Origin of the sequence: Rhodococcus sp. BE178 (assembly GCF_050433545.1) — a bacterium.
In the GTDB taxonomy this organism is placed as follows: Bacteria; Actinomycetota; Actinomycetes; order Mycobacteriales; family Mycobacteriaceae; genus Prescottella.
Genome location: NZ_JBNPXA010000024.1, coordinates 1 through 43,252, shown reverse-complemented (window position 1 = coordinate 43,252; position 43,252 = coordinate 1). Strand labels below are relative to the sequence as shown.

The following is a 43,252-nucleotide window of genomic DNA, read 5'->3' as shown; positions in this document are numbered from 1 at the left end:
CGACAACCGCTCGAGCACCACCACACCGACACCCTCGGACCAGCCCGTCCCATCAGCACCAGCACCGAACGACTTACACCGACCATCCGGAGCCAGGCCGCCTTGCCTTGCAAACTCCACGAACATGCCCGGAGAGGAAAGAACGGTGCAACCACCGGCGAGCGCCAACGAACACTCACCACTACGCAACGCCTGCACCGCCAAATGAATCGCCACCAACGACGACGAACACGCCGTATCCACCGTCACCGCCGGACCCACCAACCCCAACGAATACGCCACCCGACCCGACACCACACTGGTGAGGGTGCCGGTGATCTGGTACCCCGCCGGGCTGTTGTGCTGATCGCGCGAAACGGGATGCAGTCCCACGCCGTAGTCCTGCGAGCTGATGCCCGCAAAGACACCGGTGCTGCTGCCCTGCAACGACTCCGGATCAATCCCCGCCCGCTCGACCGCCTCCCACGACACCTCCAACATCAACCGCTGCTGCGGATCCATCGCCAACGCCTCACGCGGCCCGATCCCGAAGAAACCCGCATCGAAATCACCGGCTTCGTACAGGAACCCGCCGACCTGGGGATGTGGTTGGCCGTCGTCGTCGCGCTCGCCCCCGTACGGATCGGCGGGCCAGCCGCGGTTCGTGGGGAACGAGCCGAGTACCGTTCCCTCATGCTCCAGCAGATCCCAGAGCTGTTCGGGGTTGTGAATGCCTCCCGGGAACCGGCAGGCCATACCGACGATCGCAATCGGATCATCGCTCGGGCCGCCGTGCGGTTCGTGGTCATCCCACTGCGCGGCCCGCTCGGCTGCAGTCGGATCGCATACGTGGCGGACGAACGCCTCGGGCGTCGGGTAGTCGAAGAGGTCGGTCACTCGAAGATCCAGTCCCGTTGCTGCGCTGAGCCGGACACAGAGCTCCACCGCCATGACGGAGTCGAGCCCGAGCTCCTTGAACGTCTCGGACGTGTCCGTGGCGATGTCGTCGACGGCGAACCCGAGTAGCGCCGCGACCTCACCACGGACACGGTCGAGCAGTTCCCGCTCATCGAGCTTGTTCTGCCGTTCAGCAGCCGGGGGCCGCCGATCGTCTGACGAATGCTCGGAGGGCGCGGTCGTCTCGCCCGGATCGGTCACATTCGCGGGCATAGGGATCGGCTGTCCGCCCCGATCAGCAGCGTAAGCAGCCCACTCGACCGGTACCCCGTTGACATGGGCCTCCGCAGCCGCGATGACAGCTCGATCGAGGCCGCCCTGGTTGCGCCGGAGAGTGCCGAGAAACGGCACGTCGTCGGAGAAGATCTCCCGAACCCAGCCAGCCATCAGTGGATGGGGGCTGATCTCGATCACTGCTTCGTCCCCATAGGACACCACTGCGGCAAGGGCATCGCTCAGACGCATCGGCCGGCGCAACGCCGAGTACCAGTGCTCCGCATCGAGCCCCTCAGTCTCCAACAGGCCGCCGGTGCAACTCGAGTAGTACGGGATATCCGATGTGCGCGTTCGCACTCCCGCAAGCTCCTCGAGAAGTGTTCCGCGCATGGTTTCGATGTGTTCGGTATGTGCGGCCGCGCCGATACCCAGCGTCCTGGCGCGCCCTCCGTCACCGCGGATCGCGTCGACGAAGGCGGTGACCGCATCGGTATCACCCGCCACCGTCGTCGATGTCGGTGAGTTGGTGCCCGCGATCCACACACGGCCTTCCCACTCGCGCAACTTTTCCCGGACCTCGTCAGCGGCGAGGACCACGATCGCCATCTCACCCGATACCGTGAGATCCCGCTGTGCGTGGGCCCATGCCGTCGACATACGAGCCGCATCGTCGAGGGTGAGAGCACCCGACACATGTGCTGCGGCAATCTCGCCCATACTCTGCCCGAGGACCGCGCACGGCTCGACGCCGAACGACCTCCAGACCGCGTCGAGCGCGACGCTCATCGCGAACAAGGTCGGCTGTGCGACCTCCAGCCGTTCCAGCGCTTCCGGACCCGCGGCCCCTTCGACGACGTCGATCAACGACCAGTCGATGAAGGGCCGCAGCGCGTCACTGCAGTCCATGATTCGCTGACGGAACACGGCGGACTGCTGGAACAGGGCCCTGCCCATTCCATGCCACTGACCTCCATGACCTGGGAAGACGAAGATCGGACGACGCTGGATGCGAGATGTCCCGCGAACAACGTTGAACGTAGACCTGTTCCGGAGCAGTGCATCCACACCGGACGAGAAGTCCGCGACGTGTCGACCGACCACCACTGCCCGAGAGCTACCTTCGCCGTGCGCATTCGCCAGGGACAGACTGACATCAGCAGTCTCCAAGTCCGGGTATTCCTTCAGCCACCGCTCGACAGCGATGGCCGAGTAGCGCAATGTCTCCTCGCTGCTACCGGACAGCAGGCACGCGAACGGCTCCTGCTCGTGACCCTGTGCCGGACTATTGGGGAAGGCTTCCGACGAAGGGAGCTCGTTCATTTCGTTCCTCTTTCTCGATCGCTGAAGGGCGAAGGAAGTTGATTCACAGCCGGAGCGCGGGGGCTCGAATGAAGGTGGGAAGGTGTCGGTGTACGACCGGGGTCGTCTCGTACCCGGCTGTTCGATGCGCGTAGCACACAAGGGGACAGCTGCGTGACTGCAGTGGGTGAGAGACCGGTACGGGTCGTCGGCGCCGACGTTCGGAACTCAGGGGTGTATCAACACGTCGGGAGGTTCGATTCCGAATTCCGACAGTCGTTCACAGTATTTTGCGATGTTCGCCAGCTTGATGTCCTCGTACCCCCGGACGACATCAGCGAGGCGTGCAACCCCGACTGCATCGGCGTAGTTCTCGGCGGTGAGTTCGGCAGCCAGTGTCGTCACCAGGTCGGTGTAGTGCGACAGCAGCTTTCGTTCGACCCGGCGGACGCGCGCGTAACCGAACGGATCGAGTCGGGTACCGCGCAGCACACGGCCCTTCGCCAGAACTCGCAACGCCAAGTGGACGCGAGGGGTGAGAGCAATCTTCTTCCCCAAGCCCATGGCCCGGAACACCGGCGGATGCAGCCTGTAGGTGAGCTGCACGGCGCCGGGGAGCTGTGTCTGTACGTCCGCGACGAAGCCGGGATCGGTCAGAAGTCGAGCGACCTCGTACTCGTCCTTGTAGGCCATGAACTTGTACAGCCCACTCGAAACGGCCTCGCTGAAGGCCGTCGCTTCCGTCACCGCCCGTTCGGCATCCCATACCTGCCGCACGATCTCGACGTACCGACGTGCCATTCGTTCACTCTGGTAGGGCACCAGCTCCGATGCACGTATCTCAGTACGGCGCAGTGTTTCCCCGGTCAGAATGGTGTCATCGAACAGATCCTCGACAGCGTCGTTCGATCGTTGCTGGACCTTCGGCATTGCAGCAGCCTCGAACACCTCAGGATTCGCGACGGCCGCGCGTCCCCAACGGAAAGCATCGATGTTCTCTTGCACGGCGACGCCATTGATCGCTATGGCCTCTTCGATAGCGGCCGCAGGCAGCCCCAGGGACCCCGACTGGAACGCCGCACCGACGACGAGGAAGTTCGCGGCCGTCGCATCGCCAAAGATCACGTCAGCCGCAGCCAGCGCGTCCATCGTCGTCAGTGCTGCACTGACTCGGCGCAGCCGGTCCAGCAGATACCATTCTTCCGGATACGCGATGCTCCTGTCGTAGACCATGTCCCCGGTCGGTGTTCGGCTCGTCGAAGCCACGACAACCGTTCGCTCACGGGCCCCGTACTCGAGATTCTTGATGTCCGCTGCCGCGAGTAGGTCGAACGCAAGAATGCAGTCGGCCGACCCTGGCGACAAACGGTTGGCCGGCTCGAGGGCGCCCGCCGAGAACCGCAGGTGGGATACGACCGGACCTGCCTTCTGGCTGAGTCCGATCTGGTCGAGCCCCGCCACCTCGAATCCCGCACGCAAGGCGGCGGTTGCCAGTACCTGGTTCACCGTCACGATGCCCGTACCACCGATACCTGCCAGGAGTACGTTCCGCGTTTCGATCGAACGAGACACCACAGGTTCGGGAACGACCGGTGGGACCGGCGGATCCTGTCGCTCAGGTCGTCCGGCGAACCCCGACGACGGCGAACTCTCCCGACGCGAGTTCTCCTCCGGCACGTGGACGGTCACGAATGCCGGACAGTCACCGTCGAGGCACGTGTAGTCGGTGTTGCACGACGTCTGATCGATCCGAGTCTTCGTGCCGAATTCGGTCTCGATCGGTTGAACCGAAAGGCAATTGGACTTGACACCACAGTCGCCGCATCCCTCGCACACCGCCTCGTTTATGACCACACGCGTACTTCTGGGCGGCAGTTCCCCACGCTTGCGCTTACGACGCGCATCGGCTGCGCAGTGCTGGTCGTAGATCAGCACCGTGACCCCGGCGACGTCCCGGAGTACCCGTTGGGCATCGTCGAGCCGGTCCCGCTCCCACAGCAGTGTTCCCTCCGCCAGGTCGCGTTGGCGGTAGCGTGGCGGTTGATCCGCGCATACGATGATCCGTGCTACGCCTTCTCGCTTCAGTTTGTGCGTCAGGTCCGGAACCGTCAGCATCCCCGCGGCTTCCTGCGCGCCGGTCATGGCGACGACCTCGTTGTAGAGCAGCTTATAGGTGACGTTCACCCCGGCTGCAACACATGCCTGGATCGCCAGCTGACCCGAATGGAAGAGCGTTCCGTCACCGAGGTTCTGAAAGGTGTGACCCACCTCGGTGAACGGCGCCTGCCCGATCCACTGGGCCCCTTCCCCGCCCATCTGGGTCAGTCCTGTGACCGCGCTGTCGGCACGGCCGGACATCGTGACGAGGATGTGGCAACCGATGCCGCCGGCCCCGATCGATCCCTCCGGCAGTCCCGTCGACCGGTTGTGAGGACATCCACTACAGAAGTAGGCGGCGCGCTTGGCCGGGAGCGGCTCCAGCGGAAGGGGCGGTGGGAGCGGGCTGCGCAGGCCGGGCCGAAGCCCCAGCTGACGCCGCAGTGGTCGCACCAGACGACCGGCAGTCAGCTCACCTCCCGACGGGATCAGCTCGTCTCCAGCATCATCCAGCTTTCCGACGACAATCGGTGCGGCCTCGTGCCCGTAGAGGATCTCGCGTATCTGCGACTCGATGAAGGGCGTCTTGTCCTCGACAACGAGGAGCGTCTCGAGCCCCTTCGCAAACGCCTTGACCGTGGAAGGCGATAGAGGCCAAACCATTCCGAGTCGCAATAGGCGCACGCGGCTCGATCGGAGCCTTTCGTCGTCGAGACCGAGGTCGACGAGAGCCTGACGGACCGCGTCGTAGGTGGTACCACTGGCGACGATGCCGAGGGTTGCGCGATCGTGGCTACCCTCGACATGTCCGAGGGCGTTCATACCGATGTACGCGTCGACGAGGCGGCGTCGCGGGCCGACGAGGTCCGCCTCCGCTTCCATGATCTTCTGTGGCGCAACGTCCATCGGACGTTTCCGATACTTGTACCGGACGCCGTCCACCTCCACTTGTGGGACAGCGATTTTCACGTTGCGCAGGTCGTCATCGGATAGGGTCCAGGCCCCGTCTGCGACGTCTGCCACGATCTTGAGCGCCACGAGACATCCGGATGCCCGCGACAGAGCGATCGCGTGCAATCCGTGTATCACAACCTCACGCGCATTCCTCGGGTAGAAGACCGGAACGCCGATGGCGGCCAGGGTGCGCTCGCTCACAGCCGGCACAGTCGACGACTTCGCCGCAGGATCGTCACCGACGACAAGGACCATCCCGCCCCGCGGGTCTACGCCGTAGGTATTGGCGTGCCTCAGGACATCCATCGCGCGGTCCAGGCCTGGACCCTTTCCGTACCAAACTCCGATGACCCCATCGAACTTCGCTCGATCCGGGATGTGTTGACTTCCCCACGCAGCCGTAGCGGCGAGTTCTTCGTTGAACCCGGGCACAAAGGTGATGTCGTGTTCGGCCAGGACATTCGGCATGCCGAGCAACATCCTGTCCACCCCACCCAGAGGGCTTCCCTGGTATCCCGAGACGAACGCCGCTGTATTCAACCCGGCACGCCGGTCGCGCACCCTCTGTTCCACGAGCAGACGGGCAATGGCCTGCACACCGGTCAGCAGAACAGGCCCTGAACCGTGCCGGTACCTATCGGCAAGATCGTAGCCAGTAGCCGGATGATGCCAAACCTCGTTTGATGACATGCGGACCCCGATTCCACACCATGCTCGTTCCAATTGCAGCGGATGCGCTCCACACACCGACCGGCTACTCCGTCGCGAACGGCCGCACGGGTAGAGCGTTCCGAAACTCTGTCACACATCTCCACGCAGCGCAGCACGAGACGACGAATTCGTATTTACTCCAACATGTCTCGATGATTCATCGACGAAGGTCGGACGTCGCCCGAGAACCAGACGAGTCAGGGTTCACAGCCGCGCACTGACACGCACGACGGTGTCCGCACACTATGTGGCTCGCAAACTGCGACGCTCGTTAGATCTCGATGCCACTGGCGGATGGAGCCCACTCCAACGGCATCCGGAAAGTGCAGTCGTCCAGCCCGCTGCAGCACTTCAGCTGACTTGCTCAATCGACATGCCCGGCTGGGGACGACAGTAAGTCGATCGTTGTCCCCAGCGGGCACCCGACGTTACTGCGTTGCCGGAACTGGTGCAGTTGGGCTCTCGCCAAATGACGAACAGCGACGGCGCTTCCCGTTCACGATGCTCAGGATTCCTCGGAAATGCGCACGATCAGCTTGCCGTTATGTTCACCTCGGAACAGTCGGTTGAGCGCTTTCGGCGCCACTTCCAGTCCGTCGACGATGTGGTCCTTCCAAACAATCCGACCTTCACCAATCCATGAGGCAAGATCCGACACCGCCTCGTCGAGGCGTGAGAAGTAGTCACTGACAAGGAACCCGCGAACTGTCAGTCGGTGCATAAGGATTCGGCCGAAGTCCGTAGGACCTGCCAACGGACCTTCATCGTTGTATCCGGAAATCAAGCCACACAGCGCCATCCGCCCGTGAGTGTTGAGTCGCGAGAAGACGTCGTTCATGATGGCACCGCCGACATTTTCGAAGCTCATGTCGATGCCGGAAGGACACAGGCGGTCGAGCGCCGACCCAACGTCCTCATTCTTATAGTCGATCGCCCCGTCGAAACCGAGTTCATCGACTAACCAGCTGCACTTCTCCGGGCCACCCGCTATGCCGATCACACGACTACCCTGCATCTTTGCAATCTGGCCAGCGATAGACCCAACAGCACCTGCAGCAGCAGAGACGACGATGGTCTGATCAGGTTGGGGGCGGCAGATGTCCTTCACCCCGAAGTAGGCTGTGATGCCAGTCGTGCCCAGAATGGACAGGAAGGACGAGAGAGGTAGGCCGCTACTCCCCGGTATGCGTCGCGCGGAGGCCGAATCCTCAATGGAATACAATTGCCAGCCACCAAACACAATGAGGACATAGTCACCTGGAGCGAAGTCTGCCGACCTACTTTGCTCAACACGTCCGATAGTCGTGCCGCGCATGACATCTCCAACCTGGACAGGAGGCATGTACTGGTCGCGATCGCTCATCCATAGCCGATTTGTAGGATCGAGCGACAGATACAAGTTCCGGACCAGGATCTGATCGTCCCCAACAGCATCGACCGGCATTTCGACGAGCTTGAGTTCATCTCCCACAGTACTCGTCGGCCGATCTGCCAGTACCCATGCCTGGTTGATGAGCGTCATAATTCTCCTCCACTTCCTGGTTATCTTCATTGCCCCGACGTCGCCGACAGTGCGATTGCCTGCAATGCAGGTATCACGACCTCACGCGCGCGTTCCTCGGATAGAAGACCCGAACGCCTGGCGGCCAGTGTGCGCTCGCTGACAACCGGGGCCGCCGGCAACTTCGCCGCAGGATCATCACCGACGACAAACATTCCGCTCCGCGGGTCCACACGGTACGTACTGGCATGCCTCAGAACATCCATGGCGCGGCATCCCTTCCGCACCAAACACCCACGACCCCATCGAACTTCGATGACCGACGATGGCAGACATCGTGAGATGACATGCGGACCCCGATTCCACACCATGCTCGTTCCAATTGCAGCGGATGCGCTCCACACACGGACCGGCTACTCCGTCGCGAACGGCCGCACGGGTAGAGCGTTCCGAAACTCTGTCACACATCTCCACGCAGCGCAGCACGAGACGACGAATTCGTTTTCACTCCAACATATCTCGATGATAGATCTACGAAGGCCGGAGGTTTGCCAAGGACCAGACGCCTCTGGGTTCACAGCTACTCCATTGGAGGAAGCACGATCGTTCGCAGGGGATGGAACCCGAGGCTGGCCTCCTCGACGACGGACGCACGTGAACGTGGACTGAGGCGCCGCCGAGGCCATCGGCGCGGTCACCCGACCGTCAACGCCGTCAGAGTCAGCTACAGAGATGAGGTGCGTCGCGGACTTTGCGGAGCACCCCGACGCGCCGGCCCTTTGGTCTTTGCGACTGGACAATCCAACTCCTTTCGCGCGTGAAAACCCACTGTCCCCCGAGTAAGCCCAAGTCGAGACTTCTCATCGCCTTAGCTGATGCTTGTGAGGCACCGAATCGCGGCACGGCACGACCTCGACGGTAACTGCCCAAAATGCACCACTCCCGTCCGTCCGCGCAAACATGCACGTTTGCACCTAGCCGGCCCGCTCGGTGTATCCGACGGCTGGCCGCACCGTCTCTTTGCGACCCACCTTTGATGTCTGTGCCGTGCGCACGCAACCCCGTGGCACGAAAGAACACATACGTTGACGCAGAACAGCACTTTGCACTGCTGAGCGTCAAACTCTCTGATTCCCAACGTGTCCGTGTTGTTCGAAGGTCCTCAAGGTTCTCAAGGTTCTCACGATCGGATACGGAGGTGCCGCCGCCAACGACGAGGAAGCTCGATGATCAGACACAGACAAGGCCAGCGCTCCAGCAACCGACTGCTGATCCTCGTCCTGTTCGCCTTTCTCGCGACCGACAGCGGATTGATCTATGCCCGCAATCTGCGCCGCCGGCAACCCTCTCGCCGTGGATACCAGGTCCCTTTCGATGCCGACCAAACAGCCGACACAGGTACCCCGTGGGCCCCGCACCCAAAGGATTCAGGCGCGAGGACAACAGTGCCGCAGACCTCGGCTCGATCTGGCCGCTCTCGCCATTCGCCCTGCGACACACGGGTACCAATCTGCCTCACGGACCTCCACGGACCTACCGGTGCAACACCGCCGCCGCGCCACATCCGGTAGATAATGGGCACGCCCGTCGCACACCGGACACCACCCCGGGCCGTGCCGAAGGGCCGTTTTGCAGGAGTTGCAGTCGTGACCGTCGGTGCCACGCTCGCACGGATCGAAGGATATCGATGGTCACGGAAATCGTCCGGGCGTCCGGCCACGCGGCCGGGAGTGTTCCTTCCCCCGCGCGACTCCTGTCCCGCCTCGGCAGGAACTGCCCCCTCGTCGTCCTCCGGGCGCCGCACGGTTTCGGCAAGTCGGCGCTGGTCACGGGCTGGCTGGAGTCGGGACCGAGCACGGGATATCTCGGCGTCCGGATTCCACCGCCGAACAGGCCGACCGACACGGACGGCTACTGGGAACTGATCGCGGCCCGACTGCTGTCGGCGGGCGCGGTCGGCCCCGAACACGTGCGCCCGGGTAGCGAGCCATGGGCGGATACCGTCCGGCACGCCCTCGAGGACACCTCCACACCTGTCCGGCTCGCTCTCGAACGGGTCGATCTGGTCGATGCTCCAGACCTCGAGCAGCAGATCCTCGACTTGGTCGAAGCATGCCACCACGTCGACGTCGTCGTGACGATGACCGGTAGGCCGATCTTTGCGGACTCGCACCTGATGGATCCTGCCCACGACCTCCTCGACGGTGACAGTCTGTCCTTCGCCAGGGACGACATACGACACTTGTTCTCCGAGAACGGACTTGACCTACATGAGGAGGAGATCGACCTCGTCCGGCGACTGACCGGTGGCCTACCCTCGCTGATGCCGAGCGCCCTGCGCGTAACCGCGGAGCTACCTGCACTCCCCCACCGACTCGAAATCCTCGAACGCTACCTCGCCGCAGCAGTGACCGCCCAGATCCGAACGACGATCCTTGCCGATCCCCGGGTCGCACCGCGCCGCGAATTCCTCCTGACAACCTCCACCGCGCATACCCTCTCCTCCGAGGTCGCCGCCTTCCTCGGCGGTGGTCCGAACTCGATTTCACACCTGGAGGCACTCGAAAGTTCCGGTGTCGTGGAACATCTCGGGACAACGGCGAAGGGAGATTTCTGGCGCCTTCCGTCGGCCGTGCGCGCCGCCCTTCTCGAGGCACAGCGAGAGGCGGGCATCGATCCGGGGGCCGACCTCACCCGACTCTCGCAGTATCACCTCGATCGGAACGACAAGGCGGCGGCACTCCGGTGCGCCGCTGAAGCAGAGGCCTGGCCTGCCGTCGTGCGCCTGCTCACGACCCGGTGGTACGAGCTCCTGGGATCCGATCTGACGGCGGTACGCGAGGCGATCTTCAAACTTCCCGAGAGCGTAATCACCGCCTATCCGCGGCTGCGCGAAGGTCGAGAACTGTTGGCGGGTCTGGACGGCGCCGTGACCGGACACGTACCTGAACTGGAACACCAGGACAAGCTGGATGAGACGAGCACAATCCGCACCGGTTCACACCGGGCGATCATGCTCCGCCTGGCCGGCGAATACACCCGCGCCGCAGCGGTCACCCGGCAAGTCGGGGAGATTCTCGACCGCGCGCTGGCAGATCAACCCGACGAGCAGATCACCTATGGGCTGGCCTTCACCCGGCTCCAACGCGGACTGACCTATCAACTCGACGGCAACTTCGGTGCATCCATCGGGGAACTCGTGCGCGCGCACCAACTCGGACGCTCCAGGGGGATCGACTTCACCGCCCGGAACTCGGCATACAACATCGCACTCAGCTGGGCGCTCGTCGGCGAGCCGCAGCGTGCACAAGAATGGCTGGCACACCAGCGAGACGGCTCGACGACGGATTCGATGACCGAACGGCTCGTCGAGGTCGGCGGGCACGCCGCGCGGGCACTCGTTGCACTGGACACCCTCGACATCGACTCCGCACGAGCCGCGCTGGGCAGGCTACAGCGCCTTCCCCCCGTGACCGAGCTGTGGCCATTTGTCGTGTATGCACGCTGCCGGTACGCCATCGCCTCCGCAGATCCCCACATCGGCCTGCGCGCCCTCGATCAGTGCTCCGAACCGCGCTCACGGGCGCGCGGCAGCTTCGTCACCGCCCTTCTCGACGCCATCGAGATCGAGGTCCACCTTGCAGACGGGAATGCCTGGCGCGCAATCCAACTAGCCGAATCGACTCCGAAGAACACGCCGTGGTCGGTGGCAGCGTCGGCACGAGCGCGCTTCGTCACCGGTGACCACGATGCCGCGATCGTCACGTGCCGACGCTTCAACTGGTTCAGCGGCCCCTACACTCGTCCTCATCTCGAAGCACTCGTCGTCGAGGCCGCCGCGCTGTACTCGACCGGCAACGAGAAAGCAGCCGTCCAACCCTGGACCCAAGCGTGCGGGATATCGGAGCGCACCGGAATCCGAAGCACATTCCTCACGGTGCCCAGACATGTCGTCGCCGCATTGCACGACCTCACCGGCAGCTCGTCCCACCACGTCACCGAGGCCTTGGCATCACGTAGTGCTGAGTACTACCCGGCGGCTCTCTCGTTCCCCGCACTGACGGAACGTGAGAACGAGATCCTTGCAGGCCTCGCGGAAGGGCTCACCTCGCGCGAGATCGCGTCGAAACTCGTCATCTCGCCCGCCACCGTCAAGAGCTTTCGCACGAGCCTGTACGGCAAACTCGGCGTTCACACCCGCCGGGACGCGGTGGACACCGGCCGAAGGCTCGGCATCGTCGCGAGCCCCGCGGATCCACCGGCACGGGCACACTTCCAGTCGCCCAGGCCGTGAGATTGCCGTCACTTCTCGCCACGTCGAACGGCACGGTTCGACCGGATTCCTCGAGCCGGGGCGGAACCGGTCTGCAGTCGATCCCGACCCACTGTGTCACAGTGACGTAATTTATGCGCCCCCGAGACCGGAGAGACGGCCTCACCTCGACATACGCCGCGGAAGTCGACCAAACCCATCGGTCCGATAGCGCGAAGCCCGGGCCGCCCGCGTGTCCGCTTTGGGGCCCATGAGGCTTTGACCAGGGGGTTTCCTCGAAACCGGTCGGTACATAACTCATCAAGGTAAAGATTCGATCACGGTGGACGAGTTGATACCGCTTTGTTACATTTCCGTGACGAAAGATCCGCGGTCGCGGTTCCCGACCGGGCCGACCAGAGACACAGATGAGGTATCCACTGTGGCCAATCCCCACAGGACGATGAGTTCCCACACCCTGACGTCCCTGCGCCGCCGCTCCGTCAAGGCCGCAGCGGTCGCAGTCGCCACCGGTGCGCTGCTCGCGGGAAGCATTCAGATCGGCGCCACCACCGCGTCGGCGGCGCCGCTGCGTCTGCCCACCATCGGCAACGTCCAACTCCAGCTTCCGGCGGGCCCGTTCCTGCCCGGCATCGACATCCCGGCGTTTCCTGCCACGCCCGAGGCCGCCACGACACAGTGGACGCCGCCGTCGGCCGAGAAGTGGACGCCCGCCCCCAAGCTGCTGGCGCCCGCGCCGGCGCCCGAACCGCAGGCCGCACCGATTCCGGCGCCGATGCCCGTACCCATCATCGTTCCGGTACCGCCACCCGTCGTCCAGCCTGTGGCCGGCTTCCTGACCTCCAGCTACGGACCGCGCTGGGGCACCCACCACAACGGCATCGACATCGGCGCCAACCTCGGCACGCCGATCTTCTCGGCCGCCGGCGGTGTCGTCATCAACGCCGGCCCCGCGTCCGGCTTCGGCCAGTGGGTGCGCGTGCTGCACGACGACGGCCACATCACCGTCTACGGGCACGTCGACACCTTCACCGCCGGTGTCGGCGACCGCGTGGCCACCGGTCAGCAGATCGCCACGGTCGGCAACCGCGGCCAGTCCACCGGACCACACCTGCACCTCGAGGTCTGGGATCCGGCCGGTATCCAGGTCGATCCGCTGATCTGGCTGCACGACAGCGGCGTCGTCGTGAACTGGTAGTCCCTCGCCGCTTGCACCACAGACAGCGTGACTGGCCCGGCCCCAACGTAAAACCGTTGGGGCCGGGCCATTCACGTCGTCAGTTCCGGCCGATGCTAGACCGCGTCCAGCATGGTCCGGAGTTCCCGCTTGAGGAGCTTTCCGCTCTGGTTCCGGGGAAGCTCGTCGGCGAAGCGGATCCGCTTGGGCACCTTGAAGGGCGCGATCTTGCCCCGCACGTGCTCGATGAGCGACTCCGCATCGACGGCATCGGCGTCACCCCGCAGCACCACGACCGCGGTGATCGCCTCCATCCACTTGTCGTCCGGGGTGCCGACCACGGCCACCTCCGCGACGGCGGGATGTGTGTAGAGCGCATCCTCCACCTCGCGGGACGCGACGAGGATCCCGCCGGTGTTGATCACGTCCTTGATCCGGTCCACGACGGTCACGAACCCCTCGGCGTCCCGCGTCACCAGGTCCCCGGAATGGAACCACCCGTCACGGAAGGCCTCCGCCGTCGCCTCGGGGTTGTCCCAATATCCTTGGCACAGTTGCGGAGAGCGATAGAGAATCTCACCCGGCTCACCGTCCGCGACGTCGTTGCCGTCGGCGTCCACCACGCGGGCCTCGACGAAGAACACCGCCCGCCCGCACGACGACGGCCGCCCCTCGTGCTCCTCCGGCCCGAGGACCATCGCGAGCGGTCCGATCTCCGACTGCCCGAAGCAGTTGTAGAAGCCGAGGGCCGGATACCGCTCGCGCAGGCGGTTGAGCACCGTGACCGGCATGATCGACGCCCCGTACTGCGCCTTGGTGAGCGACGACAGGTCGCGGGTCTCGAGGTCGGGGTGACTCGCGAGCGGGACCCATACGGTGGGCGCGAGGAACAGTGACCCGATCCGGTCGGCTTCGATGCGGCGCAGGATCTCCGGAATGTCCGGGGACTGCATGAGATTGACCGTCGCGCCCACCGACAGGTACGGCAGCATGAACACGTGCATGCCCGCGGAGTGGTACAGCGGCATACAGATCAACGGATTGTCGTCGGCGGCCAGTCCGAGCGCGATCACCGACGACACGTACTCGTGGACCAGCGCGCCGTGGGTCATCATGGCGCCCTTGGGCTTCGATGTGGTTCCCGAGGTGTAGAGCAACTGCACCAGATCGTCCACCGCGGCCCCGGGCCGGTACTCCGGGACGTCGCCGGCGGAGCTGGACGCGAGCAGCGAACCGGCGTCGTCGCGCAGCGGGATCACGTGCTCGACGACGAGCGTGTCCCGCACCGTGTCCAGCGTCGACGCCAACTTCGGATCGACGAGCACGGCCCGCGCTCCCGACTGCGCCAGCAGGTAGTGCAGTTCGTCGCCCGTGAGCGCGTAGTTGACGGGGACATGCACCAGGCCGGCGCGGGCACAGGCCAGGAAACCGATGACGTAGGCGTCGGAGTTGACGCCGTACGCGGCCACCCGGTCGCCCGGCGCGAGACCGAGCGCCCGTAGGCGCGCGGCGCCGCGTGTGACAGCATCATCCAGCTCTCGGTATGTCCAGGTGCGGTCGTCGAAGGTCAGAGCAGTGCGGCCGGGCTGCCGTGCGGCAGCCCGGCGCAGCACGCCGTCGACGGTGTCGGTGCGCGGATCCTCACTCATGTGACGCAGGTTATAGGACGTCCAACTATTGCGTAAGGGGTTTCTTTCGGCGCATCCGTTGTGTAGTTTCGCGAGCCTGCGCGGCGCCCGGTCAGCCGCCGAACGCGGCGGTGATCGCTCCCATGTCGAAGTAGTCACGCCACACGGCGATCTTGCCGTCCACCACCTCGAAGACACCCATCACCGGCAACGGGGTCTCCTTCCCCATGCCGCGCAGCACGTCGGTCCGCTCGTTCATCACGGTGCCACCGGACGCGACCTGCTTGTGGATCCGGAAGTCGATCCCGTCGAAGGCCGCCACGAAACCCGAGATGAACTCGCGGATCTCGTCCCTGCCCTTCACTGGATCCATCGGAATATTGTGGTATACAGCATCTTCCGTGAAGTAGCTCACCAGCACGGCAGGGTCCGGGTCGGCCCACAACCCGCAGAACTCCGTGACCAGATCCCCGGCAGCGCTCATGTGTTCACTCCTGTTCTTCCATCCAGTTCCCGAGCGGTTCGGGTGAGTTGTTCGATGTAGTGCGCTCGCTCGCCACGCGACGCCGCGGAGCGCAACGGCCCGATCTGCAGCTCCCACGCGGCACGGCCGTCCGCCGCGAAGACCGGCGCCACGAGATAGCTGACCGGGAGCGCGTCGTCGCTGTCGAGATCGGCTGCGCTGTAAGGCCGGCCGCTGATACCGCCGAGCAGCACCAGCACCCGCTCCCGCAGGGCCAGTGTCGAGCCACATTCGTTGTCGCGCAGGATCGGCGAAGGCGATCACGCCCGCACCCGCGGGGGCCCGCAGCGGTAGCCCGGTGCCGATGGTGATGCCTGCGGGCAGTCGTCCACGGCCGGCGTTGACACCCACGAAGGTCAGTTCCGTGGCCGACACGACACCGAGCGCCGCACCGCAGTCGACCGCCTCGGACAGTCGCGCGAGGGCGTCGTCGACGCCGTCGGGCGCCCCCAGCGCCGTGCGCGCGGCCTCGCCGACCCCCGCCAGTCGGGGACCGAGACGGTAGCTCAGGTTCGGCTCGCGGCGCACCCAACCGCGGACGTCGAGCGCCCCCAGGATCGCACCCACGGTGGATCGACTCAGGGACAGCGTGTCCGCCACCTCGGCGATGGTGCACGGAGCGCCGCGTCCGGCCATCAGTTCGATCACCGACATCACCCGGTCGGTCGGCGGTGATCCGCCGGCGCTCCTGCCACGGTCCATGCGCCCTCCTGCCACGGCACAGTAACCGATACTCGCTCAGGGCGACACGAATATTCGTGTCGCCCTAAGCTGCCCGCATGAACGTTCGGACGGGTGTCACGCTCGCCATCGGAATCGCCCTCGCCGCGGCGTGGGCAGCCTGGGCCCGGCTGCGACTCGACTCGCCGTTGGGTTCGCGGCAATGGCAGTCCGACGAGATCGGCCCGGACGAGTTGGCCGGGTGACCTCGGCCCCGACCTCACCGCGGCAGGATGCCGTGCAGCACGATGTCGACCAGCGCCGCCGACAGCCCGTCCTGATCCTGGACGTCGCGGACCGACTGCGCGAAGATCGCCGTGCCGGCGATGACGTCCAGCAGCGTGTCCGGGTCGACGCCGTCCCGCAGTTCGCCGGCCGCCGCGCCCGCGCGTAGGCGCCGCCCCAACTCCTCGCGGATCACCTCGAGCTGATCGGTGAGCAGCGCCTGGCGGAGCGTCTCGTCGGTGCGGACCTCACTCATGAGCGCGGGCACCGCCTCACGCGCGGCCGGGCCGCCGAACAGTGCCACCGCGCCGTAGGTGAGCCGCTCGACCTCCTCCCCGATCGGGAGGTCCGACACGTTCTCGGACTCCGCCACCGGGTACACCGCATCGTGGACGATGTGCGCCTTGGACGGCCAGCGTCGGTAGATGGCCGGCCGCCCCACACCGGCGCGCGTCGCGATCGCGTCGATCGAGGTCCCCGCATATCCGTTCTCGACCAACAGCTCACGTGTGGCCTGCAGGACGGCGTCGTCGATCTCGGGGTTTCGTTGCGGCCCAAGACGGTGCTGCGCTTGCCGCTTCTTGGACATCGGTGAAACCCCTTGCGTAGAGATGTGACGGGCGTTACATTGTGTCACGTCGTAGTCGATACGGAATGTATCGGCTAGAGCTTTTCCCGCCCCGCCGACACACCGGGGCCGTCGACCTACCCGCTCTTCCTGCCGTACCCGCTGCACCAGTTGGACCGCACGAATTCACGCATGCGAGGCGTCGCGCGCCTCCCGACGTCGAAGGGACGTCATGAGTTCCGAGAACACGACACAGGACCAGGATTTCTCCGAGGTCGCCAGGCCCGGTCAGTCCCGCACCGATCCTGCCGAACTGGGCTCTCGCCTGCAGAAGTGGCTGCGCACCAAGCTGCCCGCAGACGCCGATCCACAGGTCACCGACGTACAGGTGCCGGCCGCGAACGGAATGTCGAACGAGACGGTTCTCTTCGACGCCCTGTGGAACGAGGACGGGCAACAGCGTCACCACTACCTGGTGGCGCGCATCGCCCCCGCCCCGACCGGGGTCCCGATCTTCCCGTCGTACAACATCGCCCAGCAGTTCGACGTGATCAAGACCGTCGGCGAACACTCACCGGTCCCCGTGCCGCGCGTGTACTGGTCCGAACCCTCCCCCGAGCCACTCGGCGGCGAGTTCTTCGTGATGGAGCGCGTCGACGGCCTGGTGCCGCCGGACGTGATGCCGTACAACTTCGGGTCGTGGGTGTCCGAGGGATCAGACGAGGACCGTCGCCGCCTTCAGGATGCATCGGTGCGCGTGCTCGCCGACCTCCACGCCATTCCCGAACCCGCCCAGCTCTTTCCGAGCCTGCGCGACGATCTCGGTTCCGGCGCCGTCACCGCCGACGCCGCGCTGCGCGCCCACGTCGACGGGCAGCGGCGCTACTACGAGTGGGTCGTCGAATCCGGCCCGCGGGTGCCACTCATCGAGCGCGCCCTGGACTGGCTCGATGCCCACTGGCCCTCGGTCACGGGACCGGCCGTGCTGTGCTGGGGTGACTCGCGCGTCGGCAACGTCATCTACCGCGACTTCGAGCCGGCGGCCGTGCTCGACTGGGAGATGGCTGCCCTCGGGCCTCGGGAGATCGATCTCGGTTGGATGATCTTCCAGCACCGGTTCTTCGAGGACCTCGCGGGCGTCGCAGGACTTCCCGGCCTGCCCGGCTTCCTGCGCCGCGAGGACGTCGTCGCGAAGTATCGGGAGATCAGCGGCCACGAGGCCGCAGACCTCGATTTCTACACGCTGTACGCCGCACTGCGGCACGCGATCATCATGTTCCGGGTGCAGAGCCGCGCGGTCGCATTCGGACAAGCCCCGGCACCGGAGGACCCGAACGACATGATCCTGCACCGCAAGACCGTCGAGGAGATGCTCGACGGCACCTACTGGGACCGCGTGAACGGGCAGGGGGTCGCCTGATGCTCTCCCCCATGGACGATTTCCCGGTGCACCAGATCGCCGAGCCGATCCGTCACGTCGGCACCTCCGACCGCAACTTCTACGACCGCTACTACTTCAACTGCCACCCCGGGCTCGACTACGACGGCGAACCGCTGTTCCTCATCATCGGGCTGGGCCAGTACCCCAATCTCGGTGTCACGGACGGGTTCGCGGTACTCCGCCGCGGCAACGACCACATCGTCACCCGCACGTCGAAGGCGCTCGGCTCCGATCGTATGGATGTCACGGTGGGACCGCTGCGCATCGAGGTGCTCGAGGGTCTGCACCGGCTGCGCGTCGTCCTCGAACCCACTGCGGAGGCGCCGGACCTGTCGTTCGACCTCGTCTTCGAGTCCGACGTGCCGGCCGCGTTGGAGGCGCGACACTTCCACCGCCAGCTCGAACGGGTCACGTTCGACACGCAGCGGTTCGTCCAGACCGGTACGTGGAGTGGCACTCTCACCGTCGACGGCGAGACGATTCCGGTCACCCCCGACACGTGGCGAGGCAACCGCGACCGGTCGTGGGGTGTCCGTCCGGTCGGTGAGGCCGAGCCGCCGGGACGTCGCGCGGACCCGTCCCTCGCGGGCGATCAGAACTTCTTCTGGATCTACGCGATCATGCAGTTCGACGACTTCTCGATCGTCGCGATCATGCAGGAGGACCGGCAGGGCCGCCGCATCATCCAGGACGCCACCCGCGTGTGGAGGGATCGCACCCGCGAACCCGAGTGGCTCGGTCGTCCCGAGCACGACCTGACCTTCATCTCGGGAGGTCGCGAGATCGCCGCGGGCACCCTCGAGTTCCACCGCCCCGGTGGATACGGAAAGCCCGACGAGATCCTCACCGTCGCTTGCGAACCGGTACTCCCCCACTACCTCGGCGTGGGCACCGGCTACGGACTCGAACAGGACTGGCGCCATGGCATGTGGCAGGGCGAACTCGTCGTCCAGGGCCTGCGCGAGAAGGTTGCCGACATCGAGCCGTGGAAGAAGATGTTCTGCCCGGTCGACAACCTGTCCCGGTTCACACTGAGCGAGAACGGCGAGACCATTGTGGGCTCCGGACTTTTCGAGGTGGCGGTCATCGGACCCTGTGACCGCTACGGCTTCACCGGCGCCGGCGACGTCGCCCCCTGATACACCCCACCACGAAAGGAACACGAGATGAAGGTTGGTTCCAGCCGGTTACGCACGCGGACCGCCCGGTCCGCCACGGCACTGCTCCTCGCCGGAGGACTGTTCCTCTCCGGCAACACGATCGCCTCGGCACTGGATCTGGGCCAGCTGCCGATTCCCGAGGGCGCCCTCGGATCGCTCGGGACGGCGTCGTCCGACGTCCACCTGGCTCCGACGCCGCGCCTGGCATCGGTTCCCAACTTCCGGGATGTCGCCGGAAACGAGGGTGGCGGCTACGAGGCCCTCGCCGGTCGCCACCTCAAGCGTGGCGTGCTCTACCGCGCCAACGCACTCTCGTCCGCCAGCGAAGAAGATCTCGCGACCCTGTCGTCGCTGAACGTCACGCACATCTACGACCTCCGCGGTCAGTCCGAGATCTCCAATCCGATGGTCGGCGGCCCCGACAAGATTCCGGCGGGTGCCGATTACACGCACATCCCCGTCGAGTTCGGGGACCTGATCACGCTCGCGCAGACGATCCAGTCGCCCGAGCAGGGCCGGCAGTTCATGGAGGACGCCAACCGCAGCTTCGTCACCGATCCTGCGCGGCGCGAGGGCTTCAAGCAGTTGCTGACGCAGATCGCCGAGAGTGACGGCCCGGTGCTCTTCCACTGCAGTGCCGGCAAGGACCGCACCGGCTGGATCGCCGCGCTCCTCCTGAGCATCTCGGGGGTTCCCGAGCAGGCCATCTTCGACGACTACCTGCTCAGCAACGAGTACCTGGCCGAGTCGAACACGGCGACACTCGCCCAGATCCGGGGCGCCCTCGGCGACCAGGCCGCGCTCAACCTCGAACCCGTCCTGGCCGTCGATCGGAGCTACCTCGAAGCCGGATTCGAGCAGATGCGCGCCGACTACGGCGGCCCGGTCTCCTATCTCGCCGATGGGCTCGGTCTCGAGCAGATGACCATCGCAAAGCTTGCGCGCAAGCTCGTCTTCTGACGACTGCCCGCAATACACCCGGACGGTCCTGTCCCCGACCAGGACCGTCCGGGTTCTTTCGTTTCCCACTTGCCACCGACTCACGCCTCCGTTATTAATTAAGTGACTACTCAATTTATTAATTTCGACCCGGGAGCAAGCTTGCGAACCGTCGACGAGGCCGCACGGCGGGCCAAACGGACCGAACTGCTCGACGCCGCGGCCCGGTGCTTCGCCGAGCGCGGCTATCACGCCACCCGCACCGCCGACATCTGCGCGCTCGCGGGCATGAGCTCCGGAAACCTCTTCCACTACTTTCCGACCAAGCAGGCGGTGTTGCTGGCGCTGATCGAGCGCGACGGCACCGAGACCGCGTCGGCGGTTGCGGAACTCGGCGCTTCGGACGACCCGTTCGGTGCGCTGCTGCTCTTGCTCGATGACGTCTGCCGTCTCGCCGCGGATTCCACGTACTCCGGTTTGGCGCTGGAAATCTCGGCGCTCGCCCACCGAGACGACGATGTGGCGGTGCTGTTCAAGGCCAACGACCTGAGTTTCCGGAAGGCGCTCGAGGATCTGTTGGAACGTGCCGACGACGCGGGACAACTCGACACCGACCTCACAGCCGAGGATGCGTCGACCTGGATCGCAGCGCTCGTCGACGGCATGTTCGCCCGCGTCGCGGCCGATCCCGACTTCCAGCCGGAGACACAGTCCGCGGTGCTTCGGCGCATCGTCGCACAACTCCTCCGAGGGGCGGCCTCGTGACCGGCACGACGTCGCGGGCCCCGGAGCGTGCCCGACGTCTGCAGAACGTCGACGCGCTGCGCGGGTTCGCCCTGCTCGGCATCCTGGCCGTGAACGTCTGGGCCTTCGCCGACCCGTACTACGCATCGACGGAGACGAACCCCGGCTTCGACAGCGGGCTCGATCACGCCGTGCGGTTCGTGGTGTCGCTGCTGTTCGAGACCAAGTTCTACCTGCTGTTCTCCTTCTTGTTCGGGTACAGCTTCACCCTGCAGATGGCCGCCGCCGAGCGTGCGGGGCGTGGGTTCGTGCCGCGGATGCTGCGGCGGCAGACGGGACTACTGGCCATCGGACTCCTCCACGGCGCGTTCCTCTACTACGGCGAGATCCTCTCGACCTACGCCGTGCTGGGGCTCGTGCTGCTGGCGTGCCGGAACATATCCCCGTCGACCGCACTCCGGCTCGGCGCGGCGCTGATCGTCGGGTCGTCCGCGGTCTGGATGCTCCTCGGCCTCGCGCAACTGGCTGCGGGCGAGATCACCGGTTCGGCCGCGGGTGACGCGGCCGGGAAGCTCGCGGCGTTCCAGGGCGACGCGGCCGCGACGCTCGGGTTCCATTCGGGGCATCTCACGGACACCCTCGGCGCACTCGCTGTGCTGCAGGCGCCGAGCGCGATGGCGATGTTCTTCTTCGGCTTCGCGGCCGGTCGCGTACGGATGTTCGCGAGCCCGGAGCGATACCGCTTCGCCGCCGATCGGGTCCTGCGCTTCGGACTCCCCTTCGGACTGATCGGTGCCGGAGCGTACGCACTCGCGGCCGCCTACGCACCGGGCGGTGGGCTCGAGACGGTGGCGTTCGGATTCGGGCAGCTGACGGCGCCGGCACTCACCGCCGCGTACGTGGTGGCCGCGATCCTGCTGTTCCGGACGTCTTTCGGTGGGCGCGTCGAGACGGCATTGGCCCCGATGGGCAGGATGGCGCTCACCAACTACCTGCTGCAGTCGCTCACACTGGGTGTGCTGTTCACCGGCTACGGCTTCGGCTTGGTCGATCGGCTTCCGCCGGCGGCGGTGATCGCCGTCGTGCCGATCGTGTTCGCCGCCCAGATGATCGTCAGCCGACTGTGGCTGCGTGCGCACCCGTACGGCCCGGCGGAGTGGGCGCTGCGGGCCGCGACACTCGCGGCCGTCCCGCCGTGGCGCTCTCCTCGAACGACCCCGTCACCGAATGATCGGCGGTAGCGTCGAAGCCACGAAGAGCAGTTCCCGCGTCATCGATCGGCAGTATCCGCGACGACCCCAGGAGCATCCCGTGGCCTCTCGACTCAATCCCTACATCAGCTTCGCCGGCAACGCGCGCGAGGCGATGGAGTTCTACAAGAGCGTGTTCGGCGGCACGCTGAACATGAGCACCTTCGGCGAGTTCGGCGCGCCGGGTGACAACGACAAGATCATGCACGCCATGCTCGAGACCGGCAGTGGCTTCACGATCATGGGAGCCGACACCCCGCCCGGCATGGAGTACAAGGCCGGCACTGACATGGCGGTGAGCCTCAGCGGCGACGACGCCGACGAACTGCGCGGCTACTGGGACGCGCTGTCGGGGTCCGGGACGGTCCAGGTTCCCCTCGAGAAGCAGATGTGGGGCGACGTGTTCGGCGCCTGCGCGGACCGCTTCGGCGTCTCCTGGATGGTCAACATCACGGAACCGTAGGGCTGACCTGCATCAAAAGTCCAGGTGAGTTGCCATCGCCTCCTTTCATGACCAGACTCGCCTTTGCCGAAGACGACTCCGTGATCATCAGGAAGGCACCATGGACAGCAGTTCACCGAAGACGACGGTCGTTGTACCCACATACAACGAACGCGACAACCTCCCGAAGATCGTCGAGCGGTTGGCGGCGTTGGAGGTCCCGAACCTGCACCTGCTGGTCGTCGACGACAACTCCCCCGACGGCACCGGCGAGGTCGCCGAGAAGCTCGCGATCGACTCGCCGTTCCCCATCGGGGTGCTGCACCGCACCGAGAAGGACGGCCTGGGCCGCGCCTACGTCGCCGGCATGACCCGGGCGCTCGCCGAGGGCGCCGACATCGTCGTCCAGATGGACGCCGACCTGTCGCACCCGGCAGAGGTCATACCCACGATGATCCGCACCCTGACCACCACCGATGCGGCCGTCGTGCTCGGTTCGCGATACGTGGCGGGGGGTGCGGTCGCGAGCGACTGGCCGTGGCACCGCAAGGCGCTGTCGGCGTGGGCCAACTTCTACGTGAACGCGATCCTGCGACTGGGCGTGAAGGACGCGACCGCCGGGTTCAAGGCGTGGCACGCCCGCACCCTCGAAGCGATCGACGTCGCGGGAGTCCAGAGCAACGGTTACGCCTTCCAGGTGGAGATGAACTACCGGACCACCAGCCGCGGCATGAAGATCGCCGAGGTGCCGATCCGTTTCGAGGAGCGCATCGAGGGCGTGTCGAAGATGAGCCTGGCCGTGCAGCTCGAGTCGGCACTGGTGCCGTGGAAGCTGCGGTTCGGCAAGCGCTGAAAACTCACGGGCCTTCCCGGCCCGGATCTGCCACCATCGCAGGTATGACGCTCGACTCCGCGATCACCGTCCGCACGGCCACCGACCAGGACTGGCCGGCCCTCGAACTGCTGGACGCGGTGGCGTTCGGCTACCACCCGACCGATCCGGACCGCACCCTCACCCGCGCGCTGACGCGGACCGAGGACGTCGTCGTCGCGACCGACAACGGCACCCCGATCGGGTTGGCGATGGATCTGCCGCTGGAGTTCACCGTGCCGGGCGGCGCCCAGGTGCCGGCGCGCGGCGTCACGTGGGTGTCGGTGGCGCCGACGCACCGTCGGCGCGGTGTCCTGCGGGCGCTGTTCGAGCACCTGCACCGCAACATCGCGGCCACCGGGACCCCGCTCGCCGCGCTCACCGCCAGCGAGGCCGGGATCTACGGCCGCTTCGGCTACGGACCGGCCACGGTGGCCGCCGACGTCACGATCGACAGGCGGTTCGCCGCGTTCCGTGCCGACGCCCCCGACCCGGGCGGTGTGACGCTGACGGACACGCAGACGGCCGCCGAACGCCTGCCCGACATCTACGAGCGCTGGCGGCGGATCACGCCCGGTGCGCAGAACCGGCCGCAGGCCCAGTGGGACTACACCTTCGGCGACCCCGAGGTGTACCGCGACGGCGGATCGGCGCTGTTCTACCTGACCCACCCGGACGGCTACGCGATGTTCCGTCGGCGCGGCAGCGACGACGACATGGTGGCAGCCGTGGAGGAGCTGGTCGCGGTCACCGCGGACGCGCACGCGGCACTGTGGCGCGCGCTGTGCGGGCTGGACCTGATGAAGCGCATCGAGGTCACCCAGCACCCCGACGACGCGCTGCGACTGATGCTCACCGACTACCGCCTGCCCCGCACCACCCGCCTCGCGGACGACCTGTGGCTGCGCATCATGGACGTTCCGGCCGCGCTCGAGGCCCGCTCGTACCAGGTGGACCTCGACACGGTGCTCGACGTCCGCGATCCCTATCTGGACTGCGGCGGCGTGTTCGCACTGACCGTCCGGTACGGCCGGGCCCGGTGCCGCCGCACCGACGCGGCGCCGCGCATCTCGATGGACCTGGACGCGCTCGGCAGCCTGTACCTGGGCGCGCACCGGGCGCGGGGACTCGCGGCGGCGCACCGCATCACCGCCGCTTCCGAGCGCGATCTGGCACTGCTGGACCTGGCATTCGGGGCCGATCGCGCGGCCGTCCTCGGCTGGGGATTCTGAGTCTGCCGCGACCACCACGGCTCACCCGTTACGGGTGAATCTCTCCGCGTCGGCGCTCGTTCGGCTCGCATGATGCCGACCGGTCGTCAGTCTGGTCGGGAACCTCTCACAGCTGGCCCCACATATCGTCGACACGAAGGGGATTCACATGAGTCTGTTCCGAAACTCCATGGCAGCAGCCGGATTCGCCGGCGCAGTGTGTCTCGCGTTCACACCCACCCCCGTGGGCGCGGACGGAACGTCCCCGATCCTCCTCGAGATCACCGAACCCGACGGCGATCTGCGCACCCTCGATGAGCGGGGCGATCTGGGACAGGTGGGTTTCGAGGGCGAAATGACGGGTGTCGAAGAGGTGGAGCGTCGCGTCGGGCACATCGTGGTGAAGCACACGAGCCCTTGAATCGATCACAACCGACTCCTCGAATTGTGATTGATACACAGACACGTTCAGGTCCAGCGACCGCGCCCTGGCGCGTCAACGGGGGTCGACGCCGGTGGTCCGTCCCGCGCCGAGGGGCCGACGCAACCAGCACGACGATCCGGCCGCGAGCGAGCGGCCGGATCGTCGTTGTGATGTTCGGGATTCGTGTCGGGTCAGCGCCCGATGAGCGCCCGCCGCTCGATCTCGGCGAAGTCCGTGCCGGCGGCGTCGGGCTTCGACCGTCCCACCAGCGAGCCCACGTAGGCGAGCAGGAACCCGGCCGGCACCGACACCAGCGCCGGGATGGTGAGCGGGAAGATCGGGTCGACCCCGTGGATCAGCCCGGTCGGTCCGAGGATGTTCGGGCTGATCGCAACCAGGCCGAGGCTGACGATCAACCCGCCGACGAGCGCCCACGTGGCGCCCACCCGGTTGAAGCCCTTCCAGTAGATGCTCAGCAGCAGCACCGGCAGGCTGGTGCTGGCCGCGACCGCGAACGCGACGTTCGCGAGGAAGCCGAGGTTGAAGCCCTTGGCGCCGAGCGCGAGGAACATCGCGACGATCGCGATGCCGAGCAGCGACATGCGTGCGACCTTCAATTGCTTTTCGGCCGAGGCCTTCCCGTTCTTGATGACGTGCGTGTAGAGATCGTGCGCGAAGGCACCGGAGGTCGCGATCGCGACGCCGGCGAGCACCGCGAGAATCGTCGCGAGCGTGATGCCGATGATGACCGCCTCGAGCACCGGTCCGCCCAGCTCGCGGGCCAACTGCACCACCGCGAGATTGCCCTGCGGGTGCGCCTTCACGATCTCCTCGGAGCCCAGCGCACGCAGCGCGCCGTACCCGATGAACGGCAGGACGACGTAGAACGCGCTGAAGATCCACAGCGCCACCACTCCGGACTTGCGGGCGGCCTTCGCGTCCTTGACCGTGAGGAAGCGGACCATCACGTGCGGCAGACCCATGACGCCCAGGGCGAGCGCGAGCTGCTGCGAGATGATGTCGAAGGTCTTGGTGGTGCTCTGCTCGTGCGACGAGACCATGGCATCCGGGAGCGCGTCGACCACGTGCAGCGGACTGGGGCCGTACCGCATCAGCACCAGGAACAGGATCAGCGCGGTGCCGCCGAGCAGCAGGCCGGTCTTGAGGACCTGCACCCACGTGGTGGCCAGCATCCCGCCGAACATCGTGTACACCACCATGAGCAGGCCCAGCACCACCACCGCGACCCAGAACTTGATGCCGAGCAGGGCCTGCACCAGCAGGCCGGCGCCGACGAACTGGATCACCATGTACATCGCCGAGATGACGATGGTGGTGACGGCCAGGCACGCGCGCAGCCCACGCCCGGAGAATCGGGCGGCGACGGCGTCGGCGAGCGTGAAGCGGCCCAGGTTGCGCAGCGGCTCGGCGATGATCAGCAGCACCAGCAGGTACGCCAACGGCACGGCCGTCGCGAGGTAGAAGCCGTTGAAGCCCGCCAGCCCGATCAGGCCGGTGATGCCGAGGAACGACGCCGCGGAGACGTAGTCACCGGAGATGGCGAGACCGTTACCGATCGGCCCCACCTGCCCCTCGGCCACGTAGTGGGAGTCGGTGGAGGTGTTGCGCTTGGCGGCCAGATACGTGATCGCGAGCGTGACACCGATGATCGCGACGACGATAGCGATGCTCAAACCCATTGTCACTCACCATCCTTCGTGTCATCGAGTGATGCGAGGTGAGTGTCGATGATCGCGTCCATCCGACGCGCCCAGCGGACGTAGATCTGCGCGACGACGAGGATGCCCGCGAAGATGGCGAAGCCCACCCAGTACGCGACGCCGAGGCCGCCCCAGCGGCCGGACAGGACGGTGGTCGACGTCGTGAGGGCGATGTAGCCCATGAACACGGTCAGCAGGACGGCCGCCGACCCGAGGGAAACGCGGCGACGACGGCGCGCGACATCGAGGATCGCGTCGAGTGCGGGATCGACAGGAGGGGAGTCTGGGGGCGCGGCATCGGCCGGGGACAGACCAATCGACATGGGTCACCTCGAGGGTATGAACGGAGTATGTGATCAATCCTTTGATCACTGAGTGTCGGCATACCGTAAGTGAGGGTGCTCACAAGACGCAAGGACCCGGCGCGAAATCGCCGGAAGTCGACCGATCGGTCCGGTCAATCCCGGGTGTGGATCTCCACCGATGACGCCGTCGCCAGCTTCTCGAGCAGGCCGATCAGGACCATCCGCTCCGGCTTCGTCAGCGCGTCCGCCCAGACCCGCTCGCGCCGGTTGTGGTCGGCGTACGTCGTGGTGATCGCGTCGAGGCCGGCGTCGGTCAGGCTCAACTCGACCGCGCGTCGATCGACCTCGGAACGCCGGCGAATGACGTACCCGTCCCGCTCGAGGGTGTTGACCAGCGCCGACACCGCAGCCCGACTCATACCCGACAGCTTCGCGACCTGCTTGGCCTCGCTCGGACCGGCGAGCCAGAGCACGAACAGCACCCGGAACCCCGGCCAACTCCAGCCGCCCGGCCGGTGGACGGTGGATTCGAGGTCGTAGACCAGTGCGCTGGCCACCCGGGTCAGCTCGAGGACCAGCTTCATCGAGATCGGATCGACCGTCGGCATCGCCCGCGTCGTCTTGCGCACGGCGAAATCCACGAAGGACAGGAAGTCCAGATCGTCCACATTCTCAGGGGTCGCGCGGCCGTCGCCGCCCTCGCGTTCCGCGTCGGTCATGCCGCCAGGGTAGAGCCCGCACCTGCCGTTTCCCCGAAACTTTGGTCAAAGGCTTGCATATCGCGTGTGACACCGCTTACCTTGTCCAGATATTCAGTCAAAGCTTTTACTATTCGAGGTGACCCCATGTCCGCACTGTCCTTCGCCTCCTCTGCCGACCTCGGCGAGAAGGAGCAGACCCTCGAAGTGCTCGCCGACGGCGTGTACGCACTCACCGCGGAGGGCGACCCCAACCTCGGCGCGATCGAGGGCGAGGACTTCGTCGTGTGCTTCGAAGCCCTCGCGACGCCCGTCGCCGCACAGGATTGGCTCGCCAAGCTGCGCCAGCACACCGACAAGCCCGTCCGGTACCTGGTGCTCTCCCACTACCACGCCGTCCGCGTCCTGGGCGCATCCGCGTTCGACGCCGAGATCATCGTCGCGCACGAGAACACCCACAAGCTGATTGCCGAACGCGGCCAGGAGGATTGGGCGTCGGAGTTCGGCCGCATGCCGCGCCTGGCCAAGGGCGCCGAGTCGGTGCCCGGCCTCACCTGGCCCACCATGACGTTCTCGGACCGGCTCACCATCGATCTCGGTGGCGACCGTGGTGAACTGGTTCTCCAGTACCTCGGCCGCGGCCACACCGAGGGCGACATCGTGGCATGGCTGCCGAAGCAGAAGATCCTCTTCGCCGGTGACCTCGTGGAGGCCCAGGCCGCGCTCTACACCGGCGACGCCTTCCACCGCGATTGGGCCACCGGCACTCTCGACGGGATCAAGGCCCTCGGCGCCGAGGCGCTGATCGGCGGCCGCGGCGCCGTCAGCCGCGGCCGGGACGAGGTCGACGCCGCGATCGAGCAGACTCGCCACTTCCTCGACGTCATGCTCGCCGAGGTCGGCGCCGTGCAGCAGCGCGGCGGCACTCTCAAGGAGGCGTTCGAGGCCACCCACGCCGCCCTGTTCGAGCAGTACGGGCACTGGCCGATCTTCGAGCACTGCCTGCCGTTCGACGTCTCGCGCGTGTGGGACGAACTGTCGGGCATCGAACGCCCCGTCATCTGGACCGCGGACCGCGACCGCGAGGTCTGGGCCCAGCTGCAGGGCTGAGCCGGATACAGCGGTAACAGGAGGATCTTTCGATGGGCGTCAACCACATTCACACCGGCACCGTGGCCGTGATCGGCAACGGACCGGTGGGCCAGACCACGGCACTGCTGCTGGCCCGCTGGGGCGTGCGCGTCGTCCTGCTCGACGGCCGCGCCGAGCGGGACCCGATCGGCTCCAAGGCGATCTGCCAGCAGCGCGACGTGCTCGAGGTGTGGGCCGCGATCGGCGTCGGCGAGCAGATCGCCGCGGAGGGCGTCACGTGGGACACCGCGCGCACCTTCCACCGCGGACACGAACTGTTCTCGCAGCAGTTCGTGGACCATGGGCAGTCGCCGTTCCCGCCTTTCGTCAACGTCTCGCAGGCCCGCACCGAGGAACTCCTCGACGCGGCCATCGCGCGGCAACCGCTCATCGACGTGCGGTGGGGGCACCCAGTCGAGCAGATCGAGCAGGACGGATCCGAGGTCCGGCTCGGGTGCGCCACCGAGTCCGGCCCGGTGACGGTGGCGGCCGACTACGCGGTGCTCGCCACCGGATCCCGCAGCAGCGAACTGCGCCGGCAACTCGGCGTCGGGTTCCCCGGCCGGTCGTTCGATGACAAGTTCCTCATCTGCGACATCCAGGCCGACATCCCGGGCTGGGCCAACGAGCGGCGCTTCTACTTCGATCCGGAGTGGAATCCGGGTCGGCAGGTGCTGATCCACCCGTGCCCCGACTCCACCTTCCGCATCGACTGGCAGGTTCCCGGCGACTACGACCTCGACGCCGAGGCCGAGAGTGGCGCGCTGAACGACCGGATCCGACAGATCATCGGCGACACCCCGTACCGGATCGTGTGGAAGTCGGTGTACCGCTTCCACGCCCGCCTCGCCGACCGCATGCAGGTGGGCCGGGTGCTGCTGGCGGGCGACTGCGCCCACATCGTGTCGCCGTTCGGCGCGCGGGGACTCAATTCGGGTGTCGGCGATGCCGAGAACGCGGCGTGGAAGCTCGCGTTCGTGCTGCGCGGCTGGGCCGATCCGGCACTGCTCGAGACGTACGACCTGGAACGCCGCGCCGCGGCGGCCGAGAACCTCGCGGTCACGTCGGCGACGATGGACTTCCTGGTGCCGCAGACCGACGAACAGCACGCCCGCCGCCTGTCGGTGCTCGAGGCCGCGGTCGCCGATCCACAGGCCCGGGCCGAGGTGGACTCCGGTCGACTGGCGGAGCCGTTCTGGTACGTCGACTCCCCGTTGACCACTCCGGATCCCCAGCGCCCCTTCGCCGGACGCCCGGCCCGCGGCGTCGCACCGGACCCGGTGCCCGGCGTCCTGGTACCCGACGTCCCGGTGACCGTGCGCGGCCAGAGTTGCGCACGCCTGCGGGAGATCGCCCGACACGGTGTCCTGCTGCTGCACGGAGCCGACGTCGATCCGACGGCGGTCCGGGAGGCCGCCCTCACCGCCACCCACTCCCCGATCCGGATCCACGCCCTGAGGGACATCGACACCACCGGGCTGCTCACGGCGGCGACGAAAGCCGGTGCGAACGACGTGTGGATCGTGCGCCCGGACGCACACATCGCGGCCGTCGTCGACGGCAGTGACCGCCCGGCCCTGGCGGCCGCCCTGCGCCGGGCGGTGGGCGCCGAGGTGACCGCCGGCGAGCGACAGGTCGGCTGACTCACCGCCGGACGCGGTGGGCCTCGGCCAGCGCGCAGTCCCGCAGGACCCGCACCAGCGGAGTCACGCGGGAAGCGACGTAGACGAGGCTCACCGCGGTCGGTGCGGCGTCGGCGATGTCGACGAACCGTACGTTGTGGTGGTGCACGCGGCGTCGGGCGGCGATCGGCACCGCCCCCACCCCTCGATCGGCGGCGACCAGTTCCAGCCACTCGTCGAAGTTGGTGCAGGTCACGATCTCTCGATGCGGGTCGGGTTCCGTCCAGGACTCGGCGCGGGTCGTCCCGGTCAGGGTGTTGACCACCAGTGGGTGCGTTCCCAACTCGGCCCACGTGACCGTGTCCCGCTCCGCGAGGGGTGAGCGGGCGCTGACGGCGGCAACGCGTGGCTCCGAGAACAGGTGGTGGACGGCCAGCAGCCCGCCGGCGACGTCCCCGCGCATCACCGCAGCATCGACGACGCCGTCACGTAGCGCGGCGAGCGGATCGTCGCACCGCTGCAACAACACTCGCGCGCCGGAGCGTTCCTCGCAGGCGACGATCGTGTCGTGTGCCCACGGGTCCGGAAGCAGCCAGCTGAATCCGAGTCGCACCGTCCGATTGGCCTGCGCGGACGCGATCGCGGCATCCAGGTCGCCCAGGACGTGGCGAGTACGTTCCGCGAACGCCCGCCCGTCCTCGGTCGGCGCCATCGACCGCGACGTCCGCTCCAGCAATCGGGTTCCGAGCGTCGCTTCCAGTTGCTGGATCGTTCGGGTCAACGCGGGTTGGGTGATGTTCAGCCGTTCGGCGGCGGCCGTGAAGGTGCCGGCATCGATCACCGCGATCAGTGCCCGCAGATGCCGCAGCTCGACATTCATAACCAACGAGCATAGATACCGTCGAAACGGCATTTCCGTACGCCCGGCGGCCGCGCATAACGTCGTGACGACGAAGGGGGACCACGTGAACCTGCCGACCCGGACCGACACGGGGGCTCCGCCCCGGCACGCCCGCGCGACGGTGGTGCGCGCCGCCGCCGGACTCGCCGCGGCGATGGGTGTCGGCCGATTCGTGTACACCCCGCTGCTCCCGCTCATGCAGGAGCAGACCGGGCTCGCGCCGTCCGATACCGCGCTGGTCGCGACCGCCAACTACCTCGGGTACTTCCTGGGCGCGATCGCGCTGGCCGCCCATCCGTCCGGCGCGCGCTCGCGGGCCCTCTTCCGCTCGTCGATCCTCGCCCTGATCGCGAGCGAACTCGCGATGATCATCGGCACGGACGTCCGCCTGTGGCTGGCGGCGCGCGTCGTGGCCGGCATCGCCAGCGCCGCCGTCTTCGTGTACTGCGCCACGGCGGTGGTCGGCCATCCGTCGGCGGGCGTGACGTTCACCGGCGTCGGGGTCGGCATCGCGACGTCGGGCATCCTCGTGATGGTTCTCGGACCGGTCGTGTCGTGGAACGTGCTCTGGGCCGCCGCTGCCGCGATGACGGCCGGCTACGCCGCGATCGCCTGGAGCCTGCCACCCGGATCTCCTCCCCCACTGGCCCACAACCGATCTCGGATGCGCGCGTCACCTTCGACGCGCTGGTGGACACTCGGCGCCTGTTACTTCCTCGAGGGCCTGGGCTACATCATCCTCGGTACGTTCCTGGTCGCGGCGGTCTCCGCCGGGGGTGCGCAGTGGACGGGCCCGGCGGCATGGGTGATGGTCGGGCTCGCCGCGATCCCGTCTCCACTGTTGTGGGCGAAGGCGCTGCGCCGCTGGTCCGCGGAGTCGCTGCTCGCGCTGGCACTTGTGCTGCAGGCCTTCTCCGCACTGCTTCCCGCACTGGTCGCCGGTCCGGTGGCCGCCCTGATCGCCGCGATCCTGTTCGGCGGGACCTTCATGGGCATCACCCTGCTCGCCATGGATTCGGCGCTCGGACTGGGCATTCCACGCGCCGCGGCGGCGTTGACGGCGGTGTACGGGCTCGGGCAGATTCTCGGACCGCTCGCGGTGACCCCGATGCTGGGTGACGGATTCCGGGCGGCGTTCGTCTGTGCCGCCGCCGTTCTCGTCGTGGCCGCGCTACTGGCGGGTGCGACCCGACGCCGGTAGCAGCAGATCCACCACCCGCTCCGCGGTGTCGGCGTCGACGAGGCCGCCGGTGACCACCTGACGGTAGAACACCGCGCCGGCAAGCGCGTCCATGAACAGGTCGACGTCGAGATCGGCCGGCAGGTCGCCGCGCGCCACTCCCCTCTCGATCACCGCGGCACAGTTGGCGCGGCGTTCGGCCAGGAATGCGGTGCGGAAGGCGTCGAGCCCCTCGGGCGTCGACGCCAGATCGCTGACGAGTGCCGGCATCGCGGTACCGAGGGGCGATCCGGCGTAGTTGCGCACGGTCCCGGTCAGCCACGCCACGAGATCGGAGCGGGTGTTGCCGGTGTCGGGCACCGGCCCGGTGTCCATCAGCGTCGCGAGGGCGTCGGCGACCAGTTCCGGTTTGCCGGACCACCACCGATACAGCGTGGTCTTGTGCACCCCGCTCGCCTCCGCGATGCGCTCGACCGTCAACTGCGCGTACGACGTCGTCGTGAGTTCGTCGACGACGGTCTGCAGCACGAGGTGACGCTTGCGGGGGCCGCTCCGGCCCGCAGCGGGAGTGGTTACCGGCACTCCCACACCCTGTCACGAGGTAGAGTGCAACGCAACGTCGCGTTGTATTCAGGATTGGAAGCTATGAGGATCACCGCGTTCATGGGATCGGCCACCGGCCACGACCCGGCCCACCTCCGGACGGCGAGCGCCTTCGGGACCGACCTGGCCGCGGCCGGGATCGGCCTCGTCTACGGCGGCGGCCGGGTCGGGCTGATGGGCGCCGTGGCCGACGCGGTCGTCGCCGGCGGCGGGGAGGCCATCGGCGTGATTCCACGGCATCTCGCGGACAAGGAGATCGCTCATCCCCGGTTGACGTCCCTCGAGGTCGTCGAGTCGATGCACGCGCGCAAACAGCGCATGGCCGCGCTCGCGGATGCGTTCGTGGTCCTGCCGGGCGGCGCCGGGACGCTCGACGAGTTCTTCGAGATCTGGACGTGGCAGCAACTCGGGCTGCACACCAAGCCGGTGTTCCTGCTCGACACCGGAGGCTTCTGGCAGCCGCTCGTCGCACTGATCGATCATCTCGTCGACACCGGATTCGTCGGCGCACACCAGCGGGATGCGCTGCAGATCGCCGGTGATCTCGACGCGGTGCGCGCCGCGATGACGGGGTGGGCTCCGCCGGTGCCGAAGTGGACTACAACCAGCGGCCCGACCGACACGGACCTCGAGCCCGCATGACCGCCGAACGCCCCAAGGTCGGGGTCGGCATCGTCGTGGAGCGCGCCGACGGGCGAATCCTCTTGGGCCGCAGAGTCAAACCCACCGAACCTGAGACGTGGTGCCTGCCGGGCGGCCACCTCGAACCGGGCGAGACGGTCGAGGCGGCGGCTCGCCGCGAGTGTCTCGAGGAATCCGGCCTCTCCGATACGACGAACGCCGCGGGGTTCGTGGCCGTCGTGGACACCGGCTCGGCTGGTGGCGGTGTCGTGTTCGGCGTGCACGCGCGCAGCGGCGGAGTGCCGACCGGACCCGGTGAGCCGCACATCTTTCCGGAATGGGTCTGGGTCGACCCGACGGACCTGCCCCGCCCGCTCTTTCCCGCGAGCGACGCGCTGCTGCGCGCGTGGACCGGGGCGGAGCCCGATCCGGCGTGGCAGGTCCTTCGCGTCACAGCCGGGTGACGTCGAGGCTTCCGTCGTGGAAGTCGGCGCGCAACCGCTTCTTGTCGAACTTGCCGACACTGGTCTTGGGCACCTCCTGGATCACCGCCCAGTTCTCGGGCAGCTGCCACTTGGCGACCTTGTCCGCCAGGAAGTCCCGCAGCTGATCCAGCGTGGCCTCGCTGCCCTCACGGAGCACCACCGCCACCAGCGGACGCTCGTCCCACTTCTCGTCCGGCACACCGATCACCGCCGCCTCGGCCACGGCCGGGTGACCCATGACGGCGTTCTCGAGATCCACCGAGGAGATCCACTCGCCGCCGGACTTGATGATGTCCTTCGTCCGGTCCGACAGCGTCAGATACCCGTCCGCCGTGATGGAACCGACGTCCCCGGTGCGCAGCCAGCCGTCCCGGAACTTGTCGGGAGCGTCGACGCCGTAGTACGACGACGTGATCCACGGACCCCGGACCTCGAGCTCACCGATGCTGCGGCCGTCGTGCGGCACCCGGTTGCCGTCGTCGTCGATCAGGCGGGCCTCCACGGACGCCGGGAACCGGCCCTGCGTGTAGCGGTACTTCCAACGCTGATCGCCGGTGGCCTCGGCCGGCGGGCGGCCCACGGAGCCCACCGGGGAGGTCTCGGTCATGCCCCACGCGTGCAGCACCGACACCTGGTGTTCGTCCTCGAAGGCGTGCATCAGCGCCGGCGGCACCGCGGCGCCGCCGATCAGCACCTCCCGCATCGACGAGATGTCCTGCGGATGCTGCTCGAGGTACAGGTGCAGGCCCTGCCAGATCGTCGGCACCGCGGCGGCGAACGTCGGCTTCTCCGACGCGATCAGCTCGGCCAGTGGCGCGGGCTGCAGGAAGCGGTCGGGCATGATCAGCGATGCGCCGATCATGAATGCCGCGTACGGCAGACCCCACGACATCGCGTGGAACTGCGGCACCACCGCCAGGGCACGGTCACCCTGCTTCAGGTTGGGACCGTCGCTCATGCACACCTGCATCGAATGCAGGTAGATCGACCGGTGCGAGTACACGACGCCCTTCGGGTCGCCGGTGGTACCCGACGTGTAACACATTGCCGCAGCGGACCGTTCGTCGAGCTCCGGCCAGTCGTACTCGGTCGGCAGGCCCGCGATCAGACCCTCGTAGGTGTGCACCTGCATCCCCTCAGGTGCCTCCAATCCGACCGTCGAATCACCGGTGACGACGATGTGTTCCACCGTCTTCAGCTGCGACAACTGCGGCGCGAGCAGCGGGATCAACGTCGCGTCGACGATGATCACCCGATCTTCGGCGTGGTTGGCGACGTGCACCAACTGCTCCGGGAACAGACGGATGTTCAGGGTGTGCAGCACCGCGCCCATCGACGGGACCGCGAGGTACGCCTCGAGATGCTCGGCGTTGTTCCACATGAACGTCGCGACCCGGTCGTCGCCCTCGACTCCCAGTCCGCGCAGCGCGTGCGCCAGCGCGGCACACCGCCGCCCCACCTCGGCATATGTGCGACGGCGCGGCCCGGCCTCCGTCCAGGTGATCACCTCGGCGTCCGCATGGACGGTGCTCCCGTACCGCAGCAACTGCGCAATGGACAGAGGCAGATCGTTCATCGTGCTCAGCATGGACGGCTCCTGGATCGATGCGTGCCGGTGTGGCGAGGTCATTGTGCGCCGAAACTACGCCACGAGGGAGACCTGGGTCACCCTCCCCCCACCTCGGCGTTTCGAACCAATCGGTCACTTGACCAACGGCCGACCTGCATCAACCGATGGGTCGGGACCCGAGTCGATAGGCGCGCCGCGCGTTGTCCCGGGCGATCATCCGGGCGATCCGCTCCGCATCCTCGGCCTTCCAATGCTCCTGCGCCACCGCATCCTCGAGCACATTCCCCAACGCCCGACGGAACAGCACCGCGCTCACATGGAACAACTCGGGCAGGCCGCAACCGTCGGTGGAGAACAGCACCGACCCGAACGGTGCCAGCTCGAGCAGCTCGGCGAGGATCCTCGTCGCACCGCGGGCTCCGACGTTCTGCACCGCGAGGCCGACGTCGACGAAGACGTGGTCGAACACCTGCGCGAGGTAACCGGCGTGCCGGTGGAACGGGTAGTTGTGCAGCAGCATGATCGGCACGCCGCGGTCCGCGGTGGCGCGCAGCAGCGGCATGAGCAGCAGCGGGTCGGCGCGGGCGAGGTCGGTGTCGGCGTCGCCGTACCCGACATGGAACTGGATCGGCAGCCCGGCGTCGACCGCCGTCCAGATGAGGAACCGGGCGAGCGTCCCGTCGACCAGTCGCGCCGGCGCGCCGCCGTCGATGTCCGCCGCCCACCGCACCGCGGCCGTGAAGACCGCCGCGTCGGAGGGGTGTTCGGGCGGCAGATCGAGCCCCACCCGATAGGCGGCGATCGTCTTGAACGCGACGGCGGACCCCGCAGCACTGCGAACCTGTTCGCGGAACCGGTCCGCGAAGTCGGGCGGGCCGTGCTCGACGATCACGCGCTCGGCCAGTGATTCCAGGCGCACCACCTCGTGCGCGGTCCCGCCGGTGTACGCGGCCAACTCGTGGGGCGTCGTCAGGCTCTCGGGCCGAAACCCGGTGTCGACGAGGTACTCGGCGATCCCGGCCGCGCGCAGCAGCCGCCGGGCCACCTCGTCGGCACCGAGTTCGGCACGACGCTCGAGGTAGTCGTCGGGTGCGACGTGCGACTCCAGGCCCAGCGCGGGCGCGCACAGCCGCCGCACCGCGAACCCGACCTGGGTGTCGAAGAGGCTGCCGTGCCACGGACCGGGCGCGGCCGCCTCGCACAGCAACGCCTCGAAGGCGGGACGGTCGAGTGGTTCGCGCACGATCCCGTGGCAGTGATGGTCGACGAGGGCAATCCTGTCGACCAGCTCCGCAATCGGGTTCTCGCCGGGCGGTCCCGGCGTATCGTCTGGGAACGGCGCCATCTACGCCATTGTGCCGCTGATCAGGCCCGGCGCGAGGGAGATGCGATGGATCGGCACGAACGTGACCGACGGGCTCTCGAGGCCGCGCGGCTGACTCGGCGGCTCACCGCGCGCGGCGTCGTCGGCGTCGCCCTGACCTGGGTCGACAACAGCGGCGTCAACCGGATGAAGGCGGTGCCCGTCGAGCGGTTCGAACGGGCCGCGACATGGGGTGTGGGGGCCTCCCCCGTGTTCGACGCGTTCACCCCGGACGACACCATCGTCGCCGGACGCTTCGCCGGCGGCCCGGTGGGCGATCTGCGCCTGCTGCCCGACCTGGACCGGGTCACGGTGCTGACCGCGCTGCCGGGATGGGCGTGGGCACCCGTCGACCGGTACACGCAGGACGGCGACCTGCATCCCCAGGACTCACGCGGCCTGCTTCGCCGCGCCGTCGCCCAGCTCGTCGAGGACGATCTGACGGCCAGAGCCGCATTCGAGATCGAATGGGTGATCGGGCAGGACGAGAACGATTTCGTGCCCGCCACCCGCGGGCCCGCGTACGGGTTCGCCCGGCTCGTGGAGCGGTCCGGGTATCTCGCCGACGTGCTGTCCGCGCTGCGCGAGCAGGACGTGCGGGTGGAGCAGATCCATCCCGAGTACGCGCCGGGACAGTTCGAGGTGTCGGTGGCCGCCGAGGATCCGCTCGGCGCCGCGGACACCTTCGTACTGGTGCGCGAGACCATCCGCGCGGTAACCACACGGCACGGCCTGCGGGCGTCCTTCTCCCCCAAGGTCGAGGCCGCGGGCGTCGGCAACGGCGGACACGTGCACCTGTCGCTGTGGCGGGAGGGGATCAACCTGCACAGCGGAGGCGACGGGCCGTGCGGGATCACCGACACCGCAGAGTCGTTCGCGGCGGGAATCCTGGAACGGTTGCCGGCGCTGCTGGCCGTCGGGGCGCCGTCCGTCGCGAGCTATCTGCGGCTGGTGCCGGGTGCGTGGGCGGCGCCGTTCCAGGTGTGCGGGTACGAGAACCGTGAGGCTGCAGTGCGTTTGATCACCGGCAGCACCGGCGACGAGGACCGCGCGGCGAATCTCGAGGTGAAGGTCCTCGACCAGTCCGCCAACCCGTACCTGTGCATGGCCGGCCTGCTCTTCGCCGGGATGTGGGGCGTCCGCGCGGGCCTGCGCCTGCCCGCACTCGTGGACGTCGACCCGGCATCGCTGTCCGAGGAGGAACGAGAGGCACGCGGAATCCGTCGTCTCCCAGCATCGCTCGCCGAATCCACCGATGCGTTCGAGGCCGACGCGCTGCTGACCCACGCATTCGGCACCGAACTCGCCGGCACCATCGTCGACGTGCACCGCGCCGAAATCGAGCAGTTCAGCGGCGCGACGGACGAGGACATCGCCGCGGCGCTCCGGTGGGCGTTCTGACAGACGCCCACCGCGGCCTGGTCTTGACCCTGACGTAGCGTCATAGTTGATGCTGGTCTCATGCGCATCAGCGACATCGCACAGGCGGCAGGAACCACACCGCGCACGGTCCGGCACTACCACCGACTCGGCCTGCTCGACGAGCCCCGGAGGCTGGCGAACGGGTATCGCGAGTACGATCTCGCGGACCTCGTCCGGCTCATGCGGGTGCGGTGGCTCGCGAGTGCGGGGGTGCCATTGGGCTCGGTGTCGTCGATCGTGTCCGCCACCACCGACGAAGCGGCGGCCGACGACCTCGAGTTGGACCTGACCGCGTTGATCGACTCCATCGAGGCGGAACGCCAGGTATTGGCAACCAAAAGCAGCCGTTTGCAGGAAATGCTCGCCGCCCATCGGGCCGGACGACCGGTCTCCCCGCTTCCGCCGGGCCTGGCGCTGATCTTCGCCGATCTGATCGGTACCGAGTCCGATCCCGCCGTGCGGGCCGAGTTCGAACGGGAGCGCGACGCGTTCGAGTTGGTGGCGATCTCCGGGGCGGCCCCCCAAGCGTTCTTCGACTCCGCCGCGCGTCAACTCGCCGACGAGCGCGCGAGGGACCGGATCGTGAACCTGTACCGGCGGTTCGCCGCCCTGAGGGGCCACGATCCGGCCCAGTGCACGAGCGAGATCGAATCACTCGTCGAGGCAACGGAAACCACGATTCGGCCGGTGCTGGCGGAGGCGGGCATCCTCGAACAGTGGAAATCCGCTGTCCCGTCCCTGGACGGATCCACGGTGTCCGTCACGGACCTCGTCCCCGATCAGGCCCAGGGCGCCGTTTTCACCCTCCTGTTGCAGCGACTCGGCATCGTGCCCGAGGTCTCGCCGTGATCCGGTCGCTGTGGTTGTGGTGCCGCGGACGAGTCGACGGAGCCGGCGACGGCGTCTCCACATTCGGGTACACCGCTGGCACGCTGGGCATCCCGGTGGCGTTTCTCGTCGCCACCGGCGTCGAGGCCACGGCCGTGCACCTGCTCGTGCCGTGGCAGTGGCTGCGGGTGGCGCTCCTCGTACTCACCGTCGCGTCTGTCGCCGCTGCGGCGGGCTGGCTCGCGACCCGCGCCGTCCATCCGCACCTGGTGACCGCCCAGAAGCTCATCCTGCGGTCAGGCCGGGCGACGATCCTGTCCGTCGATCGGGGTCGGATCGCCCGGGCCCTCCCCAGCCGGCGGTTCCAGCACACCTCCCCCGGCATCCACCACGGCCGGCTCTATCTGCCGGGTCCGGACGGAACCGTCGTCGACATCGACTTCGACGTGCCGGTCCCCGTCGACAAGCTCACGGCCACCACGCAACTCGAGTCGTCCCTGGTCACCGGGGTGAGCCTGTACGTCGACGCGCCGAGGGATCTGTGCGCCCGACTGAGCATGAGGTGCTGACGAAAACCTTCTCGTCACAAGGAGTTCAGAGCGACCACTCGTCCGCCAGCTCGACGACGATCTTCTTGTCGTTGCCGGGGTCGGCCGGGTCGTACCAGAGTCGGGTCTGTTGGCCGTCGACAACGGGGGTGGCGGCATGGACGACCATCCGCCGCTGCACCCATCGTTGGGTGTTCCCGCTGTCGGTGAACGAGAACGTCACGGCGGTGAAGATCCGGTCACTCTCCCGAAAGACGCTGTATCCCTTGTCGCTGACGATCGCCGTGGTGACCGTGCCGGTGCGTTTGGTCTGGTGGTCGCCGGCGCGTCGGGCCCGCCGTCCGCGCGCTGCGTTCAGTCCACCGATCAGACAGATCGCCGCTATCACGAGGCAGCCGTATCCGATGCCGGTCACGATCGGGCTGTCACCGATCTGCCGCCCGGCGGTGATCACGCCGATGCCGGCACCGGTCCACCAGGCGGCGATACCGTAGAGCAGTCCGAGATGGCGGGCCTCGAGGGCGATCGACGCCCAGAGGATGAACCCGGCGATCGCCAGCGGCAGACCGGCGAGGGCCCCGACGAACGCGAGCGCAGGCGGATCGAAGGACTCCGGCTCCATGCCACCGCCGAACATCCTCGGCCAGCCGTACCCCATGCCCGCGCCCCCGGCGAACAGCAGCATCAGGGCAAGCGAGACCCGCCCCACACCCGGTGGACGGTTCAGTCGCGCGCGTCTGGCGGCAATCGGATCGATCGTGCTCATCGAAACTCCCCCTCACGCCACTGGATGGCGTGCTCCTACAGCGAGCATAAGCGGTCGACTCTGCCCGGCGTGATCAGGAATCGAGTCGACCGAAACCGACAACGGCGGAATCGGATTCCCAATCGAGGTCGTGGACCCGGATCTTGCCGAGTTCGTTGCCACCGACGGTGGTGGCGTTGTCGCCGTCGACAGCGACGACGAAGTTGGTGTGCTGACCGATACGGAACTCGTTGTTGTACAACACCACGTCACCGGTCTTGGGACGGTAGCCGTTGCCCATCGGCTCGAACCGCCCCTCGGCCTCGTAGTACTCCTGGAGCGTGTAGACGCCCGGGATCCGCCACGACCCGGAGTTCGGATTCGACAGCGGCTCCCCCGCCTCGCGCATGATCCAGCTGACGAAGTTGGCGCACCACGGCTCCTTCGCGCCGTCGGAATAGAAGGTGCCGGGCCGCTGCTCGCGGTGCTCGGCCTCGAGGAGGTCGACCACCTTGGCCTGTGTGGGAGTCAGCGTCGCGGTGTCGACGTCCGGGAAGGCCGCGGTGTCCCACGGCAGGTACCGATCGGGCGCCCACCACAGCACCGCGCCCGCAGCCAGCACCAGCACCGCGATCACGGATGCGATCCACATGGCGAGGCGACGACGACGGGCGACGGGCTGTGCGCTCATGCCCTCGAATGTAGCCGGAAACGACACGGTGCTCGGGTGGCGGCACCCGAACGGTCAGCGGAACTCGATGATCAGCTGGGGCGGATCCTCGACGGTCACAATTTCGAACTGCGCAGGCTCGGCGCGAAGACCGATGAAGGACTGGGTGGTTCCGTTCACGTCTCGTGTGTCGGGCAGCAGGAAGAGTTGGGTTACGCGCGACCGGTCCGACCCCACCAAGGGAGTCGCGGTGTCGTAGAGACGACGCGCGGGCAGCGCGGTACCCATGATGTCGACCTGCATGATCGCCCGTCCCGTGACCGGCAGGGTCGGACCGCCGCCGTAGGGGACCGCCTCGGCGACATATCCCGCCTTCCAGAAGGGAACACCGGAACCGTCGAACAGATAGACAACCCTCTCGATGCCGGTGTCGGCGTCGATCTCGATCCGCACGTCGTCCACTGCCGCAGTGGGACCACCACCGTCGGGCGACGGGACGTCGGTGGCGGGCACGGCGGGCACGGGGGGCTCGAGCGTCGCCGGGGGTAGAGGAGTCGCGCCGAACTGGATCCTGCCGGTGCGGTCGGCGGGAGTGGACGTAGCTGGCGGTGCGGGCAGCGAATCCGATTGTGGCGATCCCGAATCGGCGCCACAGCCCGCCAACATGATCGCACCTGCCACTGCTCCGATGGTCGCAGACTTCACCCTCGACACGAATTCCCCCTCGCCTGACTACCCCGCCCGCGTCGACTCTACGTCGCAGGACACGATCGTCTGAGACACTTCGAGGCATGGATCAGCCCGGATACGACGTCATGGCGAATCTCTACGCCGAGACGTTTCCATCTCCGTACCTGACGCCACTCGAGCGTCAGGTCATCGCAGCGTTCGCGGATCTCGTGCATGACAGTCCAGGCGAGGGCGCGGTGTTGGATGTCGGGTGCGGTCCCGGCGATGTCGCCGCCGACCTCGCGAGCAAGGGACTCGACGTGCTCGGCATCGATCCGAGCGTCGCGATGCTCGGGATCGCCCGACGCAGCTATCCCCACCTCCGATTCGTCCACGGTGACGCGCACCTGGCCGGCGACGAGCTCGCCGGCGTAACGGTCCGAGCCATTCTGGCGAGGTTCAGCCTCATCCATGTCCCACCCGCGGAAGTTACTGCAGTACTGCATCACTGGTCTGCACTGGTGGCCCCAGGCGTACTCGTCGCGGTTGCCGGTCAGACCACCGATGCCGTGGGCGAGGTGATCGAGTTCGACCATGCCGTGGCGCCGGCCTGGCTCTGGCATCCGGACCGCCTCGCCGCTGCGCTTGCCGACGCCGGCTTCGACGAGGTGTGGCGGACGATCAGCAGGCCGGATGCGAACCATCGATTCCCCGAGGTGCACCTGGTCGCGCGACGACGCTGAGGCTCGAGTCTCGGCGACCAATCCATTGACTCGAACATCAGTGGCGCTCCTCGGGTTTGCGTGGGCGCCTTTCCCCTGTTCAGGGCGGGTTGTGTTGTTGGACGCATTGATCGGCGT

General features: G+C 67.2%; 37 protein-coding genes and 1 pseudogene. 21 read left to right on the top strand and 17 right to left on the bottom strand.

The window, feature by feature from the left end:
- From J2X34_RS27310 to J2X34_RS27300, 3 genes are all read right to left on the bottom strand, one after another.
- Window positions 1-2,472, bottom strand: a 2,472-nt coding sequence (locus J2X34_RS27310; protein WP_429520264.1) for a beta-ketoacyl synthase N-terminal-like domain-containing protein, incomplete at its 3' end; no start/stop codon positions are given.
- A 207-nt stretch (window positions 2,473-2,679) separates the two neighbouring features.
- Window positions 2,680-6,192 (bottom strand): indolepyruvate ferredoxin oxidoreductase family protein, encoded by a 3,513-nt coding sequence (locus tag J2X34_RS27305; protein ID WP_429520263.1) that lies wholly within the window; start codon window positions 6,190-6,192, stop codon window positions 2,680-2,682.
- Window positions 6,193-6,718: 526 nt separating this feature from the next.
- On the bottom strand, window positions 6,719-7,735 hold the full coding sequence (locus J2X34_RS27300) for an NADP-dependent oxidoreductase (RefSeq protein ID WP_429520262.1): 1,017 nt from the start codon (window positions 7,733-7,735) through the stop codon (window positions 6,719-6,721).
- A 1,666-nt stretch (window positions 7,736-9,401) separates the two neighbouring features.
- Here J2X34_RS27300 and J2X34_RS27295 point away from each other — a divergent pair.
- Window positions 9,402-12,008: a helix-turn-helix transcriptional regulator gene (locus tag J2X34_RS27295; protein ID WP_429520261.1), complete on the top strand. Its 2,607-nt coding sequence runs from the start codon at window positions 9,402-9,404 to the stop codon at window positions 12,006-12,008.
- Window positions 12,009-12,429: 421 nt separating this feature from the next.
- The gene (locus tag J2X34_RS27290) at window positions 12,430-13,185 is read left to right on the top strand and encodes a M23 family metallopeptidase (protein ID WP_114723935.1); all 756 of its coding nucleotides are present in this window, start codon (window positions 12,430-12,432) and stop codon (window positions 13,183-13,185) included.
- A 95-nt stretch (window positions 13,186-13,280) separates the two neighbouring features.
- On the opposite strand, the gene J2X34_RS27285 is transcribed toward J2X34_RS27290, so the two are convergent.
- The 3 genes and pseudogenes from J2X34_RS27285 to J2X34_RS27275 form a co-directional block, all read right to left on the bottom strand.
- Window positions 13,281-14,813, bottom strand: coding sequence for an acyl-CoA synthetase (locus J2X34_RS27285; RefSeq protein ID WP_174913894.1), 1,533 nt, complete (start codon window positions 14,811-14,813; stop codon window positions 13,281-13,283).
- Between the two features lie 91 nt (window positions 14,814-14,904).
- The gene (locus J2X34_RS27280; RefSeq protein ID WP_429520265.1) at window positions 14,905-15,276 is read right to left on the bottom strand and encodes a nuclear transport factor 2 family protein; all 372 of its coding nucleotides are present in this window, start codon (window positions 15,274-15,276) and stop codon (window positions 14,905-14,907) included.
- Between the two features lie 609 nt (window positions 15,277-15,885).
- Window positions 15,886-15,951: pseudogene (locus J2X34_RS27275) on the bottom strand (hypothetical protein); the annotation flags it as partial.
- Between the two features lie 143 nt (window positions 15,952-16,094).
- On the opposite strand from J2X34_RS27275, the gene J2X34_RS27270 reads away from it, so the two are divergent.
- The gene (locus tag J2X34_RS27270; protein WP_181818929.1) at window positions 16,095-16,241 is read left to right on the top strand and encodes a hypothetical protein; all 147 of its coding nucleotides are present in this window, start codon (window positions 16,095-16,097) and stop codon (window positions 16,239-16,241) included.
- Window positions 16,242-16,255: 14 nt separating this feature from the next.
- Here the strand turns inward: J2X34_RS27270 and J2X34_RS27265 are convergent, their stop codons facing one another.
- Window positions 16,256-16,849, bottom strand: a complete 594-nt coding sequence (locus J2X34_RS27265; protein ID WP_114723938.1) for a TetR/AcrR family transcriptional regulator — start codon at window positions 16,847-16,849, stop codon at window positions 16,256-16,258.
- Window positions 16,850-17,060: 211 nt separating this feature from the next.
- Here J2X34_RS27265 and J2X34_RS27260 point away from each other — a divergent pair, with 211 nt between their 5' ends.
- The 9 genes from J2X34_RS27260 (at window position 17,061) to J2X34_RS27220 (ending at window position 25,307) form a co-directional block, all read left to right on the top strand.
- Window positions 17,061-18,248, top strand: a complete 1,188-nt coding sequence (locus J2X34_RS27260; RefSeq protein ID WP_114723939.1) for a phosphotransferase family protein — start codon at window positions 17,061-17,063, stop codon at window positions 18,246-18,248.
- Window positions 18,248-19,408, top strand: a complete 1,161-nt coding sequence (locus tag J2X34_RS27255; protein ID WP_114723940.1) for a hypothetical protein — start codon at window positions 18,248-18,250, stop codon at window positions 19,406-19,408. The genes J2X34_RS27260 and J2X34_RS27255 overlap by 1 nt, the downstream gene beginning before the upstream one ends.
- 27 nt (window positions 19,409-19,435) lie before the next feature.
- Complete coding sequence (locus J2X34_RS27250; protein WP_114723941.1) at window positions 19,436-20,389, top strand: tyrosine-protein phosphatase; 954 nt, start codon at window positions 19,436-19,438, stop codon at window positions 20,387-20,389.
- Between the two features lie 141 nt (window positions 20,390-20,530).
- Window positions 20,531-21,133 carry a TetR/AcrR family transcriptional regulator gene (locus J2X34_RS27245; protein ID WP_429520260.1) on the top strand — a complete coding sequence of 201 codons (603 nt, stop codon included), beginning with the start codon at window positions 20,531-20,533 and terminating at the stop codon, window positions 21,131-21,133.
- The gene (locus tag J2X34_RS27240) at window positions 21,130-22,353 is read left to right on the top strand and encodes a DUF418 domain-containing protein (RefSeq protein ID WP_429520259.1); all 1,224 of its coding nucleotides are present in this window, start codon (window positions 21,130-21,132) and stop codon (window positions 22,351-22,353) included. Before J2X34_RS27245 ends, J2X34_RS27240 begins: the two co-directional genes overlap by 4 nt.
- A 70-nt stretch (window positions 22,354-22,423) precedes the next feature.
- Complete coding sequence (locus tag J2X34_RS27235; RefSeq protein WP_429520258.1) at window positions 22,424-22,825, top strand: VOC family protein; 402 nt, start codon at window positions 22,424-22,426, stop codon at window positions 22,823-22,825.
- A gap of 100 nt (window positions 22,826-22,925) precedes the next feature.
- Window positions 22,926-23,657, top strand: a complete 732-nt coding sequence (locus J2X34_RS27230) for a polyprenol monophosphomannose synthase (RefSeq protein ID WP_114723944.1) — start codon at window positions 22,926-22,928, stop codon at window positions 23,655-23,657.
- 44 nt (window positions 23,658-23,701) lie between these two features.
- Window positions 23,702-24,907, top strand: coding sequence for an enhanced intracellular survival protein Eis (locus tag J2X34_RS27225; RefSeq protein ID WP_429520257.1), 1,206 nt, complete (start codon window positions 23,702-23,704; stop codon window positions 24,905-24,907).
- A gap of 148 nt (window positions 24,908-25,055) precedes the next feature.
- Window positions 25,056-25,307: a hypothetical protein gene (locus J2X34_RS27220; protein WP_181818930.1), complete on the top strand. Its 252-nt coding sequence runs from the start codon at window positions 25,056-25,058 to the stop codon at window positions 25,305-25,307.
- Between the two features lie 194 nt (window positions 25,308-25,501).
- On the opposite strand, the gene J2X34_RS27215 is transcribed toward J2X34_RS27220, so the two are convergent.
- From J2X34_RS27215 to J2X34_RS27205, 3 genes are all read right to left on the bottom strand, one after another.
- Window positions 25,502-27,010, bottom strand: a complete 1,509-nt coding sequence (locus tag J2X34_RS27215; RefSeq protein ID WP_114723946.1) for a solute symporter family protein — start codon at window positions 27,008-27,010, stop codon at window positions 25,502-25,504.
- Window positions 27,011-27,012: 2 nt separating this feature from the next.
- A complete protein-coding gene (locus tag J2X34_RS27210; RefSeq protein WP_114723947.1) occupies window positions 27,013-27,354 on the bottom strand; it encodes a DUF485 domain-containing protein in 342 nt (113 codons plus the stop codon).
- A 134-nt stretch (window positions 27,355-27,488) separates the two neighbouring features.
- On the bottom strand, window positions 27,489-28,055 hold the full coding sequence (locus tag J2X34_RS27205) for a MarR family winged helix-turn-helix transcriptional regulator (RefSeq protein ID WP_429520256.1): 567 nt from the start codon (window positions 28,053-28,055) through the stop codon (window positions 27,489-27,491).
- Between the two features lie 126 nt (window positions 28,056-28,181).
- Here J2X34_RS27205 and J2X34_RS27200 point away from each other — a divergent pair, with 126 nt between their 5' ends.
- Window positions 28,182-29,144, top strand: coding sequence for an MBL fold metallo-hydrolase (locus J2X34_RS27200; RefSeq protein ID WP_114723949.1), 963 nt, complete (start codon window positions 28,182-28,184; stop codon window positions 29,142-29,144).
- A 32-nt stretch (window positions 29,145-29,176) separates the two neighbouring features.
- On the top strand, window positions 29,177-30,808 hold the full coding sequence (locus J2X34_RS27195; protein WP_429520255.1) for an FAD-dependent monooxygenase: 1,632 nt from the start codon (window positions 29,177-29,179) through the stop codon (window positions 30,806-30,808).
- Between the two features lies 1 nt (window position 30,809).
- Here J2X34_RS27195 and J2X34_RS27190 read toward each other — a convergent pair whose 3' ends face one another.
- Window positions 30,810-31,667: a LysR family transcriptional regulator gene (locus tag J2X34_RS27190; protein ID WP_429520254.1), complete on the bottom strand. Its 858-nt coding sequence runs from the start codon at window positions 31,665-31,667 to the stop codon at window positions 30,810-30,812.
- Window positions 31,668-31,731: 64 nt separating this feature from the next.
- On the opposite strand from J2X34_RS27190, the gene J2X34_RS27185 reads away from it, so the two are divergent.
- Window positions 31,732-32,889, top strand: a complete 1,158-nt coding sequence (locus tag J2X34_RS27185) for a YbfB/YjiJ family MFS transporter (RefSeq protein ID WP_429520253.1) — start codon at window positions 31,732-31,734, stop codon at window positions 32,887-32,889.
- On the opposite strand, the gene J2X34_RS27180 is transcribed toward J2X34_RS27185, so the two are convergent.
- Complete coding sequence (locus J2X34_RS27180; protein ID WP_114723952.1) at window positions 32,860-33,450, bottom strand: TetR/AcrR family transcriptional regulator; 591 nt, start codon at window positions 33,448-33,450, stop codon at window positions 32,860-32,862. The genes J2X34_RS27185 and J2X34_RS27180 overlap by 30 nt on opposite strands.
- A 63-nt stretch (window positions 33,451-33,513) precedes the next feature.
- Between J2X34_RS27180 and J2X34_RS27175 the strand changes: the two genes are divergently transcribed.
- Entirely contained in the window at window positions 33,514-34,113 is a 600-nt protein-coding gene (locus J2X34_RS27175; protein ID WP_174913931.1) for a TIGR00730 family Rossman fold protein, read from the top strand.
- Window positions 34,110-34,556, top strand: a complete 447-nt coding sequence (locus J2X34_RS27170; protein ID WP_429520252.1) for a nucleotide triphosphate diphosphatase NUDT15 — start codon at window positions 34,110-34,112, stop codon at window positions 34,554-34,556. Before J2X34_RS27175 ends, J2X34_RS27170 begins: the two co-directional genes overlap by 4 nt.
- On the opposite strand, the gene J2X34_RS27165 is transcribed toward J2X34_RS27170, so the two are convergent.
- Both J2X34_RS27165 and J2X34_RS27160 read right to left on the bottom strand, forming a co-directional pair.
- Window positions 34,543-36,165, bottom strand: a complete 1,623-nt coding sequence (locus J2X34_RS27165) for a long-chain fatty acid--CoA ligase (RefSeq protein WP_114723955.1) — start codon at window positions 36,163-36,165, stop codon at window positions 34,543-34,545. The genes J2X34_RS27170 and J2X34_RS27165 overlap by 14 nt on opposite strands.
- Window positions 36,166-36,304: 139 nt before the next feature.
- Entirely contained in the window at window positions 36,305-37,492 is a 1,188-nt protein-coding gene (locus tag J2X34_RS27160; protein ID WP_429520251.1) for an amidohydrolase family protein, read from the bottom strand.
- A gap of 45 nt (window positions 37,493-37,537) precedes the next feature.
- Between J2X34_RS27160 and J2X34_RS27155 the strand changes: the two genes are divergently transcribed.
- From J2X34_RS27155 to J2X34_RS27145, 3 genes are read left to right on the top strand one after another with little or no spacing between them, the layout of a single operon-like run.
- Window positions 37,538-38,911 (top strand): glutamine synthetase family protein, encoded by a 1,374-nt coding sequence (locus J2X34_RS27155; protein WP_114723957.1) that lies wholly within the window; start codon window positions 37,538-37,540, stop codon window positions 38,909-38,911.
- A 60-nt stretch (window positions 38,912-38,971) separates the two neighbouring features.
- A complete protein-coding gene (locus J2X34_RS27150; RefSeq protein WP_114723958.1) occupies window positions 38,972-39,781 on the top strand; it encodes a MerR family transcriptional regulator in 810 nt (269 codons plus the stop codon).
- Entirely contained in the window at window positions 39,778-40,329 is a 552-nt protein-coding gene (locus J2X34_RS27145; RefSeq protein ID WP_258558134.1) for a hypothetical protein, read from the top strand. Before J2X34_RS27150 ends, J2X34_RS27145 begins: the two co-directional genes overlap by 4 nt.
- A 25-nt stretch (window positions 40,330-40,354) precedes the next feature.
- Here the strand turns inward: J2X34_RS27145 and J2X34_RS27140 are convergent, their stop codons facing one another.
- From J2X34_RS27140 to J2X34_RS27130, 3 genes are all read right to left on the bottom strand, one after another.
- Window positions 40,355-41,074, bottom strand: a complete 720-nt coding sequence (locus J2X34_RS27140) for a DUF3592 domain-containing protein (RefSeq protein ID WP_147283584.1) — start codon at window positions 41,072-41,074, stop codon at window positions 40,355-40,357.
- 73 nt (window positions 41,075-41,147) lie between these two features.
- A complete protein-coding gene (locus J2X34_RS27135) occupies window positions 41,148-41,744 on the bottom strand; it encodes a CHAP domain-containing protein (RefSeq protein WP_114723960.1) in 597 nt (198 codons plus the stop codon).
- A 54-nt stretch (window positions 41,745-41,798) separates the two neighbouring features.
- Complete coding sequence (locus J2X34_RS27130; protein ID WP_429520250.1) at window positions 41,799-42,404, bottom strand: AMIN-like domain-containing (lipo)protein; 606 nt, start codon at window positions 42,402-42,404, stop codon at window positions 41,799-41,801.
- A gap of 110 nt (window positions 42,405-42,514) precedes the next feature.
- On the opposite strand from J2X34_RS27130, the gene J2X34_RS27125 reads away from it, so the two are divergent.
- Window positions 42,515-43,135, top strand: coding sequence for a class I SAM-dependent methyltransferase (locus J2X34_RS27125; protein ID WP_114723962.1), 621 nt, complete (start codon window positions 42,515-42,517; stop codon window positions 43,133-43,135).
- Window positions 43,136-43,252 lie beyond the last annotated feature (117 nt).

Excerpts from the sequence above, each read along its gene's own strand:
- J2X34_RS27300 (WP_429520262.1), bottom strand. The coding sequence starts at position 7,735 with ATGACGCTCATCAACCAGGCATGGGTACTGGCAGATCGGCCGACGAGT.
- J2X34_RS27210 (WP_114723947.1), bottom strand. The coding sequence starts at position 27,354 with ATGTCGATTGGTCTGTCCCCGGCCGATGCCGCGCCCCCAGACTCCCCT.
- J2X34_RS27250 (WP_114723941.1), top strand. The coding sequence starts at position 19,436 with ATGAAGGTTGGTTCCAGCCGGTTACGCACGCGGACCGCCCGGTCCGCC.
- J2X34_RS27215 (WP_114723946.1), bottom strand. The coding sequence starts at position 27,010 with ATGGGTTTGAGCATCGCTATCGTCGTCGCGATCATCGGTGTCACGCTC.
- J2X34_RS27205 (WP_429520256.1), bottom strand. The coding sequence starts at position 28,055 with ATGACCGACGCGGAACGCGAGGGCGGCGACGGCCGCGCGACCCCTGAG.
- J2X34_RS27220 (WP_181818930.1), top strand. The coding sequence starts at position 25,056 with ATGAGTCTGTTCCGAAACTCCATGGCAGCAGCCGGATTCGCCGGCGCA.
- J2X34_RS27155 (WP_114723957.1), top strand. The coding sequence starts at position 37,538 with ATGGATCGGCACGAACGTGACCGACGGGCTCTCGAGGCCGCGCGGCTG.
- J2X34_RS27305 (WP_429520263.1), bottom strand. The coding sequence starts at position 6,192 with ATGTCATCAAACGAGGTTTGGCATCATCCGGCTACTGGCTACGATCTT.
- J2X34_RS27200 (WP_114723949.1), top strand. The coding sequence starts at position 28,182 with ATGTCCGCACTGTCCTTCGCCTCCTCTGCCGACCTCGGCGAGAAGGAG.
- J2X34_RS27260 (WP_114723939.1), top strand. The coding sequence starts at position 17,061 with ATGAGTTCCGAGAACACGACACAGGACCAGGATTTCTCCGAGGTCGCC.
- J2X34_RS27265 (WP_114723938.1), bottom strand. The coding sequence starts at position 16,849 with ATGTCCAAGAAGCGGCAAGCGCAGCACCGTCTTGGGCCGCAACGAAAC.
- J2X34_RS27150 (WP_114723958.1), top strand. The coding sequence starts at position 38,972 with ATGCGCATCAGCGACATCGCACAGGCGGCAGGAACCACACCGCGCACG.
- J2X34_RS27285 (WP_174913894.1), bottom strand. The coding sequence starts at position 14,813 with ATGAGTGAGGATCCGCGCACCGACACCGTCGACGGCGTGCTGCGCCGG.
- J2X34_RS27225 (WP_429520257.1), top strand. The coding sequence starts at position 23,702 with ATGACGCTCGACTCCGCGATCACCGTCCGCACGGCCACCGACCAGGAC.
- J2X34_RS27135 (WP_114723960.1), bottom strand. The coding sequence starts at position 41,744 with ATGAGCGCACAGCCCGTCGCCCGTCGTCGTCGCCTCGCCATGTGGATC.
- J2X34_RS27190 (WP_429520254.1), bottom strand. The coding sequence starts at position 31,667 with ATGAATGTCGAGCTGCGGCATCTGCGGGCACTGATCGCGGTGATCGAT.
- J2X34_RS27230 (WP_114723944.1), top strand. The coding sequence starts at position 22,926 with ATGGACAGCAGTTCACCGAAGACGACGGTCGTTGTACCCACATACAAC.
- J2X34_RS27290 (WP_114723935.1), top strand. The coding sequence starts at position 12,430 with ATGAGTTCCCACACCCTGACGTCCCTGCGCCGCCGCTCCGTCAAGGCC.
- J2X34_RS27140 (WP_147283584.1), bottom strand. The coding sequence starts at position 41,074 with ATGAGCACGATCGATCCGATTGCCGCCAGACGCGCGCGACTGAACCGT.
- J2X34_RS27255 (WP_114723940.1), top strand. The coding sequence starts at position 18,248 with ATGCTCTCCCCCATGGACGATTTCCCGGTGCACCAGATCGCCGAGCCG.
- J2X34_RS27175 (WP_174913931.1), top strand. The coding sequence starts at position 33,514 with ATGAGGATCACCGCGTTCATGGGATCGGCCACCGGCCACGACCCGGCC.
- J2X34_RS27165 (WP_114723955.1), bottom strand. The coding sequence starts at position 36,165 with ATGCTGAGCACGATGAACGATCTGCCTCTGTCCATTGCGCAGTTGCTG.
- J2X34_RS27295 (WP_429520261.1), top strand. The coding sequence starts at position 9,402 with ATGGTCACGGAAATCGTCCGGGCGTCCGGCCACGCGGCCGGGAGTGTT.
- J2X34_RS27195 (WP_429520255.1), top strand. The coding sequence starts at position 29,177 with ATGGGCGTCAACCACATTCACACCGGCACCGTGGCCGTGATCGGCAAC.
- J2X34_RS27170 (WP_429520252.1), top strand. The coding sequence starts at position 34,110 with ATGACCGCCGAACGCCCCAAGGTCGGGGTCGGCATCGTCGTGGAGCGC.
- J2X34_RS27280 (WP_429520265.1), bottom strand. The coding sequence starts at position 15,276 with ATGAGCGCTGCCGGGGATCTGGTCACGGAGTTCTGCGGGTTGTGGGCC.
- J2X34_RS27270 (WP_181818929.1), top strand. The coding sequence starts at position 16,095 with ATGAACGTTCGGACGGGTGTCACGCTCGCCATCGGAATCGCCCTCGCC.
- J2X34_RS27160 (WP_429520251.1), bottom strand. The coding sequence starts at position 37,492 with ATGGCGCCGTTCCCAGACGATACGCCGGGACCGCCCGGCGAGAACCCG.
- J2X34_RS27125 (WP_114723962.1), top strand. The coding sequence starts at position 42,515 with ATGGATCAGCCCGGATACGACGTCATGGCGAATCTCTACGCCGAGACG.